Annotated in this window: 51 protein-coding genes; 34 read left to right on the top strand and 17 right to left on the bottom strand. The window is 71.6% G+C overall.

The annotated features are described in order from the left end of the window. Positions 1-280: 280 nt before the first annotated feature. The 24 genes from IG74_RS0101815 (at position 281) to IG74_RS0101705 (ending at position 24,644) form a co-directional block, all read left to right on the top strand. Positions 281-1,180 (top strand): hypothetical protein, encoded by a 900-nt coding sequence (locus IG74_RS0101815; RefSeq protein ID WP_051854463.1) that lies wholly within the window; start codon positions 281-283, stop codon positions 1,178-1,180. A gap of 113 nt (positions 1,181-1,293) precedes the next feature. Further along, positions 1,294-2,004: a Flp pilus assembly protein CpaB gene (cpaB, locus tag IG74_RS0101810; protein ID WP_030668370.1), complete on the top strand. Its 711-nt coding sequence runs from the start codon at positions 1,294-1,296 to the stop codon at positions 2,002-2,004. A 318-nt stretch (positions 2,005-2,322) separates the two neighbouring features. Next, positions 2,323-3,942, top strand: a complete 1,620-nt coding sequence (locus IG74_RS0101805; RefSeq protein ID WP_030668367.1) for an AAA family ATPase — start codon at positions 2,323-2,325, stop codon at positions 3,940-3,942. 98 nt (positions 3,943-4,040) lie between these two features. Further along, positions 4,041-4,391 carry a TadE/TadG family type IV pilus assembly protein gene (locus tag IG74_RS0101800; protein ID WP_030668363.1) on the top strand — a complete coding sequence of 117 codons (351 nt, stop codon included), beginning with the start codon at positions 4,041-4,043 and terminating at the stop codon, positions 4,389-4,391. A 6-nt stretch (positions 4,392-4,397) separates the two neighbouring features. Continuing rightward, the gene (locus IG74_RS0101795; RefSeq protein WP_030668360.1) at positions 4,398-5,738 is read left to right on the top strand and encodes a CpaF family protein; all 1,341 of its coding nucleotides are present in this window, start codon (positions 4,398-4,400) and stop codon (positions 5,736-5,738) included. Between the two features lie 29 nt (positions 5,739-5,767). Further along, the gene (locus IG74_RS0101790; RefSeq protein WP_030668357.1) at positions 5,768-6,715 is read left to right on the top strand and encodes a type II secretion system F family protein; all 948 of its coding nucleotides are present in this window, start codon (positions 5,768-5,770) and stop codon (positions 6,713-6,715) included. 17 nt (positions 6,716-6,732) lie between these two features. After that, positions 6,733-7,623: a DUF5936 domain-containing protein gene (locus IG74_RS0101785; RefSeq protein WP_030668354.1), complete on the top strand. Its 891-nt coding sequence runs from the start codon at positions 6,733-6,735 to the stop codon at positions 7,621-7,623. Positions 7,624-7,873: 250 nt separating this feature from the next. Next, positions 7,874-8,068 carry a hypothetical protein gene (locus IG74_RS53115; protein WP_030668350.1) on the top strand — a complete coding sequence of 65 codons (195 nt, stop codon included), beginning with the start codon at positions 7,874-7,876 and terminating at the stop codon, positions 8,066-8,068. Further along, on the top strand, positions 8,047-8,715 hold the full coding sequence (locus IG74_RS0101775; RefSeq protein ID WP_324607483.1) for a pilus assembly protein TadG-related protein: 669 nt from the start codon (positions 8,047-8,049) through the stop codon (positions 8,713-8,715). The genes IG74_RS53115 and IG74_RS0101775 overlap by 22 nt, the downstream gene beginning before the upstream one ends. 53 nt (positions 8,716-8,768) lie before the next feature. Next, the gene (locus IG74_RS0101770; RefSeq protein WP_030668343.1) at positions 8,769-9,395 is read left to right on the top strand and encodes a hypothetical protein; all 627 of its coding nucleotides are present in this window, start codon (positions 8,769-8,771) and stop codon (positions 9,393-9,395) included. Positions 9,396-9,397: 2 nt separating this feature from the next. Further along, positions 9,398-10,015 carry an OmpA family protein gene (locus IG74_RS0101765; protein ID WP_030668338.1) on the top strand — a complete coding sequence of 206 codons (618 nt, stop codon included), beginning with the start codon at positions 9,398-9,400 and terminating at the stop codon, positions 10,013-10,015. Positions 10,016-10,233: 218 nt separating this feature from the next. Beyond that, positions 10,234-10,767 (top strand): GNAT family N-acetyltransferase, encoded by a 534-nt coding sequence (locus IG74_RS0101760; protein WP_051854461.1) that lies wholly within the window; start codon positions 10,234-10,236, stop codon positions 10,765-10,767. 385 nt (positions 10,768-11,152) lie between these two features. Continuing rightward, positions 11,153-11,482 carry a hypothetical protein gene (locus tag IG74_RS0101755; protein WP_030668332.1) on the top strand — a complete coding sequence of 110 codons (330 nt, stop codon included), beginning with the start codon at positions 11,153-11,155 and terminating at the stop codon, positions 11,480-11,482. Positions 11,483-11,552: 70 nt separating this feature from the next. Then, a complete protein-coding gene (locus IG74_RS0101750) occupies positions 11,553-11,864 on the top strand; it encodes a pore-forming ESAT-6 family protein (protein ID WP_030668329.1) in 312 nt (103 codons plus the stop codon). Between the two features lie 93 nt (positions 11,865-11,957). Then, positions 11,958-12,374 (top strand): DUF6507 family protein, encoded by a 417-nt coding sequence (locus IG74_RS0101745; protein ID WP_267885529.1) that lies wholly within the window; start codon positions 11,958-11,960, stop codon positions 12,372-12,374. Continuing rightward, the gene (locus IG74_RS0101740; protein WP_030668322.1) at positions 12,371-14,662 is read left to right on the top strand and encodes a hypothetical protein; all 2,292 of its coding nucleotides are present in this window, start codon (positions 12,371-12,373) and stop codon (positions 14,660-14,662) included. Before IG74_RS0101745 ends, IG74_RS0101740 begins: the two co-directional genes overlap by 4 nt. 31 nt (positions 14,663-14,693) lie before the next feature. Then, the gene (locus IG74_RS0101735) at positions 14,694-14,981 is read left to right on the top strand and encodes a hypothetical protein (protein WP_030668319.1); all 288 of its coding nucleotides are present in this window, start codon (positions 14,694-14,696) and stop codon (positions 14,979-14,981) included. A gap of 49 nt (positions 14,982-15,030) precedes the next feature. Next, entirely contained in the window at positions 15,031-15,324 is a 294-nt protein-coding gene (locus IG74_RS53110) for a hypothetical protein (protein ID WP_078868500.1), read from the top strand. Between the two features lie 40 nt (positions 15,325-15,364). Continuing rightward, positions 15,365-16,708 (top strand): type VII secretion integral membrane protein EccD, encoded by a 1,344-nt coding sequence (gene eccD / locus IG74_RS0101730; RefSeq protein ID WP_030668316.1) that lies wholly within the window; start codon positions 15,365-15,367, stop codon positions 16,706-16,708. An 11-nt stretch (positions 16,709-16,719) separates the two neighbouring features. Further along, positions 16,720-17,898, top strand: a complete 1,179-nt coding sequence (locus IG74_RS53105) for a hypothetical protein (RefSeq protein ID WP_030668313.1) — start codon at positions 16,720-16,722, stop codon at positions 17,896-17,898. Positions 17,899-17,946: 48 nt separating this feature from the next. Then, on the top strand, positions 17,947-21,957 hold the full coding sequence (locus IG74_RS0101720; protein WP_030668312.1) for a type VII secretion protein EccC: 4,011 nt from the start codon (positions 17,947-17,949) through the stop codon (positions 21,955-21,957). Continuing rightward, on the top strand, positions 21,954-23,372 hold the full coding sequence (locus tag IG74_RS0101715) for a DUF6177 family protein (protein ID WP_030668309.1): 1,419 nt from the start codon (positions 21,954-21,956) through the stop codon (positions 23,370-23,372). The genes IG74_RS0101720 and IG74_RS0101715 overlap by 4 nt, the downstream gene beginning before the upstream one ends. Positions 23,373-23,411: 39 nt before the next feature. Then, entirely contained in the window at positions 23,412-24,200 is a 789-nt protein-coding gene (locus tag IG74_RS0101710) for a class I SAM-dependent methyltransferase (RefSeq protein WP_030668306.1), read from the top strand. A 69-nt stretch (positions 24,201-24,269) separates the two neighbouring features. Continuing rightward, entirely contained in the window at positions 24,270-24,644 is a 375-nt protein-coding gene (locus IG74_RS0101705; protein ID WP_030668303.1) for a winged helix-turn-helix transcriptional regulator, read from the top strand. 286 nt (positions 24,645-24,930) lie between these two features. Here the strand turns inward: IG74_RS0101705 and IG74_RS0101700 are convergent, their stop codons facing one another. After that, a complete protein-coding gene (locus IG74_RS0101700) occupies positions 24,931-25,293 on the bottom strand; it encodes a DUF192 domain-containing protein (protein ID WP_030668301.1) in 363 nt (120 codons plus the stop codon). 344 nt (positions 25,294-25,637) lie between these two features. Next, positions 25,638-26,675, bottom strand: coding sequence for an L-glyceraldehyde 3-phosphate reductase (gene mgrA, locus IG74_RS0101695; RefSeq protein ID WP_030668298.1), 1,038 nt, complete (start codon positions 26,673-26,675; stop codon positions 25,638-25,640). 458 nt (positions 26,676-27,133) lie between these two features. On the opposite strand from mgrA, the gene IG74_RS0101690 reads away from it, so the two are divergent. The 4 genes from IG74_RS0101690 to IG74_RS0101675 all read left to right on the top strand — a co-directional run bounded on the left by IG74_RS0101690 (position 27,134) and on the right by IG74_RS0101675 (position 32,522). Beyond that, the gene (locus IG74_RS0101690; RefSeq protein WP_030668294.1) at positions 27,134-27,895 is read left to right on the top strand and encodes an isoprenyl transferase; all 762 of its coding nucleotides are present in this window, start codon (positions 27,134-27,136) and stop codon (positions 27,893-27,895) included. Between the two features lie 297 nt (positions 27,896-28,192). Continuing rightward, a complete protein-coding gene (locus IG74_RS0101685; protein ID WP_030668291.1) occupies positions 28,193-29,515 on the top strand; it encodes a PhoH family protein in 1,323 nt (440 codons plus the stop codon). A 457-nt stretch (positions 29,516-29,972) separates the two neighbouring features. Further along, positions 29,973-30,731, top strand: a complete 759-nt coding sequence (locus tag IG74_RS0101680) for a transglycosylase SLT domain-containing protein (protein WP_199818762.1) — start codon at positions 29,973-29,975, stop codon at positions 30,729-30,731. Between the two features lie 132 nt (positions 30,732-30,863). Further along, positions 30,864-32,522 carry an AI-2E family transporter gene (locus IG74_RS0101675; protein WP_199818761.1) on the top strand — a complete coding sequence of 553 codons (1,659 nt, stop codon included), beginning with the start codon at positions 30,864-30,866 and terminating at the stop codon, positions 32,520-32,522. Positions 32,523-32,731: 209 nt separating this feature from the next. Here the strand turns inward: IG74_RS0101675 and IG74_RS0101670 are convergent, their stop codons facing one another. Both IG74_RS0101670 and IG74_RS0101665 read right to left on the bottom strand, forming a co-directional pair. Then, complete coding sequence (locus IG74_RS0101670; protein WP_030668281.1) at positions 32,732-33,262, bottom strand: alkyl hydroperoxide reductase; 531 nt, start codon at positions 33,260-33,262, stop codon at positions 32,732-32,734. A 2-nt stretch (positions 33,263-33,264) separates the two neighbouring features. Continuing rightward, on the bottom strand, positions 33,265-33,819 hold the full coding sequence (locus IG74_RS0101665; protein WP_030668278.1) for a peroxiredoxin: 555 nt from the start codon (positions 33,817-33,819) through the stop codon (positions 33,265-33,267). Between the two features lie 131 nt (positions 33,820-33,950). Here IG74_RS0101665 and IG74_RS0101660 point away from each other — a divergent pair, with 131 nt between their 5' ends. After that, positions 33,951-34,889, top strand: coding sequence for a LysR substrate-binding domain-containing protein (locus tag IG74_RS0101660; protein ID WP_030668274.1), 939 nt, complete (start codon positions 33,951-33,953; stop codon positions 34,887-34,889). A gap of 148 nt (positions 34,890-35,037) precedes the next feature. On the opposite strand, the gene IG74_RS0101655 is transcribed toward IG74_RS0101660, so the two are convergent. Genes IG74_RS0101655 through IG74_RS0101645 form a run of 3 tightly spaced genes read right to left on the bottom strand, consistent with a single transcriptional unit; the run spans position 35,038 to position 38,689 of the window. Continuing rightward, positions 35,038-37,482, bottom strand: a complete 2,445-nt coding sequence (locus tag IG74_RS0101655; RefSeq protein ID WP_030668270.1) for an FtsX-like permease family protein — start codon at positions 37,480-37,482, stop codon at positions 35,038-35,040. After that, positions 37,479-38,165: an ABC transporter ATP-binding protein gene (locus tag IG74_RS0101650; RefSeq protein WP_030668267.1), complete on the bottom strand. Its 687-nt coding sequence runs from the start codon at positions 38,163-38,165 to the stop codon at positions 37,479-37,481. The genes IG74_RS0101655 and IG74_RS0101650 overlap by 4 nt, the downstream gene beginning before the upstream one ends. Then, the gene (locus IG74_RS0101645) at positions 38,162-38,689 is read right to left on the bottom strand and encodes a PadR family transcriptional regulator (RefSeq protein WP_030668264.1); all 528 of its coding nucleotides are present in this window, start codon (positions 38,687-38,689) and stop codon (positions 38,162-38,164) included. Before IG74_RS0101645 ends, IG74_RS0101650 begins: the two co-directional genes overlap by 4 nt. A gap of 322 nt (positions 38,690-39,011) precedes the next feature. Here IG74_RS0101645 and IG74_RS0101640 point away from each other — a divergent pair, with 322 nt between their 5' ends. After that, on the top strand, positions 39,012-41,477 hold the full coding sequence (locus IG74_RS0101640; protein WP_030668261.1) for a transglycosylase domain-containing protein: 2,466 nt from the start codon (positions 39,012-39,014) through the stop codon (positions 41,475-41,477). Between the two features lie 108 nt (positions 41,478-41,585). On the opposite strand, the gene IG74_RS0101635 is transcribed toward IG74_RS0101640, so the two are convergent. The 5 genes from IG74_RS0101635 to IG74_RS0101615 form a co-directional block, all read right to left on the bottom strand. Further along, positions 41,586-43,058: a catalase gene (locus IG74_RS0101635; protein ID WP_030668259.1), complete on the bottom strand. Its 1,473-nt coding sequence runs from the start codon at positions 43,056-43,058 to the stop codon at positions 41,586-41,588. Between the two features lie 171 nt (positions 43,059-43,229). After that, positions 43,230-45,305: a SpoIIE family protein phosphatase gene (locus IG74_RS0101630; protein ID WP_030668257.1), complete on the bottom strand. Its 2,076-nt coding sequence runs from the start codon at positions 45,303-45,305 to the stop codon at positions 43,230-43,232. 56 nt (positions 45,306-45,361) lie between these two features. Then, positions 45,362-46,039, bottom strand: a complete 678-nt coding sequence (locus tag IG74_RS0101625; protein WP_030668255.1) for a class I SAM-dependent methyltransferase — start codon at positions 46,037-46,039, stop codon at positions 45,362-45,364. Between the two features lie 116 nt (positions 46,040-46,155). Next, the gene (locus IG74_RS0101620; RefSeq protein WP_030668253.1) at positions 46,156-46,842 is read right to left on the bottom strand and encodes a DUF402 domain-containing protein; all 687 of its coding nucleotides are present in this window, start codon (positions 46,840-46,842) and stop codon (positions 46,156-46,158) included. Positions 46,843-46,887: 45 nt separating this feature from the next. After that, positions 46,888-48,300 (bottom strand): class II fumarate hydratase, encoded by a 1,413-nt coding sequence (locus IG74_RS0101615; RefSeq protein ID WP_030668251.1) that lies wholly within the window; start codon positions 48,298-48,300, stop codon positions 46,888-46,890. A 152-nt stretch (positions 48,301-48,452) separates the two neighbouring features. On the opposite strand from IG74_RS0101615, the gene IG74_RS0101610 reads away from it, so the two are divergent. Further along, complete coding sequence (locus IG74_RS0101610) at positions 48,453-50,006, top strand: ricin-type beta-trefoil lectin domain protein (RefSeq protein WP_030668249.1); 1,554 nt, start codon at positions 48,453-48,455, stop codon at positions 50,004-50,006. A gap of 141 nt (positions 50,007-50,147) precedes the next feature. Here IG74_RS0101610 and IG74_RS0101605 read toward each other — a convergent pair whose 3' ends face one another. Then, complete coding sequence (locus IG74_RS0101605; RefSeq protein ID WP_030668247.1) at positions 50,148-51,815, bottom strand: fumarate hydratase; 1,668 nt, start codon at positions 51,813-51,815, stop codon at positions 50,148-50,150. 178 nt (positions 51,816-51,993) lie between these two features. On the opposite strand from IG74_RS0101605, the gene IG74_RS0101600 reads away from it, so the two are divergent. Together IG74_RS0101600 and IG74_RS0101595 are read left to right on the top strand one after the other, a co-directional pair. Further along, positions 51,994-52,668, top strand: coding sequence for a DUF1707 SHOCT-like domain-containing protein (locus tag IG74_RS0101600; RefSeq protein ID WP_030668244.1), 675 nt, complete (start codon positions 51,994-51,996; stop codon positions 52,666-52,668). A gap of 181 nt (positions 52,669-52,849) precedes the next feature. Further along, on the top strand, positions 52,850-53,266 hold the full coding sequence (locus tag IG74_RS0101595) for a WhiB family transcriptional regulator (protein WP_030668241.1): 417 nt from the start codon (positions 52,850-52,852) through the stop codon (positions 53,264-53,266). Between the two features lie 151 nt (positions 53,267-53,417). Here IG74_RS0101595 and glpX read toward each other — a convergent pair whose 3' ends face one another. After that, positions 53,418-54,452, bottom strand: a complete 1,035-nt coding sequence (gene glpX / locus IG74_RS0101590; protein ID WP_030668237.1) for a class II fructose-bisphosphatase — start codon at positions 54,450-54,452, stop codon at positions 53,418-53,420. A 160-nt stretch (positions 54,453-54,612) separates the two neighbouring features. Between glpX and IG74_RS0101585 the strand changes: the two genes are divergently transcribed. Continuing rightward, on the top strand, positions 54,613-55,161 hold the full coding sequence (locus IG74_RS0101585) for a DUF4245 domain-containing protein (RefSeq protein ID WP_030668234.1): 549 nt from the start codon (positions 54,613-54,615) through the stop codon (positions 55,159-55,161). Positions 55,162-55,280: 119 nt separating this feature from the next. On the opposite strand, the gene IG74_RS0101580 is transcribed toward IG74_RS0101585, so the two are convergent. The 3 genes from IG74_RS0101580 to xseA form a co-directional block, all read right to left on the bottom strand. Continuing rightward, entirely contained in the window at positions 55,281-55,871 is a 591-nt protein-coding gene (locus IG74_RS0101580; protein WP_030668231.1) for a malonic semialdehyde reductase, read from the bottom strand. Positions 55,872-56,080: 209 nt separating this feature from the next. Next, complete coding sequence (locus tag IG74_RS0101575; RefSeq protein ID WP_030668228.1) at positions 56,081-56,305, bottom strand: exodeoxyribonuclease VII small subunit; 225 nt, start codon at positions 56,303-56,305, stop codon at positions 56,081-56,083. Positions 56,306-56,314: 9 nt separating this feature from the next. After that, positions 56,315-57,523, bottom strand: a complete 1,209-nt coding sequence (xseA, locus tag IG74_RS0101570; protein ID WP_030668226.1) for an exodeoxyribonuclease VII large subunit — start codon at positions 57,521-57,523, stop codon at positions 56,315-56,317. Between the last annotated feature and the right edge of the window lie 148 nt (positions 57,524-57,671).

Raw genomic sequence — 57,671 nt, 5'->3', positions numbered from 1 at the left:
CTTCGTGGCGAACGGGGCGCACGTTGTGTGGCGCGAACAGGAGGACCACACAGCTGCCTCGACCTGTTGCTCGCCGACACCAGTGGACGCCACCTGCCCTGCCGTGGGCAACGCCTGATGCACCGCCCGGAGGCGCGCGCGTCGCGGCAACCCATAGGTGAACAGTGGGAAGTTGGGTGTTAGCGCGGCCCCCGCGTGGATATGGTGCACAGCTAGGGGCGCACGTGAACGTCGGCGTGCGCGGACGGGAGCGTGAGGACTCGGAGCCGGGGGTGTGCGCATGCCGACCGCGATAGCTGTCACCAGTCCGGACCTGGTGCTGCCTTCGCCCGATCGCCACACCCCGACCGCCGCCGTGCTGAAGAGCGCGGGCCAGTCGCCGAAGACGTACTCGCTCGACCGGGCGCTCACCGAGATGCACCAGCTCATCGAGTACCACGGGTACGTGATCGTGCTGTGCCCGGCGTCCGCGCCGCAGGCGCTGCGGCATCGGCTGCACGCGATCCGGTCCGTGCTTGAGAGCGAGCGGATCGCGTTCGTCAGGAGCGAGCTGCCGCCGCTCGGGCTGTCCGTACTGGCCCTCCAGTTACGGCAGTTGTCGATCTGCGACTTCAGCCCCGGCGTGCTCGCGTCCGCCGCGCGGCTGCTCAGCCACTACATCTACGCGGGCGCCCTGCTCGGGTCCGTCGCCAGGCTCGACCGCGTGCCCGTCACGCTGCGGTCGCACACCAAGTCATGGGTTCCGGGCACGCAGTTCGCGGTACTCGCCGCGCCGCGGACCGCGATGGTGAAGGCGACGGGTGACGCGGTGCTGCCCGCGCCGGAGTTCGGTACGAAGCTGCTGTACGCGCCGGGGCAGCTCGCCCCGGGCTGGGTGACCGACACGCTCGCCGACGTGTGGCAGGCGCAGGGCGCCGTCGACGTGCCGCTGCCCGCCGAGTCCGCGCGCTGGTGGGCCACCGGCAAGCTCGTCGAGTTCGCCGCGGCCATCCCGGACATCTCCGTGCTCTACCAACTCGTGTCGTCCGTGCGGAGGGAGGACTGCCACTGGTGCGGTCTCGAACTCATCGGTGACCGCTGCGCGTTCTGCGCGGCGCCGCTGCTCCCGCCGTCAGAGCGGGCCGCCACGCCCGAGGTGACCACCGGGGCGCGGGCGCTGCTGCCCCGCGGCGCCACCTAGGCCCCCTTCCGTCCGCGCCCCACCGGCTCACGCACCACCCCGCTCACCGTCCGTAGCCACACGCAAGCCACACGCACTCGCTGCACGAACGAACGAGGTAGGTAGTCCGGCCCATGAACTCACGCCAGCGCCGCGGTGTCATCCTGATGGTCCTGTCGGTCCTGTGCGCGATCGGCGCCTTCGCGGGCGTCCTCTCGGTCATCCGCGACGTGAACTCGAAGGTCGGCCCCGAGACCGAGGCGTACGAGCTGAAGACGGACATCGCGCCGTACAAGGAGCTGGAGCCCGGCCAGTTCAAGAAGGTCGAGATGCCCGAGCGGTGGCTGTCGGAGAACGCCGTCACCAACCTCCGGGAGATCCGCGGGAAGATCGCCGTCACCCAGCTGCGGAAGGGCTCCCTGCTGCAGAGCGACATGATCGTGAAGCGGCCCCGGCTCGCCCCGGGCCAGCAGGAGATCGCCATCATGATCGACGCGGCGACCGGCGTCGCCGGAAAGATCACCCCCGGCTCGACCGTCAACATCTACGCCACCTTCAAGGCCGAGACCGACCGCGGCAAGGACCAGTCGAAGGTCATCGTCGAGAAGGCCAGGGTCATCGACGTCGGCAAGCTGACGGCCCTCGAACCCGACCGCGACGACCGCAGCCGCCGCCGCACCGACGAGGCCGTGCCCATCACGTTCGCCCTCGACACGCGGGACGCCCAACGCGTCGCGTACGCCGAGTCGTTCGCCTCGCACGTCCGGCTCGCCCTGGTCGGCGGGGGCGGCGACGCGGACGTACCGCGCGGGGACCGTACGTACACCTTGGACGAGGACAAGTAGGGGGCCCGCTGTGAACGTTCCCTTGGCTGGTGTGGCTCGCGCGGTTCTGGTGGCACGTGCCCGGTGCCACGGCTGGTTCTCGGGGGTGCCGCCGCTCGGCGGGCGCCTCGTGTACCCCGCGTGCCCCACGCGGGCCGTGTACCCCGCGCGCCCTGTGCGCCCCGCGCGTGCCGCGCACTCCGCGCGTGCCGTCCGTCCGCCGCGGGCCGCGCACGGCGGGTGGCCGCCACCGGCGCCCGGCACCCCCGAGGCCCTCGTCCGCGCCGGTGTCCGCCGTGCCCGCCCCGGCTTCGCCCGGCCCGTGGGAGGCCGCCGCCCATGACCATCCGCATCCTCCCCGCCGTCGGCGACCCGGACGCCGCCCGCACCCTGAGCGGGCTCGCCGCCCAGCTCCCGGACGCCGAACCCGCCGCGCCCGTCGCCGACTCCACCGCGCTCCTCGACACCCTCGCCCACCTCGCCGCCGAGTCCGTCGACGAGCTGCCCGAAGTCGTCCTCGTACACGAGCGCATCGCGCCCGCCCCGGCCCTCGACCTCATCCGCGACCTGGTCCTGCGCTTCCCCGCCGTCGGCGTCGTCCTCGTCACCGCCGACACCAGCCCGGCCCTGCTCACCGCCGCCATGGACTGCGGCGCGCGCGGCATCGTCACCTACCCGCTCGCGTACGACGCCCTGGCCGAGCGCGTCCAGGCCGCGGCAGGATGGGCCACCGGCATGCGGCGCCACCTCGGCACCGGCGCCGTCGAGCTGTACGGCTCCGGCTCCGGCGCGGCGCCCGCGGGCAACGGCCGGGTCGTCGCCGTCACCGGCGCGAAGGGCGGCGTCGGCACCACCCTCACGGCCGTGCAGCTCGCCCTCGCCGCGCAGGCGTCGGGCCGCAGCGCCGCCCTGCTCGACCTGGACCTCCAGTCCGGCGACGTCGCCTCGTACCTCGACGTGCAGTTCCGCCGCTCCGTCGCCGACCTCGCCGCGATCAGCGACCTCACGCCGCGCGTCGTCCAGGACGCCGTCTACGCCCACGAGACCGGCATCGGCCTCCTCCTCGCCCCCGCCGAGGGCGAGCGCGGCGAGGAGATCACCGAACGCGTCGCCCGGCAGACCGTCAACGCGCTCCGCGGCCGGTACGACGTCGTGGTCGTCGACTGCGGTACGTACGTCACGACCGCTGGCGCGGCCGTCGTGGAGATGGCCGACCAGGCCGTCCTCCTGCTCACCCCGGACGTCGTGGCCGTACGCGCCGCCAAGCGCATGGTCCGGCTCTGGGACCGGCTCCAGATCCGCAAGGCCGAGGAGACGGTGACCGTCGTCAACCGGCACGCGCGCGGCACCGAGATCCAGCCGTCCCTCGTCGCCCGCGTCACCGGCACGCGCGCCGCCCGCACGACCGTGCCGGACGTCCCCAAGGAACTCCACACCGCCGTCGACGCGGGCCGTCTGCACGACCTCGACGCCAAGTCCACCGTCAAGCAGGCGCTGTGGGGGCTGGCCGGTGAACTGGGCCTCGTGGAGCCGGAGGCCGGGGGCGGCCGCAAGGGCGGCCGCGGCCTGCGCCGCGCCACGAAGTCCGACCGCGGCGCCGTCACCCTCGAATTCGCGGGCATGTTCCCGCTCCTCCTCGCCGTCCTCGGCATCCTGTGGCAGTGCACGCTGTACGGCTACTCGTACTCCCTGGCGGGGAACGCGGCGGACGAGGCGGCGCGGGCCGCCGCGGCGGCGACCGCCGTGGACGGCGACGTGGCCGGGGCTTGCTCACAGGCCGGGCAGAAACGCCTGCCCTCGGCGTGGCAGGGCAGCGCGGACATCTCCTGCGGGCAGGACGGCGACGTCATCAAGGCCCGGGTGAAGCTCCAGGTCCCCGTGTTCTTCCCCGGGACGGACGCGGGCTGGACGGTCAAGGCCGAGGCCGGAGCGGCGGACGAGCGGGAGGTGACGCCGTGAGGAGCCCGGCGTTACGACGGGGCCACGGCGACAGGCGCGCGCCCGCACGGGCCCTCGCCCGAGCCAGCCGCCGCCCCCGGGGCGACAAGGGCGTCTCCATGCTGGAGTTCGCCGGCTTCCTGCCCGTCCTCCTGCTCGTGGGCCTCGCCGCCATCCAGCTCGGCCTCGTCGGCTACGCGGCCAACCAGGCCGGCTCCGGTGCCCGCGCGGCCGCCCGCGTCGAGTCCCGCGAGGGGACCGGCGGCGAGGCCGCGGGGTACGCCGCGATGGACTCCGGCCTGGACGCGGACGTATCGGTCGGAGGCGGCGGCGACACCACCACCGCCACGGTCACCGTCCAGGTGCCCACCCTCCTGCCCTTCGTGGACACGGACTGGGAGGTCAAGAAGACCGTGACCATGCCCAACGACGACCCGGCAGAGCCCGGTGCCCCCGGGACAGGAGGCTGACCCCGCATGAGCCTGCGCTCCCGCATCGCGCCGCCCGCCGACGCCGCCGCGCCCAACCGCGACGACGGCCTCGTGGCCACCTACCGGGCGAAGCTGCTCGAAGAGATCGACCTGGCCGAGATGTCGTCCCTGTCGGCGGCCGACCGCCGGGTCCGCCTCGAGCGGGTCCTGGGCCACATCATCAGCCGCGAGGGCCCCGTCCTCTCCGCGTCCGAGCGGGCGCACCTGATCCGGCGCGTGGTGGACGAGGCCCTCGGCCTCGGCGTACTGGAACCGCTCCTGGCCGACGCGTCCATCACCGAGATCATGGTCAACGGCCCCGACTCGATCTTCGTGGAGCGCGCGGGCCGCGTCGAGCAGCTCCCGCTCCGCTTCGCCTCCGACGACCAGCTGATGCAGACGATCGAACGCATCGTCTCCACGGTCAACCGCCGCGTCGACGAGTCGAACCCCATGGTCGACGCGCGCCTGCCCACCGGCGAGCGCGTCAACGTCATCATCCCGCCGCTCGCCCTCACCGGCGCGACCCTCACCATCCGCCGCTTCCCGCGCGCGTACACGCTGCCGGAGCTGATCGGCCTCGGCTCCCTCGACGAGCACATGCTGATGCTCCTCGCGGCCTTCGTGCGGGCCCGCTTCAACCTCATCGTCAGCGGCGGCACGGGCTCGGGGAAGACCACGCTCCTCAACGCCCTCTCCGGCCTCCTGCCGGGCCACGAGCGCATCATCACCATCGAGGACTCGGCCGAACTCCAGCTCCAGCAGGACCATGTGATCCGACTCGAGTCCCGCCCGCCGAACGTCGAGGGCAAGGGGCAGATAACGATCCGCGACCTGGTCAGGAACTCCCTGCGGATGCGCCCCGACCGCATCATCGTCGGCGAGGTCCGCGGCGGCGAGACGCTCGACATGCTCCAGGCCATGTCCACCGGCCACGACGGCTCCCTGGCGACGGTCCACGCCAACACCGCGGAGGACGCCCTCACCCGGCTCCAGACCCTGGGCTCCATGTCGGAGGTTCAGGTCCCCTTCGAGGCCCTGCGCGACCAGATCAACTCGGCCGTGGACGTCGTCGTCCAGCTCGCCCGGCACGCCGACGGCTCCCGCAAGGTCGCCGAGATCGTGCTGCTGGTCTCGCACGGCCGCCAGCAGTTCCGCATCGCCCCCGTCACCCGCTTCGTCCCGCACCCGGTCGGCCCCGACCGGGTCGTCCACGGCTACTTCGAGCACCTGCCGCTGCCGCGCCCCGTCGCCGAGCGCCTGTACGTCGCCGGTGAGCCGGTGCCGCCCGCGTACGGCGTGGCCGAGGCCATCGACGTACTCGACACGCGCGAAGCGATCGGCTGAGGAGACCAGAGGAGACCTGAGGACACCCCATGAACAACCCCACGCTCCTGGCCCTCGGCGCCACGCTCCTCACCGGCACGCTCGCCGTCGCCGGAGTCCAGACGTACGCGTCCGGGCGCGCGCAGCGCCAGGCGCTCGTGGACCGCCTGTCCGCCGATGGCGGGCCCGCGGCCCTGGAGAGCGGCGCGCGCAGGCGCCGCTTCACGGCGGTCGACCGCAGGCTGCGCCGCACCCGCCTGGGCCGCGAACTCCACCTGCGGCTCTCGGCGACGGGCCTGGACCTGACGCCCGGCGAGTTCTTCACGTACGTCACGGCCGTCGTGGCGGCCGTGTGGCTGATCGCGGCGGCGTCCCTGGCCCCCTTCTTCGGACCGATCGCGGGAGTGGTGGCGGTCTGGGGAGCGGTCATCTTCCTCAACTGGCAGCGGCAGAAGCGCATCGAGGCGTTCATCAACCAGCTCCCGGACGTCGCCCGCATCCTTGCCAACGCGACGGCCGCGGGCCTGGCCCTGCGCACCTCCCTGGCGATGGCGGCGGAGGAACTGGAATCTCCTGCTGGCGAGGAACTCTCGCACGTCGCCCACCAGTTGACCGTGGGCCGCTCGATCGACGACACCCTGGAGGAGCTGGCCCAGCGCCTCCCGTCCCGCGAACTGATAGTGCTGGTGACGACCCTGGTCCTGTCCAACAAAGCGGGCGGCTCCGTCGTCAACTCCCTGCGCAACCTCACCCAGACCCTGGAGGACCGCAAGGAGACGCGGCGCGAGGTCCGCACGATGCTCTCGGAGGTCCACGCCACGGCCTTCACGGTGCCGCTCCTCGGCCTCGGCTCGCTCCTGCTGATCAATTCCTCGAACGAGGGCGCGCTGGAGCGCGTGACGGGCTCGCCCCTGGGGCAGACCTTGATCCTGATCTCGCTGGGCCTGTACGCGGTGGGCTTCTTCGTGATCAGGCGCCTGGGCAAGATCGAGGTCTGAGGGGAGGTGGGGTCACGGTGCCGGGTTTGCTGATCGCCCTCCTGATGGGCCTGGCCGTCGCGGGAGCCTGCCAGGGCATCCGCATGTACCGCGCCGAGGCGAAGCTGCCGCCCGACCTGGCGGTCGCCCTCGAGGTCGGCGCGACCCGCGTCTCGGCGGCGGGCGGGGCCGTGGACCGCCTGGGCATGCGCTTCGCGCCGCTGGTCCTGCGCCTGATGGGCCCGAAGCGGGTCGCGGCCAAGCGCCGCAGGATCGACATGGCGGGCAACCCCGGCGGCCTCACCATCGACCGCTACGCCGCCCGCCGCGCGGTGTACGGCGTCTTCGGCCTCGTCCTCGGCCTGGTCTTCCTCACCAACGGCCAGCCGCTGTTCGCCGCCATGACGTTCGTCTTCGGCGCGATGGCGGCGGACGCCCTGATCTGGCAGGCCGTCCGCGAACGCCGCGAGGTCATCGACCGCACCCTGCCCGACTTCCTCGACGTCCTCGCGGTCGTCGTCTCCGCGGGCCTGGGCTTCCGCCAGGCCCTCGACCGGGTGGCCGAGAAGTACGAGGGTCCGTGGGCGGACGAACTCCGCATCACCCTGCGCCAGATGGACATGGGCGTCAGCCGCCGCCAGGCCTTCGACGAACTCCGCCGCCGCAACTCCTCCGAACAGGTGGCCCAGTTCGTCTCCGCCCTCCAACAGGGCGAGGAACTCGGCTCCCCCATCGCCGAAACCCTCATCCAACTCGCCACGGACATGCGCCGCACGGACGCCCAGAACTCCCGCCGCAGAGCGGCGAAGACGATCCCCAAGGCGACGTTGGTGACGTTGGTGTTCATGCTTCCGGCGACGATGATCCTGATCGCCGCCGGGATGTTCCTGGGCTCCGGTTCCGACTTCGGCTCGATTCTGGGGCGGTGAGCTTCACCAAATGTCCTTGCTGATGCAACCGCGTATGGGACCCTCCCGAAGGGAAGGGCGGCGATGAGGCATTCGATACCCAGTGAGGCCGGCGAAATAGGCCAACCTGCGCGCCGGACGGGAAGTCGGTTGCGCGGGGGCTCTCTTGGGGCAGTGGTTGTGATAGTCGGTCACGTAGTCGGTATCGGTACCCGGTGGAAGAGAAAGGTCGTCCGTCATGCTGAAGGAACGCGTACTGGGTGCGTGGGTCATGTGGACCCTGACGGTGTCCGCGCGGGTACGGCGGGCCCGGGGGAGCGAGGGGGACCGGGGGGCGGGGTTCGTGGAGTATGCGGGGTTGATGATTCTGATTGCCGGGATCTTCGTTCTCATCGACGGTCTCGGACTCGACGGGCAGATCTCCGGCGCGATTCAGGACGCCGTATCCGACGTCATCGGAGGCTGATTCGTAACCGACTGCGCCGTGACACGGGGCAGACGCTTCCGATCTATATCTGGCTGACCGGAATTCTGCTCTTCGTCGCGTTTGCGTTCTTCGCGTTCGCTCAGGCGGCGTCCGCCCGCAACGGCGCGCAGTCAGCGGCGGACGCGGCCGCGCTGGCGGCGGCGCAGGACTCGCGTGACGAGCTCTTCGAAGGCCTGGGCGAAGCCATCCAGGCAGGCGACGACGAGTGGCTGGACTGGCTCGGCGGCGACCTGTTCACGGGGGAGGGAGCGGAGGCGGCGGCCGACGCGCTGGCCGCGGAGAACGACTCCAAGGTCACAGGCTTCGGAAACGCCGAGGTCAACGGATACCCCGGCTACCAAGTGGAGGTCACGACCAACTACACGGTCGGCGACTCGATCATCCCGGGTACGGAGACGAAGCACGCGAGGGCGGAGGCGACCGCCGTCATCAAGCCCCGCTGCGAGGCGGACCCGTCGGCCGATCAGCCAGCCGATCCGCCGGTCGACCCCCCGGCCGACTCCGAGGACATCGTGCAATTCGTCTGCGACGGCGAGGAAGACCCCATCGAAATCGACCCCGACGACTTCGACCTGGACGACCTGCCGGACGCGTCGGTGCTGTTCTCCGTACACCTGGCCAAGTGACAAGCGACCACAGAAGAACAAGCGATCACAGAGAAGAAAAGGAAGCCGTTGAGATGAAGCTTCGGCGCACCATGACGACCCGCAGGGCAATGACCGCGGTGGCGATCACGACTGGGCTGGTCCTCGCGGTGGCCGGTTGCGGTGGTGGCGAGGACGGCGGTGACGACTCCAAGAAGGAGAACTCGTCGTCGGGCTCGACGAACCAGAATCAAGGCGGCAAGCAGAGTGACGACAACGAGGACAAGGGCGAGGACGGGGGGCAGGAACAGTCCTCGGACGAAGTGCTCGCCGAGGTGAAGGGCGAGGAGAGCATCACCCTCACGATCAAGTCGGCGGTGCGCGACGAGGGCGGCTTCGTGACGGTGTCCGGAACGGTCACGAACAATGGCAACCGGTTCTTCGCTGCAGCCAACTGGCGCGGTGAAGAACGCGAGTTGAACAAGAACGGTTCATCCGTGGCTGGCGCCAACCTCGTCGACGGCAAGGGCAAGAAGCGGTACCTGGTGCTGCGCGACACGGAAGGCCGCTGCCTCTGCACCAAGTTCACCGGCGGCGTCAAGCCCGGCCAGACCAGTGAGTGGTACGCCCAGTTCCCGGCACCACCCGAGTCGACGAACAAGATGTCGTTCCAGGTGGGAGCCATGCCACCTGCTCCCATCGAACTCGCCGGGGGCCAGTGACGATGCCGTGCTCCCGTGCTCGCACCCTCGCCACAACCACCACCCTCACCGCAGCCCTCCTCCTCGCCCCCACCCCCGTCTGGGCCGACGACGACCCCAGCAAACCCCCCGGCGGCACCTCCACCACCTCCCCACCCCCCGAGGTCGACTCCAACAGCCCGGGCCTGAAGCTCGCCGACGGGGCGACGCTCGCGCCCGCCAAGGTGCTGGACATCAAGTCCGTCGTCGAGGACCTGGGCGGTGAGGAGCGCCGCGAGGACACCAACACGGACGTGAAGTTCGCGCTGCAGGCCGAGGTCCTCTTCCCCAAGGACAGCGCGAAGCTCAACCCCGAGGCGGACGCCCGCATCGAGGCGATCGCCGACGAGGCGAAGGCCCAGAAGGCGACCGACGTCCGGGTCTTCGGCTTCACGGACAACCTCGGCTCGTACGCCCACGGCAAGAAGCTCTCCAAGGACCGCGCCGAAGCCGTCCACGACCGCCTGGCCAGCTTCCTCGGCCCACAGGTCACGTACTCCGTGCGCGGCTACAGCGAGGACTACCCGATCGCCGACAACGGCTCGGAGGAGGGGCGGAAGAAGAACCGCCGCGTGGAGGTCTCGTTCCCCCGCGGTACGTGAGACACGTGCCACCGGGGCCGGGGCCGGGGACACAGAGGCGCTCCCGATCGTTCTTACCGTACGGACGAGGCCGATGGGAGAACGTGGTGCCCGAGTACGACGACTACGACCGCGACGACTACGACCGCGACGACGACTACGACTACGACCGCGACGACCGGAGCGACGCCGCCGCGCGCCCGGCAACCTCCGAGGACGTCCCCCGGGCCGTCCGCACCCTGGGGCGGGCCTTCGCCGACTACCCCTGGACCCGGCACACGGTGGCCGCCGACGACCACATACGCCGCGTGGAGGGCTTGCAGGAGCTGTTCCTGACGCGGATAGGCCTGGATCACGGCCGGGTGTGGGTCGCCGGGGGCGGAGCGGCCGTGGCCGCGTGGACCACCCCGGCCACGGCGGACGCCGGGGCCGTGCTCGCCGGCCTGGCCCCCCGCTTCGCGGAACTGGCCGGAGACCGCGCGCAGGCGTACGAGGAGGCCGAGGCGGCGCTGCGCCCGCACCGCCCCACGGAACCGGTGTGGTTCCTGGGCACGGTCGGCGTCGACCCGGACCGCCAGGGCGCCGGCCTGGGCCGTGCGGTACTGCGCCCCGGCATCGAGGCGGCGGAACGGGACGGCGTACCAGCATTCCTGGAAACCTCCGCCGAGGCCAACGTCCGCTTCTACGAACGCCTCGGCTTCGAGGTCACGTCCGACCTGACCCTGCCGTCCGGGGGCCCACGCACGTGGTGCATGCTGCGCCGGGTGCCCTGAGGGCCCCGCGCACGGGCCAGGCATCGCGAGGCCACGGACCCCCGGCCCCCACCGACCCACCTCGACGCAGCCGCAAACAAGCCAACGCCGCAAGCCGCGCCGCTCACTCGCCGCACACTTTTGGCCATAGTGCCCGTACGAAGGAGTCGTCCCCGACCCCGTGGTGAGAGGAGTGACCGCCGGGACGCCGGTGCTCACGCGGCGCGGACCCGCTCCGCGGAGTGGCGGGATCACGCCACCGAGCCCCCAACTGCGTTGCGCTTGCAATGAAATGTCGGGAAGTATGTTCGATGAGCTATGAGGCATGAGCGCTGCGTGAGCAGGCCGTGGCGCCGGAGGCGCACTTCGGTTGTGTGCCGGGCGAGTTGAAGCGGGGGTTGGGTGCATGAAGTTCGACATGGGCGAGACGACACTGGCCGTCCTCGGCAAGAACACCTCCGGGTCGAGCGACGACCTGGGCGCGCTGATCCGGGCGCTGGTGTCGGCGGCGGAGCCGCTGGAGGGGAAGTTCAACGGCGCGGGCAAGGCGACGTTCGACTCCTTCAAGCTGCGCGCGGACGAGATCACGGCGGCGCTGAACGGTTCGCTGCGGTCGATCCTGGGCGGCCAGGCGGGCATGGACGAGGCGTTCGCGACCGGCACGCAGGAGCAGTCCGACAACGCGCAGCGGAACATGGGCGCGGCCAACTTCCAGGCGGCGCGCTTCTCCGGCTGAGCGGCAGCCGCACGCGGGCCGACGCAGGGCCCGACCTTCCACATTCCACTGTTGCGGGGAGTTGTCAGGCATGGCTGGGAACCAGGACCGGCGTTCGTACGACACCGGCGCCTCCGCCGACGTACAGGGCGGGCTGCACATCATCATCGGCCAGCTGGAGCGGGTGCTCGGCGACCGCGACCGCGCGGTGAAGGCGGCGATGGCCGACTACCAGGCCGACGGCGTCTCGGACGAGTACCACGGCAAGGAAGTCCGCTGGAACAAGGCCGCCAACGAGGTCCGCGAGATCATCCGCCTCGTGCGCTCGACGCTGGAGGAGAACGACGGCACGGCCCAGACGACGCTGTCGCGGGCACGGGCGGCGGTCAACAACATCGGCTGAGCCGAGGCCGGTTGTCAGCCGGTTGTCAGACGTTTGTGGGCCGGGCCGAGCAGCGCGACGCGGCCCGGTCGCTGGGGATCGAGGGGGCGTGCAGTGACGGCTTGGGACATCCAGCCCGGTGGAGTAAGCAGCGTGCTGATGCGGGCCGGTGGTTCGGCCGAGCGCATGGCGAAGGCCGGCCGTGACATGCAGAAGACGCTGCCGAGCGCGGCGGCTTCGGCGGGCACGATCGTCGAGGGCGGGCACGAGGGGGACGGGAAGCCCGGCAAGGGGGGCGGGAAGCAGGGCCCGGTGGGCTCCGCCCTGGGTGTGTTCGCCCGGCAGTGGAACGAGGACCTGGAGTACATCTCGCGCCGCGCCGCGAGCTCCCTGCTCGGCGCGCACCTGGCCACGAAGGAGTACGTGGAGGGCGATCTGAAGATGGCCGCGAGCAGGAACCGTGACGCCATCAACGGCATCGTGCCCGACATGCCTGGCGGCAACGGCGCTGGCGGGGGCGGCGAGAAGTGAGCAACGAGCCCATCGACCCGAACGCGATACCGCAGTTCACCGGTGATCTGGAGCAGCTGGAGCGAGACGTCTCGGACCTGCGCCGCGAAGCATCGCGGTTCCGGGACGGGGGATCGGACGTGCACTCCGACTTCCAAGGGCTCTCGGCGTTCTACGAGGCGCCGGAGGCGGAGCAGCTGTTCGCCACGACGAAGCCGGTGAAGACGAAGACGGACGCCTTCGCCGACGACCTGGAGAAGGTGGCGCAGGCGCTGAGCACCTACGCGTCCGACGTGCGGCCGATCGCGAAGAAGCTCAAGGAGCTCCAGACCGAGGCCAGCGCCTTCTACATCGACGAGGTCTCCACCGACGACGACTGGCGCAAGGACGACGACAAGCGCGAGCACAACAACCGGCTGGTGGAGGAGGTCAAGGCCGCCACCCAGGCCTTCCGCGCGGCCGAGATCGACTGCCACAACAAGATCACCGGACTGGTCGACGGCGTCCAGCTCAGGCCCAGCAGCGACGGCACCACCAGTTGCGACACGTACGGCTACACCGATGAGGTGCTTGACCAGGCCGAGTCGTTTCCCTGGGGAGGGGCGGTCGAGAAGGACCGCGACGGCGTCGACTGGCTGCTCCACAAGGCGAAGGACGTCGGCAAGGGCTTCTTCGTGGACGGCCTGGGCGGTGCGGCGAAGGCGCTGGGCACGCTGGGCGGCGCGGACGGCTGGGGCGCGGCCGGGGAGGCGTGGACCAACCTGGGGAAGCTCGCCACCGGGCTGACGCTCAGCGTCGGACCGGCGGCCGGTGTCTTCTGGATGGCCAGGGACGACCAACTTCCCAGCTGGCTGCGGGACTCCCGCCGGGCGGTCGTCGACACCGGCAAGGGCCTGATCGCCTACGACCAGTGGAGCAAGAACCCGGCGCGGGCTGCGGGCCTGGTCGGCTTCAACGCGCTCACCATCCTGGCGACGCGCGGCGCCGGGACCGCCGCCAAGGGCGGCGCGATGGCAAAGACGATCTCGGGAGTCAGCAAGTTCGGCCGCGCGGTGGACCCCTTCACGTACGCGGCGAAGGGCGTCCAGTTCGGGGTGACCAAGGTCGGGGACGTGCTGGGGCAGCTGAGGAGCGGCCGGGCAGGAGCGCGGCTCAACTTCGGGAACAGCTCCTATCACTTGGCGGGCGACGGCGTGCGGGTTCCCGTCCGTCCTGAGGCTGTGCCTCAGGACGCGGTGCCGTATGTCGGCGACAAGGGCCGCACGGTCTATCTGGCGAGCGATGGGACGGTGCTTGACCAGCACGGGAAAGTTCTCCAAAAGGCGGAGGACGCCCCGTCGGAACTCCCCTCACGAGAGCGGGCTGCCGTGCCCAGTGGGGAGGCGCCACTCAACGTGCGCGCTCCTGAGCGTGAACCGGTGCTGGCCGGAGCGCACGTGGGTGACGACGCGGTGCGCCGAGTCGGTGGCAGTCCTCCCGGCGGTGACACGGCTCCTGGTGTTGTGGGCGAGGTCGGTTCGCGCGCGCCGGGGGGCGGGGTGCACGACAGCCATGCGCCCTCGGCGGATCACGCCTCCTCGTCGCACCACGGAGGGGCCGGTGCTGCACCCCAATCGCACAGCGCACACGCTTCGGGTGGTGGCTCTGATCCGACCTCCGGCGTTACTCACGGTTCGGGAGCCGCGCCGCACACCGGTGGTCCTGGCGACGGGAACGGCGCCCTCCCGCAAGGCATGCCCGCAGGGGAGCACTCCCTCCTGGAGCCGCGGGCCGTGGACGACCGCATCAAGGAGCTGGACGACCGTCAGGGAGGTGAAGGGCATGCGCCTGGGCGCCACCTCCACCCGAATGACCAAGCCCTGATCGACCGTCTGGGTACGGTGAAGACCGATGCCAACGGAGCGCCCAAGGTCTACGGCCCCGATTCAGGAGCACCCGGGCTGCTGAAGTCGGAGAACAACATTGACCCATTGACCGGTACCACCACGGACGGTGTGAGTGGTCGGGCCCATCGGGTCGGTCCCTACGCCACGAGATTCGATGACGCGGAGGACATGGTCATCGCGGACGCCTACTTCCGGAATCAACTTCGACAGGGCGCTCCTCCCTCTGAGATGCCGATTGCAGATATATTGGGGCCTCAGGGGCACGAGAGGTTTACCGGATTCTATCGAGATCCGGCAAATCCGAGTGAGTTCCTACCGGTTGACTTCACCGGTGGGACGATCAAGGCGATCTATCACATTCAGAACGGGCGCTGGGAGCTGCATACGATGTATCCGAATCCAGCCCCTGGTCGCCACCCCTAGGGCACTGGGGTATGCACAGAGAGGGAGTTGCGTGAATACGGAACTCGAGAGATTCATCAAGACTTACCTGCATTACGAGCAGGCCTACGAGGCGCATGATGCGCTGCGCCCCACCCTGATGGCCTTCGGTGATCCTTTTGTGGACGGGGTGCGCAAGGGATTCGTTGACCTGCTGCGGGAGCGCAGTGCCACGATTGGTGATTACGAGCGGCTGACGGACGTCGAGTTCCCGGACGAGGATGCCCTGTACGACTACTTGCAGGGGATGTACGCGTACCTCTTCGAGGATGGGGTGGAGCAGCCCACGCCGCCCGAGTGATTGTTCACTCTCGCTGGGGCCGGGTGCAGAGAGAGGGTGAGGGAGCGCTATGGCAGCCCAGGACTACGACAGTCAGTTGCTGGAGTCCGTTGCCGTTCGGCGGCGGCGGCTTCGGGACGCGTTGTTGTTAGGAGGGGAGCGGCAACGGCGGTCTGTGGATGAGCGGTTGGGGAAGGTGTTCGGAGGGATCGTGATCGCGGCCGTGCTGTGTGCGGGCTGTGTGGGGTGGTCCTTCGTCTCCAATCGGGTGATGAAGGAGAAGCCGGGTGTCTCGTCGTCTGTTCCGCATTCTTCTTCGCCCGGTGCGGCTGAATCGCCCACTTTGACTTCCTCTTCTCGGTGATAGGTTCGAACTTGTGATATCTGCGCGGGCATTGGGCCGTATGGGGAGCCAAGGGTCGGTGGCGTTGAGCCGGGTGACCCTGGTGGGGGAGCGGCGGCGCGTGGATCTCGTGTTGCCCTCGCAGGAGCCCGTCGGACTGCTGCTGCCCGAGGTGTTGCGACTGCTCGGCGATCGGGTGGGCGAGCAGCCTCAACTGCGGTATCTCGTCGGGGTCGACGGGAACGCGATCGCGGCCGACGCCACCTTGGAGTCCGCTGGCGTCGCCGACGGGACGGTGCTGCGGCTGGTGCGAGCGGAGGACGCGCCCTCCGCGCCGGTCGTGCACGACGTCACCGATGAGGCCGCCGACGACATGGATGTGCGCGGCTGGCGCTGGGGGCCACGAGCGCGGAGCGTGCTCTGCGGGGTCGCCGGGGTCGTATGGGTCCTGGTCGCCGGGGTGTTGGCCCGCCAGGAGTTCGCTGCCGACCGGGCGGGCGCCGGCCTTGTGGGGGCGGCCGTCGTAGCGGGGCTCGGCGGTCTGCTGTGCGCGCGGCTGCGGCGTACGCCGCTCGCCGCCACGCTGATCACCACGGCCGGTGCCCTGGGTGCCCTGGGCGCCTGGTGCCTCGCGGACGCCGACGGCTGGACGGCGGCCGCGCGCCTCGCCGGCACGGGCGGAGCCCTCGCCGTCGCGCTGCTGCTCCTCGGGTGGTGCACGCCGCTGGGACGCGGCGCGTTCGTCGGCTCCGGCGCGCTCGTCGGGTGCGTGCTGGCGTGGGAGATCGCCCTGAGCGTGCAGGGCGATGACGGGGCGGCGCGGGTGGGTGCCGTGCTGGCCGTCCTGTCGGTGGTCGCGCTGGGTGTGCTGCCGCGGCTCGCCCTGATGACCTCCGGTCTCTCCGGCCTCGACGACCGGCGGTCGGCCGGGGCGTCGGTCAGCCGGTACCGGGTCGGCGTGGCCCTCGCGGCCACGCACCGCGGTCTCGCCCTTGCGAGCCTCGTCTTCGCCGGGTCCGCCGCCGTCGCCGCCGCGCTCGTGCTCGGCGAGGCGTCGGTGTGGCCGGTGCTCCTCGCCGTGGCGACGGCCCTGGTGCTCGCCCTGCGGGCGCGGGCCTTCCCGCTGGTCGGAGAGGTGGCCGCCCTGCTGACCGCTGCGGGCGTCGTCGTCGCGCGGCTCGCCTGGGTGTGGCTTGACCACGCGGGCGCGGCCGGGCCGCTCGCGCTGCTCGCCGGGCTCACGGCGACGCCGCTGCTCGTCCTCGCCGTACGCCCCGCCGAGCACGTACGCGTGCGGCTGCGACGCGTCGGGGACCTGCTGGAGTCGATGGCCGTGATCGCACTCGTACCGCTGCTCCTCGGCGTGTTCGGTGTGTACGGGCGCCTGCTCGACACCTTCGCCTAGGAAGCGGGGACATGACACAGAGACGGGACTGGCAGCGCGATGTGCTGCGGGAGCTGAGCACGCACGCGGGCCCGGGTGACGCGCGTCCGGGTACGGCCGGTTCGGCGGCGGGCACGGTCGTGGTGCGCACGGCGGAAGTGAGCACGCCGGTCGCCTCCGCGGCGACGGACGATTCCGGTCCGGAGAGTTCTCCGGTCCTCCCGGCCCCGGAGCCCGGAACCCCGACGCGTGACCCCGCCCCCGCGCCGACCGCAGCCGTCCCGGCGCGCCCCGCCCCCCACCCCCCCCCCACCCTCGACCCCCGCCTCGCCCTGGCCCGAGGCCGCCCCCAGCACGGTGACTCCGCCCTTCGGCGGACAGGGCGTACGCTCCGCAGACTCACGGCGTCCGCCGCGCAGGAGGTCGCCGAGGAGTCCCGGACCGCGCAGGAGATCCAGCAGCCCGTCACCACCGGGCGCGTCCTCGCCGTGACCTCCATCCGGGGCGGCGTCGGCAAGACGACCGTCGCCGCGCTGCTCAGCCGGGCCTTCACGCACTACCGGCACGATCCGGTGCTCGCCCTGGAGGCGGACGCCGCGCTCGGCACGCTGCCCGTGCGGATGGGGGCCGAGTCGGTCCGGTGGGCGTGCGGGGACCTCGCCAGGATCCTTACGCCCGCCATGCAGCTCACCGACGTCACGGGCTATCTGGTGCCGGTCAGCGACGGCGGCTGGCTGCTGCCCGGCAGCCAGGGGCAGGTCGGCGCGCCCCTGGACGTGGCGACGTACCGCACCGTCACGCTCGCCCTGCGCCGCTACTTCGCCATGACCGTCGTCGACTGCGAGACGCTGCCGGGCGAGGTCGCGCGGACCGCCATGGACACCGCGCACGCCCGCGTGGTCGTCGCCCCGATGACGCCCGAGGGCGTGGGCGGGACACGGCTCGTCCTCGACTGGCTCGGGCAGCTGCCGCACTCGGCCCTCGCCACCACCGTCGTCGCGCTCACCGCCACCTCACCCGACATGACGCTGAACGCCAGGGCCGCGGCCGGACATCTGCGGGAGTCCGGGGCCTGTGTCGTGGCCGTACCGTACGACCGGCATCTGGCCGGCGGCGGCGCCATCGATCCCGCCCGGCTCGCCGACGCCAGCAGGCAGGCGGTCACCCGGCTCGCCGCCGAGGCGATGCGGCGCGCGGTGCGGGTGCGGTGAGGCCACGATGACCCGACGCAGGTGCATGAAGTCCGCCGGGAGCCCGCGATGACCCACCGCCTTGTCCACCGCCCGGCCCGTTCCACCCGTCCCCCGGCCGCCCCCGCCCAGCACGTCATCGAGCCGCCCCCGAACCTGCCCGAGGGCAAGATGGGCAACGCGGCCACCGCCCTGCTGCCCATGGCGGGCGTCATGGGATCGGTCGTGATGATGACCGTGATCCGCTCCAGCCAGTTCGCCGCGCTCGGCGCCGTGGTGCTGGTCTTCGCGCTGCTCGGCGCGGTCGCCCTGTTCCTGTCGCAGCGCGGCAAGGCCCAGCGCACCCGGCGTACGCAGCGCGAGCGGTATCTGGAGTACGTGGAGGAGCAGCGCCATGAACTCGGCGGCAGGGAACGGGACGCCCGGGCGCGGGCGCGCCTCCTCAACCCCCCGCCCCCGGCCCTCTACGACCTGGCCCGGGACCCCGCCCGCCGGTGGGAGCGCCGCCGCGCCGACGCCGACTTCCTGGACGTGCGCGTCGGCACCGGCGACGTGCCCGCCCAGGACGTCGTGATCGGGCAGAACAGCGGGAGCGGCGTGCTCACGCCGCCCGACCCGTTCATGCTGAACGAGGCGCGCGCCCTGCAGGCGCGGTTCACCGTGGCGCCGGACTTCCCGCTGACCGTGCCGCTCGACCGGGCGGGAAACGTCAGTGTCATCGGTGACCGTGACGGCGTGCTGCGGGTGGCTCGCGCGCTCCTCGTGCAGGCGGCCGTCACGCACGCGCCGGACGACGTGGCGATCGCGCTCGGTGTGTCCGGCGACCGGATAGCCGACTGGGAGTGGGCCAAGTGGCTGCCCCACGTGCTGGATCCGGACGCCGCCCCGGAGTCGTACGACGACCCCGCCGCCGTGCGCCGCATCGCCCCCGCCCCCGACGCGCTCGCCCGGCTGTGCGCACCCGACCTGCGCCGCCGCGCCGCGTACGCCGCCGAGGTGCGGCGTGGCCTCTCGGACCGGCGGGCGCTGCGCATGACCGACCGGATGCTGGTCGTCAGCGACGTGCACGGCGGGACGGCGGTCGAACTTCCCCGCCCGGACGCCGCCGTCGGGCTCGCGGACATGGGCGTCACCGTGCTGCACCTGCTGGCCGAGCAGATCCACGAGCCGGACGAGGTGAGCGTCCGCATCACCGTCGACGGCGATCAGGTCACTGTCGAGGACCTCCGGGGCTCCGAGGGCCGCCGGTCCCAGGGTCTTGCCGACACGGTGAGCGTCCCCGGCGCCGAAGGCCTGGCCCGCCTCCTCGCGCCGCTCCGCCTCACCCCCGAGTCCGCAGCCGAAGGCACCCCGGTCTCCGGCCCCGTCGACTTCCCCGCGCTCCTCGGCGTCGACGACCCGGCCGGCCTGGACCTCGGTGAGCTGTGGGCGCCCCGTGGCGAACGGGACTTCCTGCGCGTCCCCATCGGCGTCGACGACCGCCACGAACCCGTCCTGCTCGACCTGAAGGAGTCCGCCGAGCTCGGCATGGGCCCGCACGGGCTGTGCGTGGGGGCCACCGGGTCCGGCAAGAGCGAACTCCTGCGCACCCTCGTCCTCGCCCTGACGGCCACGCACGCGCCCGAGGACCTGGCGATGGTCCTCGTCGACTACAAGGGCGGCGCGACCTTCGCCCCCTTCACCGGCCTTCCGCACGTCGCGGGCGTCATCACCAACCTGGAGAACCAGGCCGACCTCGTCGAGCGCGTCCACACCAGCCTCGCCGGTGAGATCACCCGACGCCAGCAGGTCCTGAAGGACGCGGGGAACGTCGCCGACATCGGGCACTACGCCGCGCTGCGCGCCAAGGAGCCGGGCCGTGGGCTCGAACCGCTGCCCCATCTGTTCGTCGTCATCGACGAGTTCGGCGAACTGATCACCGCCAAGCCGGACTTCATCGACCTCTTCCTGTCCATCGGGCGGATCGGCCGGTCCATCGGCGTACACCTGCTGCTGTCCAGCCAGCGCATCGAGAGCGGCAAGCTGAAGGGCCTGGAGACGTATCTGTCGTACCGCCTCGGCCTGCGCACCTTCTCCGCCGACGAGTCGCGGACCGTCCTCGACACCGTCGACGCCTTCCAGCTCCCGCCGCTGCCCGGGTTCGGCTATCTGAAGGTGGACACGTCGACGTACGTGCGCTTCAAGGCCGGTTACGTGTCCGGCGCCCGGCGCGGCCCCGTCCCGCGGGACACCGCCGACGAGCGGCCGCGCGCCTGGGCCTACTCCGCCTTCAACACGCCCGCGGGGGACACCGCCACCGGCCACGAGACCGGTGCGCGCGAGCGGGAGACCGGTCCCACCGTCATGTCCACGATGGTCGACCAGCTCGCCGTCGCCGCCCCGCCCGTACGCCGCATCTGGCTGCCGCCGCTGCCCGACGCCGTCGCCCTGGACACCGCGGCCGGACCGCTGGGCGTCTCCGGGCGCGGTCTGCACCTCGTGCGGTCCGACGGCCGCCTGTGCGTGCCGCTCGGCGTCCTGGACGACCCGGCCAAGCAGTGGCAGGGGCAGTGGCTCCTCGACCTGAACGTCGCGGGCGGCCACGTCGCCGTCATCGGCGGCCCCCAGTCCGGCAAGACCACGCTGCTGCGCACGCTGACGCTGTCCCTCGCCCTCACCCACACCCCCGACGAGGTCGCCGTGTACGGCCTCGACCTGGTCGGCGGCGGCCTCGGCGCGCTCGCGGGCCTTCCGCACGTCGGGGGCGTCGCGTCCCGTGCCGACCGCGAGCGCCTCGCCCGCACCGTCGCCGAGATGACCGCCCAGCTCGCCCTGCGCGAGGAGCTGTTCCGCGAGCACGGCATCGACTCCCTCGACCAGCTGCGCCGCCTGCGCGCCCAGGGCGGTCTTCCCGAGCTCGGCTCCACCGACCTCGTCCTGCTCGTCGACGGCTTCGGCGCGCTCCGCGAGGAGTTCAGCGACCTCGACGACGCCGTCGCCGAGCTGCTCAAGCGGGGCGGCGGCTACGGCATCCACGTCGTCGCGGGCATGCTCCGCTGGAACGACGTCCGCATCGCCACCCAGTCCCTCTTCGGCACCCGCGTCGAGCTGCGCCTGAACGACCCCACCGACTCCACGATCGACCGCAAGCTCGCCGAGACGGTCACGACGGGCACCCCCGGCCGGGTCCTGACCGACGGCAAGCTCTTCGCGCAGACCGCGCTGCCCCGCACCGACGGCGGCACCGGGACGAGCGACCTCGGCACCGCCCTGGAGGACGCGGCCCGCACGATCGGGGTCACCTGGCACGGCGAACTCGCCGCCCCCGTCCGCGTGCTGCCGCTCAGCCTGCCCGCCGCGACGCTGCCCTCGCCCTCCGCCGAGCCGGACCGGCTGCCGATCGGCGTCGACCAGGACACCCTCGGCCCCGTCCACCTCGACCTCTTCGACCGCGACCAGCACCTGCTGGTCCTGGGCGACAACGAGTGCGGCAAGACCAACCTCCTGAAGCTCATCACCCGGCAGCTCATCGCGCGGTACGGGGACAAGGAGCTGGTGTTCGGCGTCTTCGACCCTCGCCGCGGCCTGCGCGGCCACGTCCCCGAGCCCTACCGCGGCGGCTACGCCCACAACGCCAAGCTCGCGGCCGCGCTCGCCACCGGCATCGCGGGCGAGCTCGACAAGCGCCTCCCGGACACCGCGGACCCCGACACGCCCGACACCGGCGACCCCGCCCTCACCGGCCCTCGCATCGTCATCCTCGTCGACGACTACGACATCCTCACCACCGCGGGCCAGCAGCCCCTGGCCCCCTTCTTGCCCTACATCTCCTCGGCCCAGGACATCGGCCTGCACTTCGTCGTGGCCCGCCGCGCCGCCGGGGCCTCCCGCGCCCTGTACGAGCCCTTCCTGACCGCCCTGCGCGAGACCGGCGCCACCTCCCTGCTGATGGCCGGCGACCGCAGCGAAGGCCAGCTCTTCCCCGGTGTCCACCCCTCCCCGCAACCGCCCGGCCGAGGCACCCTCATCCGCCGCGGCCGCCGCCCCCGGCTCGTCCAGACAGCCCTGACCGCGGAGAACTCCGCCGAGGAGACGCCGTGACCAAGGACGTCATCGCCCTGACGCCCACGATGCCCGACCCGATGGCCCTTCTGGCCGGACTCCACGCGGGCGGCCCGGAACTGGGCGTGAGCACGAGTGCCGACGACGCGGTCATCCACCTGTGCACGCCGACGGGCCGACCGCTCGTGTCGGTCGAGGCGCCCGTCATCGTCCACACCCCGGGCGAGGCCGAGCGCCTCCTCGGCCCCCAGGTGCCCGTGCCCGAGGTGCCGTTCTGGTGGACCGAGGCCCGTGCCTCGACGGCCGTACCGGAGGCCGAGGAGCTCGCCGGGTCGTTCTGCGGCCGCCTCACGCTGCTGCTCGGCGGCACCACCTGGCCGCCGGACGCCGCCACCGTCCGGGTGGTCGACACCCCCGACGACGGCGGGGTCACAGCGGCCCCGGCTCCCGAGGGCGCCCTGCCCGCCGTCGACGTCCTCACCGACTCCACGGCCGTCGTCATCGTGGACCGGCCCGTCGTCGCGCTGACCGCGTGGCTCTCCGACGTGCTGCGCACCACCGTCACCTCCGGGCGCGCCCTGCACATCGTCACGCCGCCGCACGCCCGACTGAGCCTGCCCCTGCGCACGGCCCTCACCGGTCCGCCGAACCGCTGGGTGGTCCAGGACCCCGAACACGGCTACTACGACGGCCTGTCCGGAGCCGTGCTGCACTGGCAGGACGGCACCTTCGCCCCCGGCCTCGACCAGGACGGCGAGGCCACCGCGGCGGAGGCCTTCGCACCGCCCGGAGCCACCGGCGAGCGGCAGCTCACCGTCTCCTTCCGTACGCACCACGCCCCGGACCCCGACCTCGTCCTGGGCCGTGGCCTGGAGGCCGCCTGGCGGCACCTCACCGGCGACGCCCCCGCGGGGTGGGGCACCGCGGAGCCCATCAACCTGCCCTGGTCGCCGCGGCAGCTGACCGCCCTGGCCCGCGACCGTGCCCCGCACCCCAGCCATCTGCTCGTCGTCGGCCACCCGGACCGGCCCGCGCTCGCCACCCTCCGCGTCGAGCGCACCAGGACCGGCGTCGCCCAGGAGGTCACCCTCGCCCTCGGCCTCGCCGCCGGTGCGCCCGCGCCCCTGGACGCGATCGAGCCGCTCGCCGAGGTCCTCGTGGGCCGGCACGGTCTGCGCACCATGCTCGTCACGCTGCACCCGGCCCGCGCCGACCTCACGGTCCCCGCGCACCTGGAGCACCCGCCCGCCCCCGTCTCCTTCACCCTGGGCGCCGCCGATGTCCGTGCGGTGGGCATCGACCACGCCCGCCGCACACCGCTGCCGCACCGGCCCACCCCGCTCGGACCGGTGACCGAGCCCGCGCTGCACTACCGCTTCGGCGACGGCGCGGACCCCGCCACCTGGGCCGACGTCGAGGGGCTCACCCGTCACCTCGCGGCGGCCCGTACGTAATTCCGGGCAGACCGGACCCGTGCTTGAGAGCATCGGGCCATGAGCACCTCCCGCAACAGCGCACCCGCTGGTTCCCGTACGTTCGACGACTTGGTCGCCGAAGCCGAAGCCGCCCCCACCGAAGGCTGGGACTTCTCCTGGTTCGAGGGGCGGGCCACCGAGGCGCGGCCCTCGTGGGGGTATGCGCGGGGCATGGGGGAGCGGCTCGGGGCGGCTTCGGCCGCGCTCGACGTGCAGACGGGGGGTGGTGAGGTGCTGGCGTCCGCGCCCTCGCTGCCCGCGGTCGCCGTGGCCACGGAGGGGTGGCCGCCGAACGTGGCGAAGGCGACGGCCCTCCTGCACCCGCGCGGCGCGGTCGTCGTGGCCTCCGCCGAGGACGCGCCGCTGCCGTTCGCGGACGGCGCCTTCGACCTCGTCACCAGCAGGCATCCCGTCACGCCGCACTTCGATGAGATCGCCCGGGTGCTGCGGCCCGGCGGGACGTACTTCGCCCAGCACGTGGGCCCGAGCAGCGTGTTCGAGGTCGTCGAGTACTTCCTGGGGGAGCAGCCCGAGGAGGTCAGGAACGCCCGCGACCCCGAGGGCGAGCGGGCCGCGGCCGAGGCCGCCGGGCTCGACGTGGTGTCGCTGCGGGCCGAGCGGCTGCGGATGGAGTTCTTCGACGTCGGGGCCGTCGTCCACTTCCTGCGGAAGGTGGTGTGGATGGTGCCCGGGTTCACCGTCGACGCGTACCGGACGCGACTGCGCGAGCTGCACGAGCTGATCCGGGAGGAAGGGCCGTTCGTGGCCCACAGCACCCGGCACCTCTTCGACGCACGCAAGCGCTGACCGCCCGTCCGGCGGTACTGTCGATCCGGTAAGTGAGGCAGTGGACGTACGCGGACGAGGAGTTGGCACATGGCGAAGGGCAAGGGGCCGTACGCGTGCGGTCTGGACGCGGCCGTGGACGTCGTCGGCGGCAAGTGGAAGCCCCTGATCCTGTGGGCGCTGTACGCGGGCGGCACCCTGCGGTTCGGGGAGCTGCGGCGGCACGTCCCCGGCGTCAGCGAGAAGATGCTGATCCAGCAGCTGCGGGAGATGGAGACCGACGGCATCGTGCACCGCGAGGTCTACCGCGAGGTGCCGCCCAAGGTGGAGTACTCCCTCACCGACCTCGGCCAGTCGCTGAACCGGGCCCTGGGGCCGCTCGGCGTGTGGGGCGACGAGAACATGGAGCGCCTGGTGGCCAACCAGGAGGCCAAGGCGGCCGCCGCGGCCGCGCGCTCAGCCTGAGCCCGTGAGCCCCTGAGCCCCTGGGCACCTGAGCGCTGGAGTCCGAAGCCCGGCGCCCCGCGCGTCAATTCGGGCAATTCGGGGCGACTCCGGTGCGATGTGGCCGCCGATTCAGCATTGTTATCGATTGTTGTGTACACCGGCTCGATTCGGCCGCCGAACTCACGTAAGTTCAGACCAACGCTAATTCGCGGGCGCAAAGCTGCGCGGGGCGGGTGCCGCGCAGTGGAGGGGGCTGCGCGGCCTCGTGCGCGCTCTTCCCGGGCGCGAGCGCCGCACCGTGCTCCTAGGCGCCGTTCCGATCGGCTCCGCCCAGGTCCACCACCAGGCGCACGCCCCTGCGGACCCCCCACCCCGCCATCGCGCCGGCCTCCGCCTCCACCACCTGCCGGGCCCGGAGCCGGGGCAGGCCCACCCGGCCCGGCCGCATCGTCCGCACCGCGAGGACGCGGGACGCCCGGTCCAGGTATGCCACGTCCACGGCGAACCGCATCCCCAGCGTGTGCACGGCGCTCGTGCGCGGCAGCAGCAGGGCGCCGCGGACGCCGTCGCGGCCGAGCAGCCCGCGCCGCCGCGCGCGGGGCGAGTCCGCCACTTCGAGGGGTACCGCCACCGGGCTCCCGGCGCCGGGAGCCGTCAGGGTCGCCATGGCGCGACGCTAGCGCTCCCCGCGTCAAGCGCGCGCCCCGCCCCCGCGTCACCCTTCGGGGCTACCGCCGCCGACGGCCGGATCGCGCCGCGAGGGCCGGAATCCGGTGGGGCGTGGGGGTCAGGCAGTCGCCGGGCGGTCTCGGAGAGTAGTTGTGGCACGCCGATGCACTCCGAACCACTTACGAAGGGTTATGGTGGAAACCCCCCCTCGGGCCGGTCCGTCTCCCCCCCCCACGGACCGGCCCGTTTTCTTTTGGCCGCGGCGCGGGCGCGGCACGAGCCCGGCGCGGGCGCGGCGCGGGCGCGGCCAGGGCGCCGCAGGACCCCCGCGCGGCGCGGCCGTCAGCTCCGTCCGGCCCAGATGTTCGTCCCCGGCGTCGACACCGCGAAGGCGTCGATCTCCGCGAGGTCCGCCTCCGTGAGCTTCGGCCCGGACAGGGCCGCCACGTTCTCCTCCAGCTGCCGCACGCTGGACGCGCCGATGAGCGCCGACGTCATGCGCTCGTCCCTGAGCACCCAGCTCAGCGCCAGTTGCGCGAGCGACTGACCGCGCCGCGCCGCGATGTCGTTCAGGCCATTGAGCCGGCGTACGACCTCGTCGCTGAGGAGCCCGGGGTCGAGCGACTTGCCCTGGGTCGCGCGCGAGCCCTCGGGGATGCCCTTCAGATACTTGTTGGTCAGCAGGCCCTGCGCGAGCGGCACGAAGGAGATGCAGCCCATGCCCTCCGCCTCCAGGGTGTCGAGCAGGCCGTCGTCCTCGGTCCAGCGGTTGATCATCGAGTACGACGGCTGGTGGATGAGGGGACGGACCCCCATCTCGCGCAGCAGCCGCGCGGCCTGAGCCGTCTGCTCGCTGTTGTACGAGGAGACGCCGACGTACAGCGCCTTGCCCTGCTGGACCGCGGACGCGAGCGCGCCCATGGTCTCCTCGAGCGGGGTGTCCGGGTCGAAGCGGTGCGAGTAGAAGACGTCGACGTAGTCCAGGCCCATGCGCTTCAGCGAGGCGTCGAGCGACGACAGCAGGTACTTGCGGGAGCCCCACTCGCCGTAGGGGCCGGGGTGCATGAGGTAGCCCGCCTTGGTCGAGACGATCAGCTCGTCCCGGTGGGGGGCGAAGTCCTGGGCGAAGAGCTTGCCGAAGTTCAGCTCCGCGCTGCCGGGCGGCGGGCCGTAGTTGTTCGCCAGGTCGAAGTGGGTGACGCCCAGGTCGAAGGCGCGGCGCAGGATCGCGCGCTGGGAGTCCAGGGCGCGGTCGTCGCCGAAGTTGTGCCAGAGGCCGAGCGAGACGGCCGGGAGCTTCAGGCCGCTCCTGCCGGTGCGGCGGTACTCCATCGACTCGTAGCGGTCGGGGGCGGCTCGGTACGCGGAGAAGTCGTTCATGAAACGAAGCTACGCCACTGCGTTCGGCTTGGGCGGGCTTGATCGGCCTGCGGCCTCGTCCTCAGGTGCCGAACGGGCTCGATCGGCCTCGCGGCCTCGTCCTCAATCGCCGGACGGGCTCGATGGGCGTCCTGCGGTCTGTGAGCTGGCGCCGGGTGGGGCGGTGTCGGCCTGCGGCCTCGTCCTCAATCGCCGGACGGGCTTGATAGAGGTGTCGCGGCGCCCCAACGCCCGTGTCGTGCGCCCCCCTTCCGCGCCGGAGGCGGGGGTTCAGGGCGGGGGCGTGGGCGGGCGTTCCTAATACCCCGCTTTCTCCCGCCCGTAACGGCACCCGGGCCGAGGGACCCCCCGCGCAGCGGTACCCTTTCGGCTTCAGGGGCTGCCGTCGGGCCCCAGGACCCCCCCGGCCGGTTCGGCCCCCCGGGGCAGCGGCCGACTTTCGTGAGAGGTGGAATCTCGTGAGCTTGCGCGACCTGGTGTACCGGCTGTACGCACACCGGGTGGAGGGCCGCCTCGATCACGCGCAGGTGCCCAAGCACATCGGCGTCATCCTCGACGGCAACCGCCGCTGGGCCAAGGCCTCCGGCGGCACCACCGAGCAGGGCCACCAGGCGGGCGCGTACAAGATCGAGGAGTTCCTCGGCTGGTGCGCCGAGACCGACGTCGAGGTCGTCACGCTGTGGATGCTGTCCACGGACAACCTCGACCGCCCCGACGAGGAGCTCGTCCCGCTCGTCGGCATCATCGAGGAGACGGTCCGCAGCCTCGCGGCCGACGGCCGCTGGCGCGTGCACCACGTGGGCACCCTCGACCTGCTCCCCGGCCGCACCCAGCGGGTCCTGAAGGAGGCCGAGCAGGCCACCGACACCAACAAGGGGATACTCGTCAACGTCGCGGTCGGCTACGGCGGCCGCCAGGAGATCGCCGACGCCGTCCGCTCCCTGCTGCTCGACCACGCCGAGCGCGGCACCTCCATCGAGGACATCGCCGACAGCGTCGACGTCGAGCAGATCTCCAAGCACCTCTACACCAGCGGCCAGCCGGACCCCGACCTGGTGATCCGGACGAGTGGTGAGCAGCGCCTGTCCGGCTTCATGCTCTGGCAGTCCGCTCACTCCGAGTACTACTTCTGCGAAGTCTTCTGGCCGGCGTTCCGGAAGGTGGACTTCCTGCGTGCGCTGCGTGATTACGCCGCGCGCCACCGCCGTTACGGTGGATGACGAACCGGGTGGACTGAGGACTCGGTAACCGGGAGTTAACCAACGCGCCGTCATATGCCATGGCATGGCTGCGCTTGTTCGAGGGAATAAGCCCTCCAGGTCGGCGTCCGATTCACGGGCGCCGTATCTCAGCGGACGGCACGGGGCCGTCCGCCCGGGAGGCCCTTTGCGCAAGGACGACCGCGCGGTGAGCGCGGACGACACGGAGGGCCGGTGCCCGGCCCGCGCATGGGGGCCGCACACCGGCCCAGTTCCCTCCGTCGCTCCCCGACCTCATCCGAGGGGGTACGTCCTTCCGTGGTGACCAGCACGAAGCGCCAGCAAGGCCGGCGCACCTATGTTCTCGACACCAGCGTCCTGCTCGCCGACCCGAACGCGCTCGCGCGTTTCGACGAGCACGAAGTGGTGCTGCCGATCGTCGTAGTGACGGAGCTAGAGGCCAAGCGCCACCATCCCGAACTCGGCTACTTCGCCCGGCAGGCCCTGCGCCTGCTCGACGACTGCCGCATCAGGTACGGGCGCCTGGACGCGCCCATCCCGATCGGCAGCCTGGGCGGGACGCTGCGCGTCGAGCTCAACCACTCCGATCCCGGCGTGCTCCCCGCCGGTTACCGCCTGGGCGACAACGACTCGCGGATCCTCGCCGTGGCCCGCAACCTCCAGGCCGAGGGATACGACGTCACCGTCGTGTCGAAGGACCTGCCGCTGCGGATCAAGGCGTCCTCCGTCGGTCTCCTCGCCGAGGAGTACCGCGCGGAGCTCGCCATCACGGACTCCTCCGGCTGGACCGGCATGTCCGAACTGACCCTCTCCGGTGAGCAGGTCGACCTCCTCTACGAGGCGGAGACGCTGTACGTCCCCGAGGTGTCCGAGCTGCCCGTGCACACCGGCCTGACCATCCAGTCCGAGCGCGGCAAGGCACTCGGCCGGGTCACGGCCGAGGGCAATGTGCGCCTGGTCCGCGGCGACCGCGAGGCCTTCGGCCTCAAGGGCCGCAGCGCCGAGCAGCGCGTCGCGCTCGACCTGCTCCTCGATCCGGACGTCGGCATCGTCTCGATGGGCGGCCGCGCGGGCACCGGCAAGTCCGCGCTCGCGCTCTGCGCGGGTCTCGAGGCCGTCCTGGAGCGGCGCCAGCACCAGAAGGTGATGGTCTTCCGGCCGCTGTACGCGGTGGGCGGGCAGGAGCTCGGCTATCTGCCCGGCACCGAGGCCGAGAAGATGGGGCCCTGGGCGCAGGCCGTCTTCGACACGCTCGGCTCGGTCGCGAGCAAGGAGGTCATCGAGGAGGTGTCGGCGCGGGGCATGCTGGAGGTCCTGCCGCTCACGCACATCCGGGGCCGCTCCCTTCACGACGCCTTCGTCATCGTGGACGAGGCCCAGTCCCTGGAGCGGAACGTCCTGCTGACGGTCCTGTCCCGGATCGGCGCGAACTCCCGCGTCGTCCTGACCCACGACGTCGCCCAGCGCGACAACCTCAGGGTCGGGCGGTACGACGGAGTGGTCGCCGTCATCGAGAAGCTGAAGGGGCATCCGCTCTTCGCCCATGTGACGCTCACGCGCTCGGAGCGCTCGCAGATCGCGGCCCTGGTGACGGAGATGCTGGAGGACGGCCAGGTCTGACCGTTTCGCCCGAAGCGCGAAAATCCCCCGTTCCGCACGGAACGGGGGATTTTCGTGGTTCAGGACTGAGGTGCGGTCAAATGCCCCTGAGGCTGCGGCGATTGGCCGCGACCGGTGAAGCGAGAGAGCCTAGTGGGGCCTCGGCCCCGTGCGTCTGTGTTTCCGTAAAACTGCTGGGACAAACGGGATGTGAGCTTTCACACGCAACTCGGAATTGCCTCCCGGCATCTCGCTACGGCAGAGTCTGGGTCCTGTCAGGCCCCGCATACGGCACTCCTGTACCCCCAGCGGTACAGAACAACAGAACTTCATAGTGGTAGCCGTATGCCGCCCGAAGCACCACGCGGCGCTCCCGCCACGGGAGTTGTCCACCGGGCCCGCGCCTCCCGTGACCGATCAGCAAGCGGAGGCCAGCGTCAGGGGCACGATTGCGTCCGCGAGGTCACCTATGCGGGCGATGCTGGAAGGAAACCGTGTGAGCCGGATCTCGGTCCGGGGATTCGCGGTGGCGTCGGCCACTGCGGTCACCACCGTCGGCGCCGTCGTGGGTGTTGCCTCGGGCGACACCCAGTCCTCGAACTCGAACGACCTCGAGGCGACGGCCAGCGACTCGACTCTCCTCGCAGACATCCCCGCAGGCGAACAGGCCCAGGTGCAGACCACTTCGGTGGCGCAGCAGGCCGACGCCCAGGCGATGGCCGCCGACTCGGCCGCGAAGAAGTCCGCCGCTGAGGCCGCCCGCGTCCAGGCCGCCAAGAACGCCGTCGCGAAGCAGAAGGCGGCGAAGCAGGCGGAAGCGGACAAGAAGGCCGCCGCGAAGGAAGCCGCGGAGAAGAAGAAGCAGCAGGAGAAGGAGCGCCTGGAGAACAAGGCGAGCCGCTCCTCCTCGCGCGACGCCTCCGACTTCGCCCCGCAGGGCTCCTACACGGTGGCCCAGGTCCAGTCGATGGCCCGGCAGATGGTTCCCGCGGGCCAGTTCCAGTGCTTCAGCAACATCGTGAACCACGAGTCCACGTGGAACTACCGCGCCACCAACGCCTCCTCCGGTGCCTACGGCCTGGTCCAGGCGCTGCCCGGCTCCAAGATGTCCTCGGCGGGTGCCGACTGGCGCACCAACCCGGCCACGCAGATCAAGTGGGGCCTCAACTACATGAACGACCGCTACGGCAGCCCGTGCGGAGCCTGGAGCTTCTGGCAGGCGAACCACTGGTACTGAGCGATCACGCTCAACCAGTCACGGCCCCTCATCGTCCTACGGTGGGGGGCTTCGCCATGTACGGTCGGTTCGAACGCCCCAGCGGTAGGACCGGGGCTCCGGTGGGGCAAGACGGGGGGAAGAGGACGGATCATGTCGCGAGTTCCAGGGTGGCGCCGGCGCGTCGGCGCGGGCCTGACCAGGCTGGGTGAACGCCTGGACACGGGCCGTGCCCAGGACGGCCAGGACACCCCCGAACCGGAGCCGGCCGCCGCCGGACGGGACGAGCCGTCCGAGGCGTCCGTCGCATCCGTCGTTGCTGACGCCTCCGGTGCGTCTGGTGCGTCCAGTGCGCCTGGTGCGTCCGATGCGTCTGATACAGCTGACGCGCCCGACGGCACGCACGCGCGCGCCGACGACTCCGCGCCCGCCGCGCGGCCCGCCACCGGGGACGACGCCGCCACCGGCGAGCACGTCACCGGGGAGCCCGCCCCGGCGGGCGCCAAGCTGTCGCTGCGCAAGCGGTACGCCGACATGGTGCGGCACGCCGCCGACGCGCGGGCCGACGCCGAGGGCCGGGCCCGCGGCGAGGACCCGGACGACGCGGACGACGCCGCGGCCGCGGACCAGGTGCCCGCGCCGCCCGCCTACGCCCCCGCCATAGCGGCGCGCCCCGACCCCGTGGCCGCCGTGCCGTGGGGCATGCGGGTCGCCGCCGAGGCCGGGTGGCGGCTGCTCGTGCTCGCGGGCACGGTCTGGGTCCTGATGAAGGTCATCAGCGCGGTCCAGCTCGTGGTGTTCGCGTTCGTCGCCGCGCTGCTCATCACGGCGCTCCTGCAGCCGACCGTGGCCCGGCTCAGCAGGCTCGGCCTGCCGCGCGGGCTCGCCACGATGGTCACCGCCGTACTCGGCTTCGTGATCATGGGCCTGGTGGGCTGGTTCGTGGTCTGGCAGGTCATGGAGAACGTCGACACGCTCTCCAGCCAGATCCAGGACGGCATCGAGGACTTGCGCAAGTGGCTGCTCAACAGCCCCTTCCACGTCACCGAGGACCAGATCAACGACATCGCCAAGAGCCTGCGCGAGGCGGTGGGCGCCAACTCCGAGGAGATCACCTCCGCGAGCCTCGAAGGCGTCACCGTCATCATGGAGGCCCTCACCGGCATCCTGCTCGCGGTGTTCTCCACGCTCTTCCTGCTGTACGACGGGCCGCGCATCTGGAAGTGGTTCCTCCGGCTCGTGCCCGCCGCGGCCCGGCCGGGCGTCGCGGGGGCGGGGCCGCAGGCGTGGCGGACGCTCACCGCGTATGTGCGGGGCACGGTGATAGTGGCCCTCATCGACGCGGTCTTCATCGGGCTCGGGATCTACTTCCTGGGCGTGCCGATGGCCGTGCCGCTGGCCGTCTTCATCTTCCTGTTCGCGTTCATCCCGCTGGTGGGTGCGGTGATCTCCGGCGCGCTCGCGGTGGTCGTCGCGCTGGTCACGCAGGGCGTGTTCACGGCCGTGATGTCGCTCGTGGTGGTCCTCGCGGTGCAGCAGATCGAGGGGCACATCCTGCAGCCGTTCATCCTCGGCCGCGCGGTGCGGGTGCATCCGCTGGCCGTGGTGCTCTCCGTGGCCGCCGGGGGAATGGTGGCCGGGATCGGGGGAGCGGTGGTGGCGGTGCCGCTGGTCGCCGTGACGAACACGGTGGTGGGGCACTTGCGTGCCTACTCCCGGGAACTGGCTCTCCGCCAGGCCGAGGCGGTGGCGGACACGGCTCCCGCGCCGGAGCAGCTGCCCTCCCCGCCCGTCCGCCCCTCCTCGGGCTGACCGTCCACCCCATCGCGCTGACGCGCTCGTCCTCAAACGCCGGACGGGCTGGAATTCTCCGTCCGTACTCGGGTGCACGAAAGGCCCCGCTCCCGTGGTGGGGAGCGGGGCCTTTCGACAGCGCCCCGAAGGGGCGCGGGGAACTGCGCGACCAGCCACGACGGACCGGAGTCGAGCGACGGCCCATCGCCGCAACTCCAGCGAAGCGCTTAGGCCAGGTGCGCCTCGGACTCCAGCGTGACGCCGACGGCCTGGATCACGGACGCGATCTTGAAGGCCTCCTGGACCGTCTCGCGGTCCACGCCGGCCTTGCGGAGCACCTGCTCGTGCGAGTCGAGGCACATGCCGCAGCCGTTGATCGCGGAGACCGCGAGCGACCAGAGCTCGAAGTCGACCTTCTCCACGCCCGGGTTGCCGATGACGTTCATCCGCAGGCCCGCGCGCATCGTCCCGTACTCCTTGTCGGAGAGCAGGTGACGCGTGCGGTAGAAGACGTTGTTCATCGCCATGATGGCGGCCGCGGACTTGGCCGCGGTGTACGCCTCAGGGGAGAGGTTCGCCTTCGCCTCGGGCTCCAGCTCGCGCAGCACCTGCGCGGAGCGGGAGGCGATCGCGCAGGCGAGCACCGTGCCCCACAGCTGCTGCTTGGGCAGCTCGGAGTTGCCGATGACCGAGCCGAGGTTCAGCTTCAGGTCCTTGGCGTAGTCCGGGACGGCGGCCTTCAGCTCATCGAGGGCCATGCTCACTCACCGGCCAGGAGCGCGACCGCGTCCAGGGTGTCCTCGCCCTTGCTCCAGTTGCAGGGGCACAGCTCGTCCGTCTGGAGAGCGTCGAGGACCCGCAGGACCTCCTTGGGGTTACGGCCCACGGAACCGGCGGTCACCATCGTGAACTGGATCTCGTTGTTCTGGTCGACGATGAAGACGGCGCGCTGCGCGAAGCCGTCCTCGCCCTCGATGCCGAGCGCGCGCATGAGCTCGTGCTTGGAGTCGGCCAGCATCGGGAAGGGCAGGTCGGTCAGGTCCGGGTGGTCCTTGCGCCAGGCGTGGTGCACGAACTCGGAGTCGCCGGAGAAGCCGAGGATCTGGGCGTCACGGTCGGCGAACTCGTCGTTCAGCTTGCCGAAGGCCGCGATCTCGGTCGGGCACACGAAGGTGAAGTCCTTGGGCCACGCGAAGACGATCTTCCACTTGCCCTCGTAGGTCTTGTGGTTGATCTGCTCGAACTCCTTGCCCTTCTCCAGCGAGACACAGGCAGTCAGGTCGAACTCGGGGAACTTGTCACCAACAGTGAGCACGCGCTCTCCTTGCAGCGATGGAAACCCCCGGTAAGGGGTTCCAGGGGGTTGGACTACTGACGATCGTGGCACAGGGTGCATTGATTAGGGAAATAGCTACACTCGGTCTTGTTGATTGGAGGTAGCTATCAGTGGCTGCCGTAAATAGGGGCAAGCAACCCAGTCTGGCGCAGCTGCGCGCCTTCGCCGCCGTCGCCGAGCATCTGCACTTCCGGGACGCCGCGGCGGCGATCGGGATGAGTCAGCCCGCGCTGTCCGGCGCCGTCTCCGCCCTTGAGGAGGCACTGGGTGTCCAGCTCCTGGAGCGGACCACCCGCAAGGTGCTGCTCTCCCCGGCGGGGGAGCGGCTCGCCGTGCGCGCCAAGGCCGTCCTCGGCGAGGTCGAGGCGCTCCTGGAGGAGGCGGACGCCGTGAAGGCGCCGTTCACGGGCGCGCTCCGGCTCGGCGTTATCCCGACCGTGGCGCCGTACCTGTTGCCGACGGTGCTCGCCCTGGTCCACGAGACGTATCCACACCTGGATCTCCAGGTGCACGAGGAGCAGACGTCGTCGCTGCTCGAAGGCCTGGCCGCGGGGCGGCTCGACCTGCTGCTCCTCGCGGTGCCGCTCGGGGTGCCGGGCGTCACCGAACTGCCGCTGTTCGACGAGGACTTCGTCCTGGTCACACCGCTCGACCACTGGCTGGGCGGCCGCGAGGGGATTCCCCGCGAGGCGCTGCGGGAGCTGAACCTGCTGCTGCTCGACGAGGGGCACTGCCTGCGGGACCAGGCCCTGGACATCTGCCGCGAGGCGGGCCGCGCCGACGCGCCCGTCACCACGACGGCCGCCGGGCTCTCCACCCTGGTCCAGCTCGTGGCGGGCGGGCTCGGGGTGACGCTGCTGCCGCGGACCGCCGTGCGCGTCGAGACCAGCCGCAGCAGCCAGTTGCTCACCGGGTACTTCGCCGATCCCGCGCCCACGCGGCGCGTCGCGCTCGCGATGCGTTCGGGGGCCGCGCGTGCCGCGGAGTACGCGGAGCTGGCCGACGCCCTGCGAGGGGCGCTGCGGCCACTGCCCGTGCGGGTGCTCTGAGCGCTTCGCTGGAAGCAGCGCGCTGTGCCGTCGTTCTGCTGCGGCGCCGTCGTGGCTGGTCGCGCAGTTCCCCGCGCCCCTTCGGGGCGCTGCCGCACGCGCTGGGGGCGGGAGTTCATGAACTCCCGCCCCCAGCGCCGCACTCGCGTCACTCCGTGCGCAAGCCGTCCGGTCGCATCATCCGCCACAGCGGTGGCAGGCTCAGGGCCGTCACGACCGCCACCAGGACCGCGCCCGCGCCCGCCAGGGGCACGAACACCAGCCAGTCCGTGACCTGCTTGGCGATCATCCGGCACATCACGGCGCCGAGGGCCAGGCCGCCGACGACGGCGAGGGCGAGGCCGAGGGCCACCGGGATGGCGGTCTGCCACAGGACCGACCAGCCCATCGAGGTGCGCCGGGTGCCGAAGGCGGTCAGGGCCGCGAGCAGGCGCTTGCGGTCGCGGAGCTGCTCCAGCATCGACACCAGCATGGACGCGGCGATCAGCATCATCGTGGCGATGGCCCCGGCCTGCAGGCCCTTCTGGACGGACGCGTACTGCTTGTCGCGTTCCATCATCTCGATGGTCCCCACGCGCACCAGCGGACCCATGCGGGCCGCGGCGTTGCGCACGTACTCCTCGGCGTCCGGCACGCTCCGGTCGATCTGGACCATGGCGTTGGTCGAGGCGTCGGCCATGCGGTCCACGTCGAGGGCGCGCGGCGTCGCGAAGATGCCGTAGTACTTGTCGCCCACCGGGTCGGGCCTGGCCTGCACGGTGCGCGTCGACTTCGGCAGCGTCCACGGGGAGTGCTTGCCGCGCGGCTTGCCGTCGTAGCTGTACCAGGAGTCGGGGTTGAGGTCGATCGGCTTGCCGAGGCGGGCCACCATGTCGACCTGCGCGGTCATCTCGCGGTCCCCGGAGCGCACGACGAACGTGTCGCCGTTGGTGCAGGACTTGACGTGGGCCAGTTCGCGCAGCGTCTCGCAGGTGCCCACGCGCAGCTCCGTGGTGGGCCGGTAGCCGTCGGACTCCTGGCCCTTCGGCAGCTTTCCGGGCCTGACGACGTATGACGAGACGCTGCCCATGACGTTCTTGACGCCCTTGGTGGCGCGGAAGTCGTCGATCATGCGCTGGGCGAGCGCGCCGCTGGCCTGCGACGAGTTCACGCTGAGCTGGGCGCGGCGCGGGTCGTTGTCCGTCACGGTGTTGAAGTCGTCGTGCATGGACGCGAAGAGCATCTGCAGGGCGACCGCGCCCGCCACCGCGACTGTGATGCCGCTGACCGCGCGGGCCGCCGTGCCGCTGCTCAACTGCAGGCGGCGGGTGGCCAGCTGCCAGGGCACGGGCCCGCCGCGCAGCTTGGCCACGGCGGCCTCGACGAGCCAGGGCAGCAGCGTGGCGAGACCCACTAGGGCGAGGGTCGCGCCGACGGCGATGACGTAGACGTGCACATCGGCCGTGGTGGACTCGCTCGAGATGCGCTCCTGGCCGAGCAGGATCCCCAGGCCCAGGACCGGGAGCAGCAGCCGCCACCACAGGCGGCGCTTGCGCGGTGCCGAGCTGCGGACGACGCCCAGCGGCTCGATGGCGACCGAGCGCAGCGACACCAGGGTGACGACCACCGCGGAGACGGGCACGGCCACGAGGATCAGCGCCGTGAGCCCGGGCAGCGGCACCATGTCGGAGGGGAAGGCGCTGACCTTCCAGATGTCGACCATGCCGACGAGCTGCCGGGCGAGCAGGAAGAACACGGCGCCCGCGACGAGCCCGAGGAGCGCCCCGCACAGGGCCTCGCCCGCCGCGATCCGCCGCACCGCACGGCGGTCGGCGCCGACCAGGCGCAGCGCGGCGAGCCGCTGGTCGCGGCGCTCACCGCCGAAGCGGACCGCGGTGCCGATGAAGATGAGCACCGGGGTGAGCAGCACGACGCAGATCAGGACGATGAGGACGACCAGGAGCGGGTCGAGCGGCTCGGCGGGCTCCTTGTAGCCGAAGGACGGCGTGCGGTAGGCGCCGTCGGCCTTGGTCAGGGTGTCGGAGCCGATGTAGTAGTACAGCTCCTTGGGGTGCATCAGGCCCGCGTCGCCGATGGTGCCCGCCTGGCGGTACTGGCTGAAGCGCTCCTTGAGGAGCGTGCCGCCGGAGCCGTTCATCAGGTCCCGCAGGGCGGGCGAGACGACCACTTCGCCGGGCTTGGGCAGGGCGTCGAGGCCGGGCGGGAGCACCGGGTGGGCGCCGTCCGCGCGCAGCACGCGCCCCATGATCTCGGAGTTGCGGAAGTCCGTGCTCACGTTGATGGACAGGACCGTCGTGTCGCCGGGTTTGACCTGCTTGCCGTTCATCTCGGTGAGCGGGGTGCGCGCCGTGGAGCGGGCGTCGCGTTTGGTCAGCATGTCCGGCACGGACGCGGCGCCGAGCAGCAGCGCCACGCCGAGGCCCACGCCGACGGCGGTGAGGATCGTGCGGGTCCAGCCCTGGCGGCCGCCGCCGATCGCGAAGCGCAGGCCCATGGCCAGGTCGCGGACCCAGGCGCGGAGGCCGGTGGACCCCGCGGGCGGGGCGGGCGCGGGGGCCGGGGTCACGGCGGGCCTGGTGCGCGTCGTGCTCATACGAGGCGCTCCATGTCCCGGGACTTGCCGTCGCGGACGACGATCTCGCGGTCGGAGTACGCGGCGACACGCGTCTCGTGCGTGACCAGGACGACGGCGGCGTTGGTGGACCGGGCGGCGTCGGTGAGCAGCTCCATCACGCGCTCGCCGTTGAGCGAGTCGAGCGCGCCCGTGGGCTCGTCGGCGAAGACCACGCGCGGGCTGGTGGCGAGCGCGCGGGCCACGGCGACGCGCTGGCCCTGGCCGCCGGAGACCTCGCCGGGGCGCTTGCCGCGCACGTCGTCGACCTCCAGGCGCTCCATCCAGGTCAGGGCGGTGCGCTCGGCTTCCTTGCGCTTCGCGCCGTTGAGCCGCAGCGGCAGGGCCACGTTCTCGACACAGGTCAGCTCCGGCACGAGCTGGCCGAACTGGAAGACGAAGCCGAACTCGCTGCGCCGCAGCGCGCTCAGCTCGGTGTCCGTCATCGACGTCAATGAGCGGCCGTTGTACGAGATTTCGCCCGCGTCGGGGCGCACGATCCCGGCCAGACAGTGCAGGAGCGTGGACTTGCCGGAGCCGGAGGGGCCCATGACGGCCACGACCTCGCCGGGATGTATGGAGAACTCGGCGCCGTCGAGCGCGGTCGTGGGCCCGTAGGCCTTGCGCAGGCCGTGTGCGGCGAGCAGGGAACCGGCGGGGGTCATGCGGGGAGCACCTCCTTGGCGAGCCTGCCGAGGCGGGCACTGGTGAGCTCGAGCCAGCGCAGGTCGGCTTCGAGGTGGAACAGGGCGTGGTCGCAGATCAGCTGGTCGGCGAGGTCGCCCTTGCGCTTGCGGTCGGTGAGGATGCGCATCATGCGCAGGTGCTCGGACCGCTGGGTGTCGAGGATGTCGGCGGCGTCCCGGTGCGTGAGCAGCGCGAGGACGACCTTGGTGTAGAGCGTCGACTGGAGGTACGGCTCGGGCTTCTCCGGCGTCGCGAGCCACCGCTGGACATCGGTGATGCCCGCCTCGGTGATGGCGTACCGCTTGCGTTCGGGGCCGTCGCCCGCCTCTATGCCGTCGACCTCGACGAGGCCGTTCTTCAGCAGGCGCGACATGGTCGAGTAGACCTGGCCGTAGTGCAGCGGCTTGTCGTGCCCGAACTTCTCGTCGAAGGCGCGTTTGAGGTCGTAGCCGTGACGCGGACCGGACTCCAGCAGACCGAGGAGAGTGTGACCGATGGACATGCGGAGGACTATACACACCACGTATACGTGGTGTGTATACGTCGAGTGTGTAGCCGGGCCGTGGTCGTCCGGGTGCGGTGGGTGTGACCACTCCGGCAGAAAAGGGAGGCAACCGTCCGCGTCCTCAAGGAGTCGATTCCGGTGGAGCGGCAAGGGTTCCCCTGGTGTGGGTGCTCATTGTCACGTCCGCAAAAGACCGGATTGGGCGCCTTTTGTCCTTGGGTGCGGTGTTAGCTTCGTGAGCTGACCTGACCCGTACGGGCAGTACGAGACGTACGAGCGGCACGAGACGGGCACGAGAAGAAGCGGAGCGACCACAGTCATGGGCCGAGCGGAAGAGCGAAAAGCGCGGCAGCGCGATGCGCGCCGGGCAGCGCGCGGCCGCCCGTCCGGCGGCGAGCCTGCCACGGGCACGCCTGCCGACGCCGGCACGTCCGCCGACGCCGGTACGAGCCCCGCCGAGGGCGCACCGGCCGGCACCGGCTCCGGCTCCGGCGACTCCGGCGGCCGCCCGGTGCGGCGCACCCGCAGCGGCAAGCCCAAGCGCACCGGCATACGCCGCTTCTTCACCTGGAAGAAGCTCCTCGGCTACTTCTTCGGCGTCATCCTGCTCGGCATGCTCGGCTTCGTCATCCTCTACCTGGTGGTGGACATCCCCAAGGGCAACGCCCTGGCGAAGAAGCAGAGCAACATCATCAAGTACAGCGACGGCACGGTCCTGTACCGCGACGGCGAGGTCAACCGCGAGATCGTCGACCTGAAGGAGATCCCCAAGGGGGTCCAGCGCACCTTCGTCGCCGCCGAGAACAAGTCCTTCTACAAGGACACCGGCGTCGACTTCAAGGGCACCGCGCGCGGCGTGCTCAACACCCTGTCCGGCAAGGGCAAGCAGGGCGGCTCCACGATCACCCAGCAGTACGTCAAGAACTACTACCTGTCGCAGGAACAGACCGTCACGCGCAAGCTCAAAGAGCTGGTCATCTCGCTGAAGGTGGACCGCGAGAAGAGCAAGGAGGACATCCTCGCGGGCTACATCAACACCAGCTACTACGGCCGCGGCGCGTACGGCATCCAGGCCGCGTCCCAGGCCTACTACGGCATCGACGCCGCGAAGCTGAGCGTCTCGCAGGGCGCCTACCTCGCCGCCCTGCTCCAGGCGCCGAGCTCCTACGACTGGACGTCCGCGACCCCCACCGGCAGGAAGCTGGTCAAGGAGCGCTGGAACTACGTCCTGAACAACATGGTCGAGGAGGGCTGGCTCGACTCCGGCAAGCGCGACGGGATGACGTTCCCCACCCCGCGCCCGCCGAAGGTCGCGCCCGGCATGAAGGGGCAGACCGGCTACCTGGTCCAGTTCGCCAACGAGATCGTCCAGCGCCAGCTGGTGGAGCAGGGCTACACCAAGTCCGAGGCCGAGGCGCAGCTCAAGGCGGGCGGCTACACGATCACGCTGAACATCGACCGCAAGAAGCAGCGCCAGCTGGAGAAGGCCGTCGACCAGAAGCTCAACGACCGCCTCGACCCGAAGAAGAGCAAGGCCGACGCGCGCGTCCAGGCGGGCGCGGTGTCCGTGGACCCGAAGACCGGTGCGATCGTCGCGATGTACGGCGGCGACGACTACCTCAAGCACTTCAGGAACAACGCGACCCGCACCGACTACCAGCCCGCCTCCACCTTCAAGCCGCTGATCCTCGCCGCCGCCCTGGAGAAGGGCGCCACCACGCAGGACGGCAAGCCGATCACGGCGAACACGATCTACAGCGGCCGCAGCGAGCGCCCTGTCAAGGGCAGCGACATCGCGTTCGCGCCGCCGAACGAGGACGACCAGTCCTACGGGCCCGTCACCGTGCAGACCGCGATGAACAAGTCCATCAACTCCGCCTTCGCGCAGATGGGCGTGGACGTGAAGATGGACCAGGTCCTGGAGGTCGCGGGCAAGCTGGGCATGAGCACCAAGGGTCTGCCCGCCGTGCCCGCGCAGACGCTCGGCACGATGGGGGCGAGCCCCCTGGAGATGGCCGGGGCGTACGCGACGCTCGACAACCACGGCGTCAAGGTCACCCCGCGCCTGGTGAAGTCGGTCGAGCACAAGGACCGCACCGTCGACCTGCCCGGGGCGATCGGCGACCGGGTCATCAGCCGGGGCGCGGCCGACTCGGTGACGTCCGTGCTCACCGGCGTGGTCGACGACGGCACCGCCCGCACGTCGGTGCGCGACGCGCCCACCCGCAAGGGTCAGCAGGTCGCGGGCAAGACCGGTACGTCCGACGACAACAAGTCGGCCTGGTTCGTGGGCTACACGCCGAAGCTGGTCACCTCGGTCGGCCTGTTCGGCGAGCAGCCCAAGGACGACGGCGACGTCAAGCGGGGCACCCAGGTGTCCATGCGGGGCGCGGGCGGCAAGCCGCGCGTCGACGGCGGCAGCTTCCCGGCCGAGATCTGGGCGGCGTACACCTTCAACGCGACCGGCTCGCGCACCAAGTTCAAGCTGGACACCGACATGGGTGCCGCCGTCGCGCCGCCGCCCGAGCCGACCACGCAGGTGCCGTCGGCCCCGACGACCCGGCCCACCGAGCGGGACGACAAGGACAAGCCGAGCACCAAGCCGCCGTCGACGAAGCCCCCGACGACCGAGCCGCCGTCGACGAAGCCGCCGACGACGCCACCGCCCACGGAGCCGACGACGAAGCCGCCGACGACTCCGACGACCCCGACGTCGCCCACCTTCGGGATCCCGGACGACCCGGACGACCAGCGAGCCGACAGATCGTCGCGCTCGGACGAGTAGCGTCGTCGCGCGCGGACGAGTAGCGCGGAACAGGCGGAGCAGGACGAGAAGTGCCCGGAACCAGCTGGTTCCGGGCACTTCTCGCATACCGGTCGGCTCGGCGGCCCGTCAGCTCCGCCCGGCGCCGTCGACCTTCGCCGCGACCTTGTCGCCGAGGTCCTTGTCCACGCTGCGCCAGTAGCGCAGCGCCCGGTCGAGGACCGGCCGGGAGACGCCGTCGAGCAGGTGCCCGCTGATGTTCGACACCAGGCGGTCGCGCGCCGCGTCGTCGAGCACCTCGCGCACCATCGTGCCGGGCTGCCCGAAGTCGTCGTCCTCGCGGTGCAGCTTGTACGCCTCGCGCACCATCTCGCCCGCGGTCCGCCAGCCCGCCGGGTCCACGGACTCCTGGACGGGGGCGGACGGGCCGCCGTAGGAGTTGGGCGCGTACGGGCGCGCGACGTTCGCCGGTTCGTAGCGCATCGGACCGTCCTTCGCGTACGAGCGGACGGCGGAGCGCGGCCGGTTCGGCGGCAGCTGCTGGTAGTTGGGGCCGATGCGGTAGCGGTGCGTGTCCGGGTACGAGAACAGCCGGCCGAGCAGCATCTTGTCCGGGGACGGGCCGATGCCCGGCACCATGCTGGAGGGCTCGAACGCGGCCTGCTCGATGTGGACGAAGAAATCCTCGGGGTTCTTGTGCAGGGTCATCCGGCCGACCTCGACGAGCGGGTAGTCGCCGTGCGGCCACACCTTCGTCAGGTCGAACGGGTTGAAGCGGTAGTCCGGGGCGTCGTCGAACGGCATGATCTGGACCTTGACCGTCCAGCTCGGGTGCTCGCCCCGCTTGATCGATTGGAACAGGTCGCGGCGGTGCAGATCGCCGTCCTTGCCCGCGAGGTCGTCCGCCTCGTCCTGGGTGAGGAAGTCGATGCCCTGGTCGGTCTTGAGGTGGTACTTCACCCAGAACTTCTCGCCGCCGCCGTTGATCCACATGTAGGTGTGCGACGAGTAGCCGTTCATGTGGCGGTACGTCTTCGGGATGCCGCGGTCGCCCATCAGCCAGGTGACCATGTGCGCGGACTCCGGCGACAGGGTCCAGAAGTCCCACTGCATGTCGTGGTCGCGCACCGCGCTGTCGAGGGTGCGCTTCTGCGAGCGGATGAAGTCCTGGAACTTCTGCGGGTCGCGGACGAAGAAGACCGGGGTGTTGTTGCCCACCAGGTCGTAGTTGCCGTGCTCCGTGTAGAACTTCAGCGCGAAGCCGCGCGGATCGCGCCAGGTGTCGGGGGAGCCCTGCTCGCCCGCCACGGTGGAGAAGCGGGCCAGCATCTCCGTGCGCTTGCCGGGCTGGAAGAGGTCGGCCTTGGTGAACTGGCTGACGTCGTTGGTGACCTCGAAGGTCCCGTACGCGCCCGAGCCCTTGGCGTGCACCACGCGCTCGGGCACCCGTTCGCGGTTGAACTGGGCCATCTTCTCGATCAGGTAGTGGTCCTGGAGCAGGATCGGACCGTTCGCGTCGACGGTCAGCGAATGTTCGTCGCTCTCGACCGGAACACCGGCGTTGTCGGTGGTGGAGGGGACCGTGCGGGGCGCCTCGCTCACGAGCGCGTCCTCCCGTCGGAGAGGGGGTCAGGTCGCTTCGTTCACCACGCCAGTCAACGACGCCGACAAGGTGTCGGCAACTTTTCGGCCGGGCCGGGCCGGGCAGGGCACGGCCGAGCCCGGGGGCCGGACCTGGCAGCGGCTGGGTCCGGGTGCCCGCTCAGGCCCGGCTCATGTCTGGTTCAGCTCGAACCAGACCACCTTTCCCGTGCTCAGCCGCGTGGCGCCCCAGCGCCGCGCCAGCTTGTTGACCAGGTAGAGGCCGCGTCCGCCCTCGTCCGTGGCGCGCGCCTGGCGCAGCCGCGGCAGCTGCGGCACGTCGTCGCCCACCTCGCAGCGCAGCACGTCGGTCCGCAGCAGGCGCAGCGTGATCGGGCGCGTGGCGTACCGCACGGCGTTCGTGACGACCTCGCTGACCAGCAGCTCCACCGCGTCGTTCAGGTCCGTCAGGCCCCAGCGCTCCAGGGCGCTGCGGGCGAGCCGGCGGGCACGCGACGGAGTGGCGTCCTCCGGTTCCAGGAACCAGTACGCCACGTCGCTGGGCGCGATCCCGTCGAAGCGGGCGGCGAGCAGCGCGATGTCGTCGTCGCGGTCGCCGGGCCCGAGCATGTCGAGCACCTCGTCGCACAGCGCTTCCAGGGGCGGCGGATGGTCGGGCCCGGTCAGCTGGGCGGTGGCGGCGAGCCGCTCGCGCAGCTGCTCTATGCCGGTCCACACGTCACGGAGGCGGGACTCCACGAGCCCGTCCGTGTACAGGAGCAGCGTCGCGCCCGCCGGGGCGTCCAGCTCGACGGCCTCGAAGTCCACGCCGCCCACGCCGATGGGCGCGCCCGGGGGCACGCGCAGGACCTCCGCGCGCCCGCCCAGGTGCAGCAGGACCGGCGGCGGATGGCCCGCGTTGGCGATGGTGATGCGGTGCGAGACCGGGTCGTACACCGCGTACAGGCAGGTCGCCATGCGGTCCGAGCCGAGCCGCTGGGCCTGCTCGTCCAGGTGGTGCAGGACCTCCTGCGGCGGCAGGTCCAGCCCGGCGAGGGTCTGCGCGGTGGTGCGCAGCTGGCCCATGATCGCGGCGGAGGTCATGGAGTGGCCCATGACGTCGCCGACGACGAGCGCCACGCGGCTGCCGGGCAGCGGGATCGCGTCGTACCAGTCGCCGCCGACGCGGGCGGTCTCGGCGGCCGGGAGGTAGCGCGAGGCGAGCCGCACGCCGGTGGCGCGCGGCAGGGTCTCGGGCAGCATCGTGCGCTGCAACTCGTCCGCGATGTACGCCTCGCGGCCGTACAGGACCGCTTTGTCGATGCCCAGGGCGCTGTGCGTGGCCAGCTGGGCGGCCACCAGCAGGTCGTCGGCCTCGAAGGCGTGCCGGTCCGGGCGGCGCAGGAACACCGCGGCGCCGATGACCCGCCGCCGCCCCCGCAGCGGCGCCAGGATCGCCCGCTGCCCGCCCGGGACCGCGCGGCCCTCGCCGAGCAGCTCCGGAAGGGCGCCGAGCGCCGCGGACGAGTCCGCGAACACCGGCCGCACCCCGCGCAGGACCTCCGCGAGCGCGCTGCCCACCCGGACCTCGCACAGCTCGGCGGCCGTCGACAGGTCGGACTGCACCTGGAGCGCGGGCAGCGTGCCGCCGTCGGTGTCCTGGTCCTCGGGGATGCGGTCGGTGCGGCGCAGGCGCAGCAGCAGCGGCCCGGCGGGGCGCTCGTCGCCCACCGGCAGCGGGTCGCGCAGATAGACGAGGATCGCGTCCGAGAACGTCGGGACCGTGGCCCGGCACAGGCCCATCACGATCTCGTCGAGGTCGATGCCGCGGGCGATGCGCCGCGTCGCCGCGCCCACGAAGCGCAGCCGGTCGCCGTCGCGCCGCATCGCGGCCGGGCCCGGCGGCCGCGGCCGCCCCGAGCGGCGCTCGGCGCCCCCGGGCGGGCCGGGGACCGCGGCGGACGGGAGCTCGGTGGCGGGCCGTGCCTCGCCCGCGCCGGTGTGCGCCTGGCCGGGAACGCCCTCGGGGGCGGGCCGCGGCCGGTGGCCGCCGGGTCCGTTCGTGGCCGCCGTCGACGACGACTGGGCGTGCTCGCTGCCCGCGTCCTGCTCACCCGTACGTGCCTGCGCGGGCATGGCGTTCACCCCCGCGGAGCCGCGCACCTCCGGCTCCGGGGTACGCAGCAGCGCCCCGCGGGGATCCGCGGGGGCGGGGGGCCGGGCAACTGGTGCCTTGCGGCCCTCGTAGGGGCTGAGGTGCTCCGTCACGCGTTTTGAATCCGTCCGTCCGGGGCTGCGCGCCGCGCGCGCCGTCCAAGCGTTGCTCAGCCGCGTCGGCAGTGCAGGAATAACTGGTGCTCAGGTGGTGCGTCGGTGCTCGCCGGGGCGTACGCGTACGACTCCTCGTGGGCGATGTCGAAACCGGCGTCCCGCACGACCTGCCGCAGTTCGTCCCGCAGGTAACCGGATACCCGGATTACGTGCCCCAGGAACGGAATCGCCGCGTCATCCAGGTCGGCCTCGACCATGGACAGCGCGAGCAGACCACCGGGCCTGAGCAGCGACCGCAGCAGCCGAAGAGCAGACGGTATCTCCTCCCGGGGCAGCATCAACAGCGCGAAGAAGCAGGCAATCGCGTCGAACTGCCCCACACTGCCCGGTCCTTCGCCGTCGATCCGCAGGTCGGCGAGGTCGAGGCGACGGAACTCGGCCGCGGGCGGCGGTACATTCCCGCGCGCGAGGTCCAGCATTCCGGCTGACAGGTCGACACCCAGCACGGTGTGCCCCGCGCCGGTGAGCTGACGGGCCGTGGGCAGCCCGGTGCCGCAGCCCACGTCCAAGACCCGGGACCCGGCGGGCAGTTCGGCGACGAGTCTCTTTCCGGCCGCGAGCTGGCCCTCCTTGTGCGGGAACGCGACGTCGTACGCCGTGCCGATGGCGTCGAACGCCTCGGCCTGGCCCGTGCGGTCGCGGCCGCCACGCACTCCGTATTCCTCGCTCACGTTGAGCCGCTCCTCGATGACATCCTGTCAGGCCGCGCGGGGGCACCAAGAGTTGCTGCTGTGCGCCCTTGCGGAGGACGATCCTACGTTTGAACCACGGGGGCGCATCAAGGGTCTCATGAGGAGACATGCGCGGGCGTGCGGTCCCAGTCACCCGGCAGGGCGGGAATGCGCCAGCTCGCGTCGGGCCGCCACCGCTCCCAGCCGTCCGCGAAGGGAGTGCCCCACGCCTCGATCGCCGCCACGGCCTCGCGGCCGGCCCTGCGGACCGCCGCCGCCCGCTCGTCGTCCATCAGGCCGGCGCGCCGGGCCTGCTCGAACTCGTCCTCGTCGTGCCACCGCCAGCTGCCGTCCGGGAGCACGGACAGGTCGAGGAAGTGGTCCTCGGAGTCCATGCCGCCGGACCAGCGGGTGCGCGGCTCCTCCAGGTTCACGTACCAGTTCTTGAACCGCCAGCCCGGCTCCCAGAACAGCCACACCGACCAGGGCTCGTCCGGCCGCGCCAGCTTCAGGACGCCGGTGCCGAACCAGTGGCCGCGGCGGGTCGTGCGCGGCTTGGTGTACCGGGTGGCGAGCGGCTCCTCGTGCACGGAGGTGCCGTCGGCGAGCACCGGGCGCACGCACTCCGTGCCCGGTGCCAGCCAGACGGCAAGCAGGTCCGCCGAGTCCTCCACGACGGTGACGGGTCGGCAGATGTGGATCCCGTCCCCGCCGTTGGCGCGGTAGCGCCAGAGGATGTGGGTCCCCGGCGCCCAACGCCGGGCGCTCGCCGATGCCGTGCTTCCGTCGCGGTCGTCTGTCATGAACAGATATTAGGACCCGTCACCGCGACCCTGCCGGGTGCTCCCCTACGGACGGGTCATCCGCAGGACGTCCAGGGCCTCGTCCAGCTGCTCCAGGGTCAGGTCGCCGCGGTCGACGTAGCCGGCGTCGAGGACGACCTCGCGGATGGTCCGCCGCTCGGCAAGGGCCCGCTTCGCGACCTTCGCCGCCTCCTCGTACCCGATGTACTTGTTGAGCGGGGTGACGACGGACGGCGAGGACTCGGCGTACTCCCGGGCCCGCTCGCGGTGCGCGACCACGCCGTCGACCGTCCGGTCGGCGAGCAGCCGCGAGGCGTTCGCGAGCAGCCGCACCGACTCCAGGACGTTCTTGGCGATGACCGGCAGCATCACGTTGAGCTCGAAGTTGCCCGCGGCTCCCGCGGTGGCCACGGTCGCGTCGTTCCCCGTCACCTGGGCGGCCACCATCAGGACGGCCTCGGGGATCACGGGGTTGACCTTGCCCGGCATGATCGAGGAGCCGGGCTGCAGGTCGGGCAGGCTGATCTCGGCGAGCCCGGTGCGCGGCCCGGACGCCATCCAGCGCAGGTCGTTGGAGATCTTCGTGAGGCCGACGGCGATGGTGCGCAGCTGCCCGCTGGTCTCGACGATGCCGTCGCGCGCGCCCTGCGCCTCGAAGTGGTCGCGGGCCTCGGTGAGCGGAAGGCCCGTCGCCCGCGCGACCTCGGCGATGACCGCGGCGGAGAAGCCGGGCGGGGTGTTGATGCCGGTGCCCACGGCGGTGCCGCCGAGCGGCAGTTCGGCCAGGCGCGGCAGGGAGGCCCGCAGCCGCTCGACGCCGTAGCGCACCTGGGCCGCGTACCCGCCGAACTCCTGCCCGAGGGTGACGGGCGTGGCGTCCATCAGATGCGTACGCCCGGACTTGACGACGTCGGCGAACTCCGCGGCCTTGCGCTCAAGGGAGGCGGCCAGGTGCTCCAGGGCCGGGATCAGGTCGCCGGTGACGGCCGCCGTCGCGGCGATGTGGATGGAGGAGGGGAAGACGTCGTTGGACGACTGCGAGGCGTTGACGTGGTCGTTCGGGTGTACGTCCCGGCCGAGCCGCTCGGTGGCGAGCGTGGCCAGGACCTCGTTCGTGTTCATGTTGGACGAGGTGCCGGAGCCGGTCTGGAAGACGTCGACGGGGAAGTGGTCGTCCCAGCGCCCGTCGGCGACCTCGCGGGCCGCGTCCGCGATGGCGTCGGCTACGTCCTTGTCGAGCACGCCGAGGCGCGCGTTGACCTGCGCCGCCGCCGCTTTGATCTCGGCGAGAGCGGCGATGTGCGCGCGCTCGATGCGCTGCCCCGAGATCGGGAAGTTCTCCACCGCGCGCTGGGTCTGGGCACGCCACTTGGCGTCCGCGGGGACCCGCACCTCGCCCATGGAGTCGTGCTCGATCCGGTACTCGCCGCTGCCGTCGTTGCCTGCGCCGCCGCTCATGGTCCGACTGTCCTTCCGTTCCGTATCGTCCGCAACTGCCTCAAAGAACGTGCAACTGCCTCGGAAAGTTGAGCTCTTGTCTTGTTCGGAGTATTCCCAAGGCCCCTACCCACCAGTAAAAACCCTGGGTAACACCAAACCGGGGAGGCGCAATGAAGCGCACGACACGCGTCAGGAACGGCGGCGCGGGCCGCCTGCGAACCACGGTCACCGCCGCCACGGCCCTGGCGGCCCTGCTCGGCGGCGCCCTCGCGGCGGCACCCGCCCAGGCCGCGCCCGCGGGGCCGAAGGGTCCGGCCACGACGGCCGCCCCGCTGCCCGCGGACCTGGAGAAGATCCGCGCGGCCGAGGCCACCAAGCTGTACGGCGACGCGGCCGAGCGCCCGCTCGCCGAGCGCAAGACCGGCCTGATCTCGCTCGGGGACAGCGAGATCAGCGGCGAGGGCATCGGCCGCTACGAGTCCGGCACGGACGGCCCCGACAACTGGTGCCACCGCTCGCCCGACGCGGCCATCCACCGCACGGGCATCCCCGTCGACGTCACGTACAACGTCGCCTGCTCGGGGGCGACGACCGCGAACGTCCGCATCGGCGGGCAGCAGCAGTACGCCGACGAGCTGGTGCAGAGCGACAACCTGGCCATCAAGGCCCGCAACACCAGGATCAAGGCGATCATGCTGGTGATCGGCGCGAACGACGACCTCCAGTTCGCCCCCGTCATGACCGACTGCGTGACCCGCTACCTCACCCTCCAGGGCCCGTGCGCGCCCAAGTACGCGGGCGGCTGGCAGGCCCGCGTCGACGCGCTCGTGCCGAAGGTCGAGCAGACGGTCCGCGACCTGCGCACCGTCATGAGCCAGGCCGGGTACTCCGGCAGCGACTACAAGCTGGTCGTCATGGGCTACCCGAGCCCGATCGGCCCCGACTTCCGCGACAACCCGAACTTCCCGGGCAAGCTGGCCTGCGGGGGCCTCGGCTACGACTCCGACACCCAGTGGGGCCGCAACGAGGCCGTGCCCGCCTTCGAGCGCGGCATCCGGCAGGCCGCGCGCAGCACCGGGGCCACCTACCTCGACAACTCCCGGCTCTTCCACGGCCACGAGGTCTGCACGGAGGACACCTGGGCGCGGGGCCTGTACGTCGAGCTGTCCAACCCCTTCCCGCCGGACTCCAACTCGGTGCGCCAGTCCTTCCACCCCAACGCCCGCGGCCACGGCGCCTTCGCGTCCTGCCTCACCCAGCTCTACGACTCGGGCTGGGCGGAGGGCGGCTGCGCGGACCCGGCGAGCACGGGCAGTGCCAAGCTCCACAAGGGCGGCTGGGACGACGCGTTCGGGCCCCTGAAGAACGAGGCCACCGGCTCCTGCCTCGACGCCGACGCCTCCAACAGCCGCAACGGCACCAAGGTCCAGGGCTGGGACTGCACCGGCAACCGCAACCAGACCTGGTGGTACGACACCGAGCAGCAGGCCCTGCGCACCGGCCTGACGCACGACCGCTGCGTGGACGTGCCCGAGGGCGCGTACAAGGAGGGTGCCGCCGTCACCCTCTGGAACTGCCACGGCGGCACCAACCAGAAGTTCGTGCGCCAGTCCGGCACCCTGCGCCCCGCTGCGGCGACGGAGCTCTGCCTGACCTTGTCAGGCCCGAAGGACCCGCTGCGCCTCCAGAAGTGCACACACGCGGCGAACCAGCGGTTCGCGTAAGAGACGCGCCCCGAAGGGGCGCGGGGAACTGCGCGCCCAGCCACAACCGACCCGCACGTGGGGGTAGAAGGGGCACAGCCCCTGGTGACGGGACGGGTAGGGGCGGCGGGGGCGAAATCCATCCCCCGCCGCCCGCACGCGCTACGCCAGCCCCGGGCCCCGGACCGGGATCGACGTGAACGTCGGTTCGGGGGCCGGGTTCTGGAAGAAGTCGTTGCCCTTGTCGTCGACGACGACGAACGCGGGGAAGTCCTCGACCTCGATCTTCCAGACCGCCTCCATGCCGAGCTCCTCGTACTCGACGACCTCGACCTTCTTGATGCAGTCCTGCGCGAGGCGCGCGGCGGGGCCGCCGATCGAGCCCAGGTAGAAGCCGCCGTGCGCGGCACAGGCGTCGGTGACCTGCTGCGAGCGGTTGCCCTTGGCCAGCATGACCTTGGAGCCGCCCGCCGCCTGGAACTGCTCGACGTAGGAGTCCATGCGCCCGGCCGTGGTCGGGCCGAAGGAGCCGGAGGCATAGCCCTCGGGGGTCTTCGCCGGGCCCGCGTAGTACACCGGGTGGTCCTTCAGGTACTGCGGCATCTCCTCGCCCGCGTCGAGCCGCTCCTTGATCTTGGCGTGCGCGATGTCGCGGGCCACGACCAGCGGGCCGGTCAGCGAGAGCCGGGTCTTGACCGGGTACTTGGTGAGCTCGGCGAGGACGTCGTCCATGGGCTGGTTGAGGTCGATCTTGACGACGTTCTCGTCCTCGCCCAGGTGCTCGTCCGTGGTCTCCGGCAGGAAGCGCGCCGGGTCGGTCTCCAGCTGCTCCAGGAAGACGCCCTCGGCGGTGATCTTCGCGACGGCCTGGCGGTCGGCCGAGCAGGACACGGCGATCGCGACCGGGCAGGAGGCGCCGTGCCGGGGCAGGCGCACCACGCGCACGTCGTGGCAGAAGTACTTGCCGCCGAACTGCGCGCCGATGCCGATCCGCTGCGTCAGCTCGAAGACCTTCTCCTCCAGGTCCTTGTCCCGGAAGCCGTGGCCGAGCTCGGAGCCCTCGGCCGGGATCTCGTCCAGGTAGTGCGCGGAGGCGTACTTGGCGGTCTTCAGGGCGTACTCGGCGCTCGTGCCGCCGACGACGATCGCCAGGTGGTACGGCGGGCAGGCGGCCGTGCCGAGCGAACGGATCTTCTCCTCGAGGAACTTCATCATCGAGGCCTCGTTGAGGACGGCCTTCGTCTCCTGGTACAGGAACGACTTGTTGGCGGAGCCGCCGCCCTTGGCCATGAAGAGGAACTTGTACGCGCCGCCGTCGGTCGCGTACAGCTCGATCTGCGCGGGCAGGTTGGAGCCGGTGTTCTTCTCCTCCCACATGGTGAGCGGAGCCATCTGCGAATAGCGCAGGTTCAGGTTCTTGTACGCGTCGTAGATGCCGCGGCTCAGGGCCTCGTCGTCGCCGCCCTCGGTGAGCACGTTCTGCCCGCGCTTGCCCATGACGATCGCGGTGCCGGTGTCCTGGCACATGGGCAGCACGCCCGCGGCCGCGATGTTCGCGTTCTTCAGCAGGTCCAGGGCGACGAACTTGTCGTTGGCCGACGCCTCGGGGTCGTCGACGATGCGGCGCAGCTGGGCCAGGTGCGCGGGCCGCAGGAAGTGCTGGATGTCGTGGATGGCCTCCTCGGCCAGCTTGCGCAGCGCCTCCGGCTCGACCTTGAGGAAGGTGCGCCCGTCGGCCTCGAAGGTGGAGACGCCCTCGGCGGTCACCAGCCGGTACGGGGTGGTGTCCTCTCCCAGCGGGAGCAGATCGGAGTACGCAAACTCTGGCATGACGCCCAATTCCTCACTTGGCAGACAGCGCGGCGCTCGCCTCCATTGGCGGCGCCCGACCAGCGTAGAACGGGCGGGGAGCGGGGTGCTGGTGAGGTAAGGCTCACTTGGGTGCGCGGAGCATTCGCGGCCCATCGAGGGGTAGTCGCGATCTATCGCGTTTGGGTAGTCTGGCGCCGTGGACCTAGAGAAGCGTTCCCCGACCCCTCCCACCACGGCCCCGCCGCAGCTCAGGGCCTCGGACGCCGATCGAGAGCGGGCCGCCGACGTCCTCGCGGACGCGCTGGCCACGGGCCGCATCGACCCGCAGGAGCACAGCGAGCGGCTCGACGGTGTCTATGGAGCGAAGACGCTCGCCGAGATCGAGCCGCAGCTGGCGGACCTGCCGGACCCCGAGGGCCCCGGCGGCAGGACCTCCTTCACGAAGGCCCCCGCGCGCCCGTCGCCGGGCGCGATCCCCGAGAGCGCCGACGACACGCTGTACGGGATCTTCAGCGACGCGATCCGCAGGGGCCGCTGGAGCCCCGGTCGCCGCACGCACGCGTACGCCGTCTTCGGCGACGTGGTCATCGACCTCAGCGAGGCGACGTTCCGGCACCGGCAGGTCGTCGTCAAGGGCTTCGCCGTCTTCGGCGACGTGAAGGTCCGCGTCCCGGAGAACGTGTCGCTGCGCGGCCGCGGCACCGCTGTCTTCGGCACCTTCGAAGTGGACACCCTCGAATCGGCGGAGCGCGACGCTCCGGTGGTCTTCGTGGAGGGCTTCACCGTCTTCGGCGACCTCACGGCCCGCCCGCGGCGCGGCAAGCTCATCCGCGACCTGCGCGGCTTGCTGCGCAAACGCCAGGAGGGCTGAGTACGCCGCCGCGCGCCCGGCGCGCGCGACGGCTCCAGGGCGACGGCACGTTTCGGCCAGGCGGACCCGGTATCAGGAACCGGAACTTCCGTGCACCGGGACGCAGTGCATAGGCCCGCACACAGCGGGTAGAGCTTCGTGCATCGTCTCTCGCTCGCGAAGCCGTCGTCAGGAGTAGACCGTGCTGCAACCGACGCATCAGTCCCTGCAGGTCGCCGCCCCGGCCGAGGGGGCCTCCTCTGCACGAGCGCAGCCGGCTGCGTGGGGCGGGGTGCCAGTGCGCGAGCGGGACCAGGACAACCCATGGCACTCCGACGCCGTCTGCCGTCGCGACGAGGCCGGTCTGTTCTTCGCTCCGTCCAAGGAGCCCACCGCCGCGCGCCTCTCCCGCGAGGAGGCCGCGAAGCGGGTCTGCGCGCGCTGTCCCGTGATGGTCGAGTGCCGCGAGCACGCCCTGCTCCAGCCCGAGCCGTACGGCGTGTGGGGCGGTCTGACCGCCGCCGAGCGCCGGGTGGTCCTGGCCCGCCGCCGCCGGCGCGACCTGGAGCTGAAGAAGGCGACCCGCACGGCGACCGGCGCGGTCGCGGCCGCGGGTTAGCACCCGCACGCCGCCCGGCCGCACGACCCGGGACCTCGGGCGCGTACGACGTACGACAACGGGGGCGCTCCCCGCACGGAGCGCCCCCGTCGTCTGCGCGCGGTTCGCCGCCGCGCGGGGTGGGTCTACTTGGCCCGCCCGTCCGGCCTGACTACTTGGCCCGGTCGAAGTCGATCGCGCTGTAGGCGCGCAGCTTCGCGAGCCGGTGGTCGGAGTCGATCTTCCGGATGGTGCCGGACTTGGAGCGCATGACCAGGGACTGGGTCGAGGCCATCTCGGCGCCGTAGCGCACGCCGCGGAGCAGCTCGCCGTCGGTGATGCCGGTCGCGACGAAGAACACGTTCTCGCCGCTGACCAGGTCGTTCGTGGTGAGCGTGCGGTCCAGGTCGTGGCCCGCGTCGAGCGCGCGCTGCTTCTCCGCGTCGTCCTTGGGCCACAGCTTGCCCTGGATGACGCCGCCCAGGCACTTGATGGCGCAGGCGCTGATGATGCCCTCAGGGGTGCCGCCGACGCCCATGAGCAGGTCGACGCCGGTGCCCTCGCGCACGGCCATGACGGAACCGGCCACGTCGCCGTCGGAGATGAACTTGATGCGCGCGCCGGTCTCGCGGATCTCCTTGACGATGCCCTCGTGCCGGGGCCGGTCCAGGATGACGACCGTGACGTCCTCGGGGGCGGACTTCTTGGCCTTGGCGACGCGGCGGATGTTCACCGACACCGGGGCGTTGATGTCCACGTAGTCGGCGGCCTCGGGGCCGGTGACCAGCTTGTCCATGTAGAAGACGGCGGACGGGTCGAACATGGTGCCGCGGTCGGCGGCGGCGAGCACGGCGATCGCGTTCGGCATGCCCTTGGCGGTGAGGGTGGTGCCGTCGATCGGGTCGACGGCGATGTCGACCTCGGCGCCGGTGCCGTCGCCGATGCGCTCTCCGTTGAAGAGCATCGGCGCCTCGTCCTTCTCGCCCTCGCCGATGACGACGACGCCGTTCATCGAGACGGTGTGGACGAGGGTCCGCATGGCGCGCACGGCCGCGCCGTCCGCTCCGTTCTTGTCGCCGCGGCCGACCCAGCGGCCCGCGGCCATGGCGGCGGCCTCGGTGACCCGGACCAGTTCCAGGGCGAGGTTGCGGTCGGGGGCCTCCGGGGAGACCTCCAATTCGGACGGCAGGTGGTGATGCTCGGTCATCGAGACGCACCTTTCTGATACGACGACGGCCGGATGAGGGTGATGCCTTGACTCTATCCGCAGGTCGACAAAGTGAGCAGGGGGCCCCACGCATGAGCGGGCGCGCGGGACGGGAGGGGCCGCGCGAGAGCCCCGCCGGGGACCTGCGACGATGGGGGGCGTGGCAGGCAGAACTGGCAAACAGACCGTGCGGAACATGCTGCTCTCGATGGCCGTCATCGGCATCGTCGTGGCGGCCATCTACGTCTTCATCCCGCACGACGAGTCCAAGGACCCGGTCGAGCGGGTCGACTACCGCGTCGAGCTCCTGACGGCCCGGCGGGCGGCGCCATATCCGGTGGCGGCCCCCAGCGGCCTGCCGGCGTCCTGGAAGCCCACCTCGGTCCGGTACAACGGGGCGGCCCACAACAGCTGGCACCTGGGCTTCCTCGACCCGGCCGGTGAGTACGTGGCCGTCAAGCAGTCCACCGGCAAGCCGTCCGAGTTCATCGACGAGGCCACGCAGGAGGCCCGGAAGACGGACGCGACGGAGAAGATCGCGGGCAAGACGTGGCAGCGCTACAAGGGCGCGCGCTACAACGCCCTCGTGCTCCAGGACAAGGGCGCCACGACCGTGGTCCTCGGTTCGGCCCCGTTCGGCCAGCTGTCGACGATGGCGCAGTCCCTGGAGATGAAGCGGACCCCGGTGGAGCCGGTCAAGGCGGGCTGACCCGCGCGGCTCCGCGCTCACCGCGGTGAGCGCACCCCGTGACGGCCAGAGGCCCCCGGCGACGTGCCGGGGGCCTCTGACGTGCGGTGCGGGGTGGTGCGCCGCGGGGCGTCGCTCGCTCAGACGGTCGTGATGACCTGGTCGTACGCGAGGCGCGGGGAGCGCGGGAACCAGGCGTCGTCGCCCGGCTTGCCGATGTTCACGACCATCAGCGGGGTGTGGTCGTCGTCCAGGAACTCCTTCTGCACGCCCGCGAAGTCGAGCCCGGTCATCGGGCCCGCGGCGAGGCCCGCGGCGCGGATGCCGACGATGAAGTAGGCGGCCTGCAGCGCGGCGTTCAGACCGGCGGCCTGCTCACGGGCCGGGCGCTCGGCGAAGAAGACGTCCTTGGCCTGCGGGAAGTGCGGGAAGAGCTCCGGCAGCTCCTCGTGGAACTCGTTGTCCGCCGACAGGATGGCGACGAGCGGGGCCGTCAGGGTCTTCGGGCGGTTGCCCTCGGCCATGTGCTGCACGAGGCGCTCGCGGGCCTCCGGCGAACGCACCAGGGTCACGCGCAGCGGCGACTGGTTGAACGCGGTCGGGCCGAACTTGACCAGGTCGTAGATGGCCTGGATCTGCTCGTCGCTGACGGGCTCGTCGGTGAAGGTGTTGGCGGTGCGGGCCTCGCGGAAGAGCAGGTCCTGGGCGGCGGGGTCAAGAACGAGGGACATCTGTTTCAGCCTTCTCAATCTCAGAGCGTCGTCGTACGGCGGCGGGCCGTACGTCATGGAGCGGGGACGTGAGGATGACCTTACGCCAGTGAGGTTCAATCTTCAACTAAAGTCGGGGCGAGGTGAGCTACGCAACATCCGGGGCGGGGTGGTGCGGGGCGGGCGGGCTCCGCCGGGGCGGGGCGGGGCGGGCCCGTTGCGGCCGGGCCTCAGTCCTCGTCGGCCAGCGCGGCGTCCAGCCGGGCCCGGGCGCCCTCCAGCCAGCGCCGGCACACCGCCGCCAGCTCCTCGCCCCGCTCCCACAGGGCCAGGGACTCCTCGAGCGAGGTGCCTCCGGCCTCCAGGCGGCGTACCACCTCGATGAGCTCGTCCCGCGCCTGCTCGTAGCCGAGCGCGCCCGCCGTACCGGCGGTTTCGTCCGTCTTGCTGGTCATGCGCCCACCCTAGATGTCGACCCGTACCGGGAATTCGCCTTCGGCGACCCGCGCGCGCAGCTCCTCGCCGCCCGTCACCTCGTCCGCCGCCCGCACGACGGCGCCGTCCTGCTTCTGCAGCACCGCGTACCCCCGCTGGAGCGTGGCCTTGGGGGAGAGCGCCACCACGCGCGCGTGCGTGTGGGTCAGCTCCGACTCCGCGCGGTCGAGGAGGTGCCCGAGCGTGCGCCTCGCCCGGTCCACGTACGCCGTGACCTGCTCCTCGCGCTCCTCGACCATGCGGTGCGGCTGCTCCATGCACGGCCGGGCGAGGGCGTGCGCCAGGCCCCGCTCCTCGCGCTCCAGGAACGCCGCCACGCTGCGCCGCGCCCGCTCCCGCAGGAACGCGACCCGCTCCAGCTCCTCGCCGACGTCCGGTACGACCTTCTTCGCGGCGTCGGTCGGCGTCGAGGCGCGCAGGTCCGCCACGTGGTCGAGGAGCGGGTTGTCCGGCTCGTGGCCGATCGCCGACACGACCGGCGTACGGCACGCGGCGACCGTCCGCACCAGCTGCTCGTCCGAGAACGGCAGGAGGTCCTCCACGCTGCCGCCGCCGCGCGCCACGACGATCACGTCGACCTCGGCGTGCTCGTCGAGCTCCTTGACGGCCTGCACCACCTGCGGCACCGCGTGCACGCCCTGCACCGCCACGTTGCGCACCTCGAAGCGGACCGCGGGCCAGCGGTGCCTGGCGTTCTCCAGGACGTCGCGCTCCGCGGCGGAGGCGCGGCCGCAGACCAGGCCGATCAGCTGCGGCAGGAACGGCAGCGGCCGCTTGCGGTCGGCGGCGAACAGGCCCTCCCCGGCGAGCGTCTTCTTCAGCTGCTCCAGCCGGGCGAGCAGCTCACCGACCCCGACCGGCCTTATCTCCGCCGCCCGCAGGGACAGCTGGCCGCGCGGCGCGTACCACTCCGGCTTGGCGTGCACGACGACGCGGGCGCCCTCGGACACGACGTCCGCGACCGCGTCGAACACCTGGCGGTAGCACGTGACGCTCACCGAGATGTCGTGCGACGGGTCGCGCAGCGTCATGAAGACCACGCCCGCGCCGGGGCGCCGGGACAGCTGAGTGATCTGCCCCTCGACCCACACGGCGCCGAGCCGGTCGATCCAGCCGCCGATGAGGCGCGAGACCTCGCCTACGGGGAGGGGGGTGTCGGCGGACGTGTTCAAACCCATGCCGTGAGACTAGCCGTCGGGGCGGACAGCGCCGCCGCTCCGCGGCGGCCGGGCCTCTCCGCCGCTCCGCGGCGGGCCGGGGTTCTCCGCCGCTCCGCGGCGGGTTCTCCCACCCGCCCGCCCGTATCTCCCCAGCCTTGCCCTGCGA

It is taken from the genome of Streptomyces sp. NRRL B-1347, assembly GCF_000720325.1.
GTDB lineage: Bacteria > Actinomycetota > Actinomycetes > Streptomycetales > Streptomycetaceae > Streptomyces.
This window is presented reverse-complemented; position numbering and strand designations above follow the sequence as displayed.

Bases quoted from the DNA above. Each gene is read 5' to 3' on its own strand.
- IG74_RS0101815 (WP_051854463.1), top strand. From the start codon at position 281: ATGCCGACCGCGATAGCTGTCACCAGTCCGGACCTGGTGCTGCCTTCG.
- cpaB (WP_030668370.1), top strand. From the start codon at position 1,294: ATGAACTCACGCCAGCGCCGCGGTGTCATCCTGATGGTCCTGTCGGTC.
- IG74_RS0101805 (WP_030668367.1), top strand. From the start codon at position 2,323: ATGACCATCCGCATCCTCCCCGCCGTCGGCGACCCGGACGCCGCCCGC.
- IG74_RS0101800 (WP_030668363.1), top strand. From the start codon at position 4,041: ATGCTGGAGTTCGCCGGCTTCCTGCCCGTCCTCCTGCTCGTGGGCCTC.
- IG74_RS0101795 (WP_030668360.1), top strand. From the start codon at position 4,398: ATGAGCCTGCGCTCCCGCATCGCGCCGCCCGCCGACGCCGCCGCGCCC.
- IG74_RS0101790 (WP_030668357.1), top strand. From the start codon at position 5,768: ATGAACAACCCCACGCTCCTGGCCCTCGGCGCCACGCTCCTCACCGGC.
- IG74_RS53115 (WP_030668350.1), top strand. From the start codon at position 7,874: ATGTGGACCCTGACGGTGTCCGCGCGGGTACGGCGGGCCCGGGGGAGC.
- IG74_RS0101770 (WP_030668343.1), top strand. From the start codon at position 8,769: ATGAAGCTTCGGCGCACCATGACGACCCGCAGGGCAATGACCGCGGTG.
- IG74_RS0101765 (WP_030668338.1), top strand. From the start codon at position 9,398: ATGCCGTGCTCCCGTGCTCGCACCCTCGCCACAACCACCACCCTCACC.
- IG74_RS0101755 (WP_030668332.1), top strand. From the start codon at position 11,153: ATGAAGTTCGACATGGGCGAGACGACACTGGCCGTCCTCGGCAAGAAC.
- IG74_RS0101750 (WP_030668329.1), top strand. From the start codon at position 11,553: ATGGCTGGGAACCAGGACCGGCGTTCGTACGACACCGGCGCCTCCGCC.
- IG74_RS53110 (WP_078868500.1), top strand. From the start codon at position 15,031: ATGGCAGCCCAGGACTACGACAGTCAGTTGCTGGAGTCCGTTGCCGTT.
- eccD (WP_030668316.1), top strand. From the start codon at position 15,365: ATGGGGAGCCAAGGGTCGGTGGCGTTGAGCCGGGTGACCCTGGTGGGG.
- IG74_RS53105 (WP_030668313.1), top strand. From the start codon at position 16,720: ATGACACAGAGACGGGACTGGCAGCGCGATGTGCTGCGGGAGCTGAGC.
- IG74_RS0101720 (WP_030668312.1), top strand. From the start codon at position 17,947: ATGACCCACCGCCTTGTCCACCGCCCGGCCCGTTCCACCCGTCCCCCG.
- IG74_RS0101710 (WP_030668306.1), top strand. From the start codon at position 23,412: ATGAGCACCTCCCGCAACAGCGCACCCGCTGGTTCCCGTACGTTCGAC.
- IG74_RS0101705 (WP_030668303.1), top strand. From the start codon at position 24,270: ATGGCGAAGGGCAAGGGGCCGTACGCGTGCGGTCTGGACGCGGCCGTG.
- IG74_RS0101700 (WP_030668301.1), bottom strand. From the start codon at position 25,293: ATGGCGACCCTGACGGCTCCCGGCGCCGGGAGCCCGGTGGCGGTACCC.
- mgrA (WP_030668298.1), bottom strand. From the start codon at position 26,675: ATGAACGACTTCTCCGCGTACCGAGCCGCCCCCGACCGCTACGAGTCG.
- IG74_RS0101680 (WP_199818762.1), top strand. From the start codon at position 29,973: ATGCTGGAAGGAAACCGTGTGAGCCGGATCTCGGTCCGGGGATTCGCG.
- IG74_RS0101675 (WP_199818761.1), top strand. From the start codon at position 30,864: ATGTCGCGAGTTCCAGGGTGGCGCCGGCGCGTCGGCGCGGGCCTGACC.
- IG74_RS0101670 (WP_030668281.1), bottom strand. From the start codon at position 33,262: ATGGCCCTCGATGAGCTGAAGGCCGCCGTCCCGGACTACGCCAAGGAC.
- IG74_RS0101655 (WP_030668270.1), bottom strand. From the start codon at position 37,482: ATGAGCACGACGCGCACCAGGCCCGCCGTGACCCCGGCCCCCGCGCCC.
- IG74_RS0101650 (WP_030668267.1), bottom strand. From the start codon at position 38,165: ATGACCCCCGCCGGTTCCCTGCTCGCCGCACACGGCCTGCGCAAGGCC.
- IG74_RS0101645 (WP_030668264.1), bottom strand. From the start codon at position 38,689: ATGTCCATCGGTCACACTCTCCTCGGTCTGCTGGAGTCCGGTCCGCGT.
- IG74_RS0101640 (WP_030668261.1), top strand. From the start codon at position 39,012: ATGGGCCGAGCGGAAGAGCGAAAAGCGCGGCAGCGCGATGCGCGCCGG.
- IG74_RS0101620 (WP_030668253.1), bottom strand. From the start codon at position 46,842: ATGACAGACGACCGCGACGGAAGCACGGCATCGGCGAGCGCCCGGCGT.
- IG74_RS0101615 (WP_030668251.1), bottom strand. From the start codon at position 48,300: ATGAGCGGCGGCGCAGGCAACGACGGCAGCGGCGAGTACCGGATCGAG.
- IG74_RS0101610 (WP_030668249.1), top strand. From the start codon at position 48,453: ATGAAGCGCACGACACGCGTCAGGAACGGCGGCGCGGGCCGCCTGCGA.
- IG74_RS0101605 (WP_030668247.1), bottom strand. From the start codon at position 51,815: ATGCCAGAGTTTGCGTACTCCGATCTGCTCCCGCTGGGAGAGGACACC.
- glpX (WP_030668237.1), bottom strand. From the start codon at position 54,452: ATGACCGAGCATCACCACCTGCCGTCCGAATTGGAGGTCTCCCCGGAG.
- IG74_RS0101580 (WP_030668231.1), bottom strand. From the start codon at position 55,871: ATGTCCCTCGTTCTTGACCCCGCCGCCCAGGACCTGCTCTTCCGCGAG.
- IG74_RS0101575 (WP_030668228.1), bottom strand. From the start codon at position 56,305: ATGACCAGCAAGACGGACGAAACCGCCGGTACGGCGGGCGCGCTCGGC.
- xseA (WP_030668226.1), bottom strand. From the start codon at position 57,523: ATGGGTTTGAACACGTCCGCCGACACCCCCCTCCCCGTAGGCGAGGTC.